Annotated in this window: 51 protein-coding genes and 1 tRNA gene (1 of these 52 running past the window's edge); 21 read left to right on the top strand and 31 right to left on the bottom strand. The window is 31.0% G+C overall.

Features of this window, described 5'->3' with window-relative positions; translation table 11 throughout:
- Positions 1 to 977: the 3' portion of a M14 family metallopeptidase gene (locus tag WA340_RS07815; RefSeq protein ID WP_336128322.1), read on the top strand. It extends 760 nt beyond the left edge of the window; the window shows 977 of its 1,737 coding nt (coding positions 761-1,737); the start codon falls outside the window, past its left edge; its stop codon occupies positions 975 to 977.
- A gap of 53 nt (positions 978 to 1,030) precedes the next feature.
- On the opposite strand, the gene WA340_RS07810 is transcribed toward WA340_RS07815, so the two are convergent.
- From WA340_RS07810 to WA340_RS07800, 3 genes are all read right to left on the bottom strand, one after another.
- Complete coding sequence (locus WA340_RS07810; RefSeq protein ID WP_336128320.1) at positions 1,031 to 2,449, bottom strand: T9SS type A sorting domain-containing protein; 1,419 nt, start codon at positions 2,447 to 2,449, stop codon at positions 1,031 to 1,033.
- A gap of 702 nt (positions 2,450 to 3,151) precedes the next feature.
- Positions 3,152 to 3,325, bottom strand: a complete 174-nt coding sequence (locus WA340_RS07805) for a hypothetical protein (protein WP_336128319.1) — start codon at positions 3,323 to 3,325, stop codon at positions 3,152 to 3,154.
- A gap of 229 nt (positions 3,326 to 3,554) precedes the next feature.
- Complete coding sequence (locus WA340_RS07800; protein ID WP_336128317.1) at positions 3,555 to 4,139, bottom strand: NUDIX hydrolase; 585 nt, start codon at positions 4,137 to 4,139, stop codon at positions 3,555 to 3,557.
- 105 nt (positions 4,140 to 4,244) lie between these two features.
- Here WA340_RS07800 and pyrE point away from each other — a divergent pair, with 105 nt between their 5' ends.
- Together pyrE and WA340_RS07790 are read left to right on the top strand one after the other, a co-directional pair.
- Complete coding sequence (pyrE, locus tag WA340_RS07795) at positions 4,245 to 4,889, top strand: orotate phosphoribosyltransferase (RefSeq protein ID WP_027880364.1); 645 nt, start codon at positions 4,245 to 4,247, stop codon at positions 4,887 to 4,889.
- Between the two features lie 37 nt (positions 4,890 to 4,926).
- Positions 4,927 to 5,334: an SRPBCC family protein gene (locus WA340_RS07790; protein ID WP_027880363.1), complete on the top strand. Its 408-nt coding sequence runs from the start codon at positions 4,927 to 4,929 to the stop codon at positions 5,332 to 5,334.
- On the opposite strand, the gene WA340_RS07785 is transcribed toward WA340_RS07790, so the two are convergent.
- Positions 5,318 to 6,046, bottom strand: coding sequence for a biotin--[acetyl-CoA-carboxylase] ligase (locus WA340_RS07785; RefSeq protein WP_336128315.1), 729 nt, complete (start codon positions 6,044 to 6,046; stop codon positions 5,318 to 5,320). The two genes, WA340_RS07790 and WA340_RS07785, sit on opposite strands and share 17 nt — an antisense overlap.
- 94 nt (positions 6,047 to 6,140) lie before the next feature.
- Between WA340_RS07785 and rsfS the strand changes: the two genes are divergently transcribed.
- The 7 genes from rsfS (at position 6,141) to WA340_RS07750 (ending at position 11,297) form a co-directional block, all read left to right on the top strand.
- Positions 6,141 to 6,512, top strand: a complete 372-nt coding sequence (gene rsfS, locus WA340_RS07780; protein ID WP_027880361.1) for a ribosome silencing factor — start codon at positions 6,141 to 6,143, stop codon at positions 6,510 to 6,512.
- Positions 6,513 to 6,521: 9 nt separating this feature from the next.
- The gene (ftsH, locus tag WA340_RS07775; protein WP_027880360.1) at positions 6,522 to 8,483 is read left to right on the top strand and encodes an ATP-dependent zinc metalloprotease FtsH; all 1,962 of its coding nucleotides are present in this window, start codon (positions 6,522 to 6,524) and stop codon (positions 8,481 to 8,483) included.
- Between the two features lie 114 nt (positions 8,484 to 8,597).
- A complete protein-coding gene (locus WA340_RS07770) occupies positions 8,598 to 9,206 on the top strand; it encodes an LUD domain-containing protein (RefSeq protein WP_336128314.1) in 609 nt (202 codons plus the stop codon).
- Positions 9,207 to 9,210: 4 nt separating this feature from the next.
- Complete coding sequence (locus WA340_RS07765) at positions 9,211 to 10,035, top strand: phosphatidate cytidylyltransferase (RefSeq protein WP_336128313.1); 825 nt, start codon at positions 9,211 to 9,213, stop codon at positions 10,033 to 10,035.
- Complete coding sequence (locus WA340_RS07760) at positions 10,025 to 10,675, top strand: phosphatidylserine decarboxylase family protein (RefSeq protein ID WP_336128311.1); 651 nt, start codon at positions 10,025 to 10,027, stop codon at positions 10,673 to 10,675. The genes WA340_RS07765 and WA340_RS07760 overlap by 11 nt, the downstream gene beginning before the upstream one ends.
- A gap of 1 nt (position 10,676) precedes the next feature.
- Positions 10,677 to 10,943 carry an acyl-CoA-binding protein gene (locus tag WA340_RS07755; RefSeq protein ID WP_027880356.1) on the top strand — a complete coding sequence of 89 codons (267 nt, stop codon included), beginning with the start codon at positions 10,677 to 10,679 and terminating at the stop codon, positions 10,941 to 10,943.
- 6 nt (positions 10,944 to 10,949) lie between these two features.
- Positions 10,950 to 11,297: an SdpI family protein gene (locus WA340_RS07750; RefSeq protein ID WP_336128309.1), complete on the top strand. Its 348-nt coding sequence runs from the start codon at positions 10,950 to 10,952 to the stop codon at positions 11,295 to 11,297.
- Here the strand turns inward: WA340_RS07750 and pafA are convergent.
- Positions 11,294 to 12,958 (bottom strand): alkaline phosphatase PafA, encoded by a 1,665-nt coding sequence (gene pafA / locus WA340_RS07745; protein ID WP_336128308.1) that lies wholly within the window; start codon positions 12,956 to 12,958, stop codon positions 11,294 to 11,296. The two genes, WA340_RS07750 and pafA, sit on opposite strands and share 4 nt — an antisense overlap.
- Positions 12,959 to 13,067: 109 nt before the next feature.
- Here pafA and WA340_RS07740 point away from each other — a divergent pair, with 109 nt between their 5' ends.
- Together WA340_RS07740 and WA340_RS07735 are read left to right on the top strand one after the other, a co-directional pair.
- On the top strand, positions 13,068 to 13,805 hold the full coding sequence (locus WA340_RS07740) for an MlaE family ABC transporter permease (protein ID WP_027880353.1): 738 nt from the start codon (positions 13,068 to 13,070) through the stop codon (positions 13,803 to 13,805).
- Positions 13,805 to 14,572, top strand: coding sequence for an ABC transporter ATP-binding protein (locus WA340_RS07735; RefSeq protein WP_027880352.1), 768 nt, complete (start codon positions 13,805 to 13,807; stop codon positions 14,570 to 14,572). The genes WA340_RS07740 and WA340_RS07735 overlap by 1 nt, the downstream gene beginning before the upstream one ends.
- Here the strand turns inward: WA340_RS07735 and WA340_RS07730 are convergent.
- Genes WA340_RS07730 through WA340_RS07720 form a run of 3 tightly spaced genes read right to left on the bottom strand, consistent with a single transcriptional unit; the run spans position 14,569 to position 17,748 of the window.
- Positions 14,569 to 16,047 (bottom strand): DUF389 domain-containing protein, encoded by a 1,479-nt coding sequence (locus WA340_RS07730; protein ID WP_336128306.1) that lies wholly within the window; start codon positions 16,045 to 16,047, stop codon positions 14,569 to 14,571. The genes WA340_RS07735 and WA340_RS07730 overlap by 4 nt on opposite strands.
- Positions 16,048 to 16,061: 14 nt before the next feature.
- Complete coding sequence (locus WA340_RS07725) at positions 16,062 to 17,144, bottom strand: mannose-1-phosphate guanylyltransferase (protein WP_336128304.1); 1,083 nt, start codon at positions 17,142 to 17,144, stop codon at positions 16,062 to 16,064.
- 4 nt (positions 17,145 to 17,148) lie between these two features.
- On the bottom strand, positions 17,149 to 17,748 hold the full coding sequence (locus tag WA340_RS07720) for a SprT-like domain-containing protein (RefSeq protein ID WP_027880349.1): 600 nt from the start codon (positions 17,746 to 17,748) through the stop codon (positions 17,149 to 17,151).
- A 162-nt stretch (positions 17,749 to 17,910) separates the two neighbouring features.
- On the opposite strand from WA340_RS07720, the gene WA340_RS07715 reads away from it, so the two are divergent.
- Positions 17,911 to 18,510, top strand: coding sequence for an NAD(P)H-dependent oxidoreductase (locus WA340_RS07715; protein WP_336128302.1), 600 nt, complete (start codon positions 17,911 to 17,913; stop codon positions 18,508 to 18,510).
- A gap of 55 nt (positions 18,511 to 18,565) precedes the next feature.
- On the opposite strand, the gene WA340_RS07710 is transcribed toward WA340_RS07715, so the two are convergent.
- The 3 genes from WA340_RS07710 to WA340_RS07700 all read right to left on the bottom strand — a co-directional run bounded on the left by WA340_RS07710 (position 18,566) and on the right by WA340_RS07700 (position 21,119).
- Positions 18,566 to 19,159 carry a porin family protein gene (locus WA340_RS07710; protein ID WP_336128300.1) on the bottom strand — a complete coding sequence of 198 codons (594 nt, stop codon included), beginning with the start codon at positions 19,157 to 19,159 and terminating at the stop codon, positions 18,566 to 18,568.
- Positions 19,160 to 19,185: 26 nt separating this feature from the next.
- Positions 19,186 to 19,959, bottom strand: coding sequence for a membrane metalloprotease (locus WA340_RS07705; RefSeq protein ID WP_336128299.1), 774 nt, complete (start codon positions 19,957 to 19,959; stop codon positions 19,186 to 19,188).
- A gap of 107 nt (positions 19,960 to 20,066) precedes the next feature.
- The gene (locus WA340_RS07700) at positions 20,067 to 21,119 is read right to left on the bottom strand and encodes a hypothetical protein (RefSeq protein WP_336128298.1); all 1,053 of its coding nucleotides are present in this window, start codon (positions 21,117 to 21,119) and stop codon (positions 20,067 to 20,069) included.
- Positions 21,120 to 21,432: 313 nt separating this feature from the next.
- On the opposite strand from WA340_RS07700, the gene WA340_RS07695 reads away from it, so the two are divergent.
- Genes WA340_RS07695 through WA340_RS07685 form a run of 3 tightly spaced genes read left to right on the top strand, consistent with a single transcriptional unit; the run spans position 21,433 to position 25,426 of the window.
- Positions 21,433 to 21,948: an RNA polymerase sigma factor gene (locus WA340_RS07695; protein WP_336128297.1), complete on the top strand. Its 516-nt coding sequence runs from the start codon at positions 21,433 to 21,435 to the stop codon at positions 21,946 to 21,948.
- Positions 21,949 to 21,987: 39 nt separating this feature from the next.
- Positions 21,988 to 22,905 (top strand): FecR family protein, encoded by a 918-nt coding sequence (locus WA340_RS07690; RefSeq protein WP_336128296.1) that lies wholly within the window; start codon positions 21,988 to 21,990, stop codon positions 22,903 to 22,905.
- Positions 22,892 to 25,426, top strand: coding sequence for a TonB-dependent receptor (locus tag WA340_RS07685; protein WP_336128295.1), 2,535 nt, complete (start codon positions 22,892 to 22,894; stop codon positions 25,424 to 25,426). The genes WA340_RS07690 and WA340_RS07685 overlap by 14 nt, the downstream gene beginning before the upstream one ends.
- Positions 25,427 to 25,478: 52 nt before the next feature.
- On the opposite strand, the gene argS is transcribed toward WA340_RS07685, so the two are convergent.
- Entirely contained in the window at positions 25,479 to 27,263 is a 1,785-nt protein-coding gene (gene argS, locus WA340_RS07680; protein WP_336128294.1) for an arginine--tRNA ligase, read from the bottom strand.
- A gap of 311 nt (positions 27,264 to 27,574) precedes the next feature.
- Here argS and WA340_RS07675 point away from each other — a divergent pair, with 311 nt between their 5' ends.
- Positions 27,575 to 29,707: a tetratricopeptide repeat-containing sensor histidine kinase gene (locus WA340_RS07675; protein WP_336128293.1), complete on the top strand. Its 2,133-nt coding sequence runs from the start codon at positions 27,575 to 27,577 to the stop codon at positions 29,705 to 29,707.
- On the opposite strand, the gene ctlX is transcribed toward WA340_RS07675, so the two are convergent.
- Both ctlX and WA340_RS07665 read right to left on the bottom strand, forming a co-directional pair.
- Complete coding sequence (gene ctlX / locus WA340_RS07670; RefSeq protein ID WP_304145607.1) at positions 29,640 to 30,572, bottom strand: citrulline utilization hydrolase CtlX; 933 nt, start codon at positions 30,570 to 30,572, stop codon at positions 29,640 to 29,642. The genes WA340_RS07675 and ctlX overlap by 68 nt on opposite strands.
- A gap of 74 nt (positions 30,573 to 30,646) precedes the next feature.
- Complete coding sequence (locus WA340_RS07665) at positions 30,647 to 31,201, bottom strand: thioredoxin family protein (protein WP_304145610.1); 555 nt, start codon at positions 31,199 to 31,201, stop codon at positions 30,647 to 30,649.
- 116 nt (positions 31,202 to 31,317) lie between these two features.
- On the opposite strand from WA340_RS07665, the gene WA340_RS07660 reads away from it, so the two are divergent.
- Positions 31,318 to 31,743, top strand: coding sequence for a hypothetical protein (locus WA340_RS07660; RefSeq protein WP_304145612.1), 426 nt, complete (start codon positions 31,318 to 31,320; stop codon positions 31,741 to 31,743).
- 3 nt (positions 31,744 to 31,746) lie between these two features.
- Here the strand turns inward: WA340_RS07660 and WA340_RS07655 are convergent, their stop codons facing one another.
- The 6 genes from WA340_RS07655 to porU all read right to left on the bottom strand — a co-directional run bounded on the left by WA340_RS07655 (position 31,747) and on the right by porU (position 40,998).
- A complete protein-coding gene (locus WA340_RS07655) occupies positions 31,747 to 32,427 on the bottom strand; it encodes an SDR family NAD(P)-dependent oxidoreductase (protein WP_336128291.1) in 681 nt (226 codons plus the stop codon).
- Positions 32,428 to 32,519: 92 nt separating this feature from the next.
- Entirely contained in the window at positions 32,520 to 34,172 is a 1,653-nt protein-coding gene (locus WA340_RS07650; protein ID WP_336128290.1) for a pyruvate dehydrogenase complex dihydrolipoamide acetyltransferase, read from the bottom strand.
- Positions 34,173 to 34,175: 3 nt separating this feature from the next.
- A complete protein-coding gene (gene pdhA, locus WA340_RS07645; RefSeq protein WP_304145621.1) occupies positions 34,176 to 35,174 on the bottom strand; it encodes a pyruvate dehydrogenase (acetyl-transferring) E1 component subunit alpha in 999 nt (332 codons plus the stop codon).
- 88 nt (positions 35,175 to 35,262) lie between these two features.
- Positions 35,263 to 35,745 (bottom strand): cytidine deaminase, encoded by a 483-nt coding sequence (gene cdd / locus WA340_RS07640; RefSeq protein ID WP_304145624.1) that lies wholly within the window; start codon positions 35,743 to 35,745, stop codon positions 35,263 to 35,265.
- 82 nt (positions 35,746 to 35,827) lie between these two features.
- On the bottom strand, positions 35,828 to 37,069 hold the full coding sequence (gene porV, locus WA340_RS07635; RefSeq protein WP_336128288.1) for a type IX secretion system outer membrane channel protein PorV: 1,242 nt from the start codon (positions 37,067 to 37,069) through the stop codon (positions 35,828 to 35,830).
- 32 nt (positions 37,070 to 37,101) lie between these two features.
- A complete protein-coding gene (porU, locus tag WA340_RS07630) occupies positions 37,102 to 40,998 on the bottom strand; it encodes a type IX secretion system sortase PorU (RefSeq protein WP_336128286.1) in 3,897 nt (1,298 codons plus the stop codon).
- A gap of 263 nt (positions 40,999 to 41,261) precedes the next feature.
- On the opposite strand from porU, the gene gldJ reads away from it, so the two are divergent.
- Positions 41,262 to 42,941 (top strand): gliding motility lipoprotein GldJ, encoded by a 1,680-nt coding sequence (gldJ, locus tag WA340_RS07625; protein ID WP_336128284.1) that lies wholly within the window; start codon positions 41,262 to 41,264, stop codon positions 42,939 to 42,941.
- Between the two features lie 69 nt (positions 42,942 to 43,010).
- Positions 43,011 to 44,291, top strand: a complete 1,281-nt coding sequence (locus WA340_RS07620; RefSeq protein ID WP_336128282.1) for a UDP-N-acetylmuramoyl-tripeptide--D-alanyl-D-alanine ligase — start codon at positions 43,011 to 43,013, stop codon at positions 44,289 to 44,291.
- A gap of 35 nt (positions 44,292 to 44,326) precedes the next feature.
- On the opposite strand, the gene WA340_RS07615 is transcribed toward WA340_RS07620, so the two are convergent.
- From WA340_RS07615 to WA340_RS07570, 10 genes are all read right to left on the bottom strand, one after another.
- A tRNA-Val gene (locus WA340_RS07615) sits at positions 44,327 to 44,401 on the bottom strand.
- 64 nt (positions 44,402 to 44,465) lie between these two features.
- The gene (locus WA340_RS07610; RefSeq protein ID WP_336128281.1) at positions 44,466 to 45,683 is read right to left on the bottom strand and encodes a bifunctional folylpolyglutamate synthase/dihydrofolate synthase; all 1,218 of its coding nucleotides are present in this window, start codon (positions 45,681 to 45,683) and stop codon (positions 44,466 to 44,468) included.
- Entirely contained in the window at positions 45,683 to 46,543 is an 861-nt protein-coding gene (locus WA340_RS07605; RefSeq protein ID WP_336128279.1) for an energy transducer TonB, read from the bottom strand. The genes WA340_RS07610 and WA340_RS07605 overlap by 1 nt, the downstream gene beginning before the upstream one ends.
- Positions 46,544 to 46,550: 7 nt before the next feature.
- Positions 46,551 to 46,943 carry an ExbD/TolR family protein gene (locus WA340_RS07600; RefSeq protein WP_027880332.1) on the bottom strand — a complete coding sequence of 131 codons (393 nt, stop codon included), beginning with the start codon at positions 46,941 to 46,943 and terminating at the stop codon, positions 46,551 to 46,553.
- Position 46,944: 1 nt separating this feature from the next.
- A complete protein-coding gene (locus tag WA340_RS07595; RefSeq protein WP_223077362.1) occupies positions 46,945 to 47,649 on the bottom strand; it encodes a MotA/TolQ/ExbB proton channel family protein in 705 nt (234 codons plus the stop codon).
- A gap of 51 nt (positions 47,650 to 47,700) precedes the next feature.
- Positions 47,701 to 49,095: a sodium:proton antiporter NhaD gene (nhaD, locus tag WA340_RS07590; RefSeq protein ID WP_336128278.1), complete on the bottom strand. Its 1,395-nt coding sequence runs from the start codon at positions 49,093 to 49,095 to the stop codon at positions 47,701 to 47,703.
- Positions 49,096 to 49,099: 4 nt separating this feature from the next.
- Positions 49,100 to 50,326 carry a Glu/Leu/Phe/Val dehydrogenase dimerization domain-containing protein gene (locus WA340_RS07585; RefSeq protein ID WP_336128276.1) on the bottom strand — a complete coding sequence of 409 codons (1,227 nt, stop codon included), beginning with the start codon at positions 50,324 to 50,326 and terminating at the stop codon, positions 49,100 to 49,102.
- A 162-nt stretch (positions 50,327 to 50,488) separates the two neighbouring features.
- Positions 50,489 to 51,997: a hypothetical protein gene (locus WA340_RS07580; protein ID WP_336128275.1), complete on the bottom strand. Its 1,509-nt coding sequence runs from the start codon at positions 51,995 to 51,997 to the stop codon at positions 50,489 to 50,491.
- Positions 51,990 to 52,637, bottom strand: a complete 648-nt coding sequence (locus WA340_RS07575) for a hypothetical protein (protein WP_106678776.1) — start codon at positions 52,635 to 52,637, stop codon at positions 51,990 to 51,992. Before WA340_RS07575 ends, WA340_RS07580 begins: the two co-directional genes overlap by 8 nt.
- Positions 52,638 to 52,733: 96 nt before the next feature.
- On the bottom strand, positions 52,734 to 53,798 hold the full coding sequence (locus WA340_RS07570; protein WP_336128273.1) for an anhydro-N-acetylmuramic acid kinase: 1,065 nt from the start codon (positions 53,796 to 53,798) through the stop codon (positions 52,734 to 52,736).
- Positions 53,799 to 53,892: 94 nt separating this feature from the next.
- On the opposite strand from WA340_RS07570, the gene WA340_RS07565 reads away from it, so the two are divergent.
- Positions 53,893 to 55,035: an acyl-CoA dehydrogenase gene (locus tag WA340_RS07565; RefSeq protein WP_027880325.1), complete on the top strand. Its 1,143-nt coding sequence runs from the start codon at positions 53,893 to 53,895 to the stop codon at positions 55,033 to 55,035.
- Between the two features lie 54 nt (positions 55,036 to 55,089).
- Here the strand turns inward: WA340_RS07565 and WA340_RS07560 are convergent, their stop codons facing one another.
- Positions 55,090 to 57,528, bottom strand: coding sequence for a helix-turn-helix domain-containing protein (locus WA340_RS07560; RefSeq protein WP_336128271.1), 2,439 nt, complete (start codon positions 57,526 to 57,528; stop codon positions 55,090 to 55,092).
- Positions 57,529 to 57,671 lie beyond the last annotated feature (143 nt).

The following is a 57,671-nucleotide window of genomic DNA, read 5'->3' as shown; positions in this document are numbered from 1 at the left end:
ATGTATTTAATAGCGTACCAGAAAAAGGCTTTTCTCAATTTATGGATTACCCAAGATACTCAACAGGATACACTACACTTTTTAACACCTTAGGTATGATGGTCGAAACCCATATGTTAAAGCCTTACAGACCACGTGTAGAAGGTACTTACGAGTTAATGAAAACCATAATTGAAATTGTAAACACAGAAGCAAAAAACATAAAAAAACTAAGAAAAGAAGCTTTTAATAAAACTTACACTAATAATCTATATCCTTTAGATTGGAAAACAGACACAACAAAACAAACTACACTAAATTTTAAAGGTTATGAAGGCAAAATGATTACTAGTAAAGTTACTGGTTTACAACGTTTAAAATATGACCGTAATCTACCTTTTACAAAGGATATTACTTACATGAATTATTTTAAACCAACTACAAAAGTAAAAATACCTAAAGCATACATCATCCCTAAAGGTTGGTGGCCAATTTTAGAGCGCTTAAAAATGAATAATATTGAAATGAAACCTTTACAAAATGATAGTATTATTTCTGTTGAAAGTTATAAAATTGAAAAATTTAATACACGACAATCACCATACGAAGGACATTACCAACATTACAACACAACCGTTACATCTAGCATAAAAGATATTACTTTTAAAAAAGGAGATCTTTTAGTTGAAACAAATCAATATGGAATGAGGTATTTAATTGAAACCTTAGAACCTTCTGCGCCAGATTCATTTTTTAATTGGAACTTTTTTGACACTATCCTTCAGCAAAAAGAAGGTTTTTCTCCTTATGTTTGGGAAGATAAAGCGTTAGAATTTTTAAACCAAAACCCAGAGATTAAGCGCCAATTTGATTCTATTAAATCTAAAAACGAAAGCTTTGCTAATAATTGGTATACGCAATTAGACTGGATACACAAACACAGTCCTAATTACGAAAATGCACATTTACAGTATCCTATTTACAGGATTTTAAATTAAAAAAAGCCGCTACAAAATGTAGCGGCTTTTTAATTAGTAATCTAAATTGAATCTTATTTTCTTACTACTATTTTCTTAGATATTGTTCTAAACCCAGATTTTAGTTTGATAATATACAATCCATTAACCAATTGATTTAAATTTATAGTATTTGCTTTATTAGCAACATTACCTTTCATAACTTGTTTTCCTCTTAAATCTGTAATTGTAAATTCAAAAATTTCACCTTCGTTAAAAACTAAATCTACTGTTAAATAATCAACAACAGGATTTGGATAAAGTTTAACAGCGTTGGTCAATGCCTCTTCCTCTTCTACTTTTGCTACAACTAATTGCTGCAGTGCACTGTTAGTTGAGTTATTAACTTGGTCTTTTTTAGATTTATCTTCTGTTTCTGTTTGTGCTGCTCTTTGATCTACTCCTCCAGGAATAATTACAATTTGTGATCCAGTATTAGCTATATCTGCACAAATATTATTGCTATTAATTACATTTTGAAGATCAGCTATCGTGTCTGTTCCTAAATTAATACTTGATATATCAAATGTTAAAGGATCATATACAAACATGTGTACATTGTATGGTCCATTTAAATAAGGAAGCGTTAACGTTAAATCGTCACTAACTGAATATATGATTTGATTATCTATTGACGCTAAAACTGTACCTAAGTTATAACCAGAAGGAACTATATTATCATCGTTAGGTGTTATATTAATATTAAAAGTATTTCCTAAAGGTATTACAATAACATCCAAACTAGGAATTCCTGTACCTGCTAAAACTTCACAAGCTTGCTCTAATAATGTAAATTGTATAGTTTGTTCTTCACATAAAATTAAAGAGTTATCATTATTATCGCCACAATTGTTATTGTTATTAGAATAACTACTTGCTCCTTGAGAGTAAAGCTTTGCGGTTAATTGAAAATTACCTAGACCTAAATTCCACGAAGCTGCACCAGCTGGATAAGTATATGGAGTAACACTTTCAGTTATTGAAAATGTTTGATTTGTATCAAGATTAGTAACCTCTAATTGCACATTTTCTACTTCTCCGTTAGTTAAAGTATTTATGTAAAAATCTGTTGGTATATCTTCAATATAATAAGATTGACCATCTACTATATTATTAGAGTTTACACCATCTGTAAATGCAAAACCATCTATACTTCCGCAAACAGCTGAGTCTGTAAGTGTAAATGTGTAAGTATATTTATCACAAAACACCATTGTTTGACTACTACTACCACAATTATTACCATAATAACTAATTGTTGTAGTATATAGTTTTGCAGTTATTTTAAAGTTTCCTGTACCTAAATTCCAAGAGCTTCCCGTACTTGGATAAGTGTAAGGCGCTACACTTTCTGTAATACCAGTTGTTGTGTTGGTATCTAAATTAGTTACATAATATTTTACTTTACTTACCTCTCCTTCTATAGCAGAATCTATATAAAAGTTTGTAGGCAAATCTTGTATGTTATAAGATTGACCATCATTTAACGCTACAGATTCATCTCCATTTGTAAAATTTAAAGCAGTAAGTTCTCCACAAGATACTGTATTGTTTAAGGTAAAATAAATAGATTCTTGATCACATACAGTAGATTGACAATAGTCATAAATATAAACCTTAGATGTTAACTTAAAATTACCGTAACCGTAATTCCAAACAGATCCACCACCTGGTATTGTGTACGGCTCATAGTTTTCTCCTACATAAAAGGTTTGATTTGTATCTAAATTTTTAAGTATTAGTTTAACACTTTCAGAATTACCTGTAACAAGAGACTCTACAAAAAAGTTTGTTGGTAAATCACTAACTTCGTATGAGTTTCCATTTATAATATCTGTAGATGTAACTCCGTTTGTAAACGTAAAGCCATCTACTTGTCCACAAGAAGAAGCGTTTGTTATTGTAAATTGTACAGTTTCTGTATCACAAGTCCATCCGCCACAATAATTATATTTGTAAAGTTTAGCCTTAAGTTTAAATACACCTGTACCATAATTCCAAGCACTTCCGCCTCCAGGAAAGGTATAAGGCTCATAATTTTCTGTAAGATTGTAAGTAGCTCCTGTGCTTAAGTTTTGTAAATAAAACTTTGCACTTTGTGAGTAACCACCAACAATTAACTGTATATAAAAGTTATTTGGTAGTTCATTAATACTTTAAGTCCCGTAATTATTAATCATCACAGAACTATTTCCGCTTTTAAATTTAAAGCCATCAATATGACCACACCATGTATCGTCATTTGCAAAAGCTGTTATTGAAATAAAAAGGGAGAAAAGGGAAACTAAAAATAACTTTTTAGTTAATGGATTAAGTAATTTTTTACTCATAATTTGTTGGTTTATAGTATTTACATAATTATGAGTAAATTTAGATTTCCGAAATCTCTTACAGAAAATTAATAGGTTAAAAGCAACAAAAATCTATTAACGGATTAAAGCATTTTTTATAAGTTTAAATGCTCAAAAACATCTTTTAAATACACATAAACCAGGTGTAAATCATGAAAAATCAGTCAAAACGAGCTTAACCAACAAAGACCAACTAAATAATCGGTATTTAAAACAGCAATTTTATATTAGCATAAGAGTTTTCTAAAGCTTTATAAGCTTCTTCTTCTTCTTTTAACCATTCTACCTTTGTAATACCTTCATTTAGTTGAGGATGCAATTTTCCTTTAAAATCAGATTTCATCTTGTACCAATGTGTTATTTTTAACTTATGTTTTCCGTTGCGTTTGTATATGTGATATGTAGTAGGAAGTTTATCTATAATTTCTAAATTTTTAATACCAGTTTCTTCTTCAACTTCTCTAATAGCAGTGTCTTCTATAGTTTCTTTTTTTTCAGCTTTACCTTTAGGTAAATCCCATTTATCGTTTCTATATATAAACAAAATTTCGCCATTCTTATTATATACTTTTCCGCCACCAGCAACTACGTTAGGCAATTTTTTTTTAAAAGTTTTAAGCAATTTATCTTCAGAATATCCAATTAATCTAACCGAGTTTATTTTTTTCTTACTTAATGTCTTTAATACAACATTTAAGTCTGCATCTTTTAATAAAAAATTTTTAAAATCTGTTTCTTTTTCTACTATTGTTGTTAGGTAAATTGGCTTATTGTTTACAAATATGCACTGCATGGCTTAATTTAGATTTAGTGATGTAAAAATATAAAACTAATAGAATTCTAAATTTTATTTTAAAGTTATTTTCAATTCAAAAAATTTAATATGTAATTTTGCCTTATGATTATTGACAAACACATCGCTAGACAGACCGCAAAAGCATTATTACAAGTTAATGCTATTAAACTTCAACCTAAAGAGCCATTTACATGGGCATCTGGTTGGAAATCTCCTATTTATTGTGACAATAGAGTTGTTCTTTCTTTTCCTCCTATTAGAAATTATATTAGAGAAGAAATGGCTAAATTCTTAGAAGACCATTACGGAAAACCAGACGTAATTGCTGGTGTAGCTACTGGCGCAATTGGTATTGGTATGCTAGTTGCCGAGTATTTAGGAGTTCCTTTTATTTATGTTAGACCAGAAGCTAAATCACATGGAAGACAAAACCAAATTGAAGGCTATGTAGAAAGTGGTCAAAACGTAGTGGTTATTGAAGACTTAATTAGTACAGGAAAAAGTAGCTTAAATGCTGTAAAAGCTTTAAAAGAAGCTAAATTAAACGTAAAAGGTATGATTGCTATTTTTTCTTACGGATTCAATATCTCTAAAGAAAATTTTGAAAAAGAACACCTTACTTTACACACCTTAAGTAATTACGAACATTTACTGCAAGAAGCAGCTGCAACCAATTATATTTCTGAAAGTGAAATTGAAACTTTAAGTAAATGGAATGCCAATCCAAGCGATTGGAACGTTAATTGATTAAGTTAAAAAAATAGATTAACATACAAAACAAACTATGAAATTAGAATCTCCAAAAGTTACAGTAAATAAATCTGCTCAAGACACGTTTAACTTTTTAAGCGATGTAAAAAATTTTGAAAATCTTATGCCAGAAAACATAAGCAAATTTGAAGTTTTAGATAACGATAAGTTTTTGTTTGCCTTAAAAGGTATGCCAGAAATTGTACTTAAAAAGAAAGAAACAACACCGCCTAATCAAATTGTTTTAGGTGCTGCTGGTGGTAAAATAGACTTTTCTTTAACAGGAAATATCTCTGAAATTGATGCAACAACTAGCGAAGTGCAATTAATTTTTGAAGGTCAGTTTAATGCTATGATGGCTATGATGATTAAAGGACCTATCAATAAGTTTATAGAAACATTGGCTAGCAACATGCCTAATGCTATTAATACAGTAGCTTAATTGTTTTTAAATCGAACGTTTTTAATATATTATCTTCTAATAAAACTTCTAGAAGACCTTCATTAGAAACTCCTTTAATAAAACCAGAAAATAAACCTTCTTCATTTTTAAATGTAGAAGGTTTATCTTTTCTAAACAAATAAGACTCGTAAGTTGTTTTAATAGTTTTAAAGTGATTACTTTCAACTAAATCAAAAAGGATTTCTAACTCTTTTAAAATAGATTGAAGTAATTCATCCAAATCATAAGATATACCTGTAACATTTAATAAAGAAGACGCTTGAGGTAAATTAGAAAAATTAACTTGATTTACGTTTAAACCAATACCAACAACTGTAGCTGATACATTATTTTGTTTAATAACGTTTTCAATCAAAATACCACATATCTTTTTATTTGCTGACAAAATGTCGTTAGGCCATTTGACACTTAATTTTGGTAAGTTTAGTTTTTTTAGTGTATTAATTACAGCCAAACTAGCAACCATACTAATCACAAAATGTTGATCAAGTTTTAAATTATCAAACCTTTTAAACACACTAAAAGTGAGGTTTTTAGCATCTTGAGACGACCAAACAGTCCCCATTTGACCACGACCTTTAGTTTGATGTTTAGCTACAACTACGGTAAAATCTTCTACATTGGTATCGATAGATAAACTTCGAAGAAACAAATTTGTAGAATCGATGGCATTAAGTTTGATTATACGCATATTAAATAGTTATCTTCGTATTATAAAATCTTATGATTTTTTTAAAGTATAAAGAACTTAAAAATAATAACTTTGCACAAATTAAATCTTATTAATGGCGAAAAAAGAATCTAACGCAGATCTACTTATAACCTCAATTATAGGTGGAATTGAAGATGTAAAAGGAAAAGAAATTAACATTCTCGATCTTAGAGAAATAGAAAACACTGTTTGTGATTACTTTGTTATCTGTGAAGGTACATCAAATACACAAGTTAACGCCATAGTTAATTCTATACAAAAAAAAGTAAGCAAAACATTACAAGACAAACCTTGGCATATAGAAGGCGAAGACAATGCAGAATGGGTTTTAATGGACTATGTTAACGTAGTTGTACACGTATTTCAAAAACACATAAGAGAATATTATGATATAGAAAGTCTTTGGGGAGATGCCAAAGTAACAGCTATAAAAACAAATTATTAATAACAATACATGGCAAACAATAAAAATAAAAAAACAATACCTCCAAAAAAACCTAAGTTTAATCCTTACTGGATATACGCAGGTTTATTTTTATTCTTCATTGGTTTAAACTTTTTTGGAAGCGATGCTTTAAGCGGAGAAAATAAAACATCTCCAGCACAATTTTTTCAATATTTAAAAGATGGAGACGTAGAAAAAGTAGATATTGTTAACAGAAGAGAAGCAAAAGTTTACTTAACTAAAGAAGCAGAAGAAAAAGAAGTACACAAAAAGTCTATACCAACTGCATTATTTGGAGATTCTAATAACATACCAAATTACACTTTCGAATTTGGTGATCTTCAAAATTTTGAAAATCAGTTAAAAGAAATAAAAGCAAACAACAGCATTTCTACATCTGTTGAATATAAAACCGAAACTAATCCTTGGGGCGAATTATTATTTAGCTTACTTCCTTTTATTTTACTAATTGGAGTTTGGATTTTCATCATGAGACGTATGTCTTCTGGTGGTGGTGGCGGAGCTGGCGGACAGATCTTTAACATAGGAAAATCTAAAGCAAAACTATTTGACGAAAAAACAGATGTAAAAACATCCTTTAAAGATGTTGCTGGTTTAGAAGGTGCAAAAGAAGAAGTTCAAGAAATTGTAGATTTCCTTAAAAACCCAGAAAAATATACATCCTTAGGTGGTAAAATTCCTAAAGGAGCATTATTAGTTGGTCCTCCAGGAACAGGTAAAACTTTACTTGCAAAAGCAGTAGCAGGAGAAGCACAAGTCCCTTTTTTCTCGCTTTCTGGTTCTGACTTTGTAGAAATGTTTGTTGGTGTTGGTGCATCACGTGTACGTGACCTATTTAAGCAAGCTAAAGAAAAATCGCCGTCAATTATTTTTATTGATGAGATTGATGCTATTGGTCGTGCAAGAGGCAAAAACGCAATGTCTGGAAGTAATGACGAGCGCGAAAACACACTTAACCAATTACTAACCGAAATGGATGGTTTTGGAACAAATACTAACGTAATTGTACTTGCAGCAACTAACCGTGCAGACATCTTAGATAAAGCTTTAATGCGTGCAGGACGTTTTGACAGACAAATTTTTGTAGATCTTCCAGACGTTAGAGAGCGTAAAGAAATATTTGAAGTCCACTTAAGACCTCTAAAAAAAGCTGAAGGTTTAGATCTTGACTTTTTATCTAAACAAACACCAGGTTTTTCTGGTGCAGACATTGCTAACCTTTGTAATGAAGCAGCCTTAATTGCTGCTAGAAACAATAAAAAGGCAGTAGAAAAACAAGACTTTTTAGATGCTGTAGACAGAATTATTGGTGGTTTAGAAAAGAAAAATAAAATTGTTACACCAGAAGAAAAACGTGCAATTGCTTTTCATGAAGCAGGTCACGCAACTGTTAGTTGGATGCTAGAACATGCTGCACCGTTGGTAAAAGTAACAATTGTACCACGTGGTAGATCTTTAGGTGCTGCATGGTATTTACCAGAAGAACGTTTGATCGTTAGACCAGAGCAAATGCTAGACGAAATGTGTGCCGCTCTTGGTGGTCGTGCTGCAGAGAAAGTTATTTTTGATAAAATATCTACTGGAGCTTTAAGTGACTTAGAAAAAGTCACAAAACAAGCTAGAGCAATGGTTACTGTTTATGGTTTAAGTGATAAAGTAGGAAACTTAACCTACTACGATTCATCTGGTCAAAATGAATATGGATTCTCTAAACCATATAGTGAACAAACAGCAGAACTAATTGATAAAGAAATTTCAGATATTATAGAGACTCAATACCAAAGAGCTGTCAACCTCCTTGAAGAAAACAAAGATAAATTAACCGAGTTAGCAGAAGTTTTACTTGAAAAGGAAGTGATTTTTAAAGACAATTTAGAAAAGATATTTGGAGAAAGAAACTTTAAGAAAGAAGTTCAGCTTACAGATCAAAAATCTGAAGAAGAAGAGTAAACAGAACATATTTATAGTATTTAAACACAAAAAACTTAGATTATCTCTTTAGATAGTCTAAGTTTTTTTATATTTGATATAGTTCAAAAAAGAAAATTGATTATAGCAAAGTAAATGAGTCTTTTTAGAAAGTTATTTAGTTCTAAATCTGAAAAGAAAAAGGAAGACATAAAGTCTAATGAACGAGGCAAATACATGCCAAAAGTTGAGCTACCAATTGACGAAAGTTTTACTATAAACTTTAAAAAAAATGGTGGTAAATTTTTGTATTGCGACTCGTTAGACGAAGTGTACGATAACCTCAACAATATTATAATAGAAAACAGCTGGGAAGATCATAAAGCTTTTTTCTACGATAAAAACCTTGAAGATAAATTTAAAAGTGCTCAATTAAACGTTGGACAAAACTTATCTGAATGTACTTACTTTATCACCACTTGCGAAAACCTAATTGCAAATGATGGGTCTTTATTAGTTAGCTCTAATCAATTAGCAGAGAATAAACTAAATGAATTTCCTAATAATGTAATCGTTTTTGCTACTACAAGTCAAATAGTACCAACAATTAGTGAAGGGTTAAGAGAAATTAAAAGCAAAAACCCTAGTAAACTTCCAACAAACATCACTACGATTAAACATTTTAAGCTAGAAGAGGAAAAAGACTTTTTATCTTACGGAAGCAGCACAAAAAACTTATATTTGCTGTTGTTAGAAGATTTATAGTTTTATGAGCGAAACATTAACCAGAGGTCTATCTGGAATTTTATATATAACCTTGCTTATCCTTTCGTTATTTAACGAGCACGCATTTGTTATACTTTTTTACGTGTTTGGTATAATTTGTATGGCAGAGTTTTGTAAACTTATACAACTTAAAAGCTTATACCCATATATTATCTTTACAATAATGTATTTTATTTTCGGGTATTGGCAGTTTGTTATGAACTCTCATATAGGATTAGTAGAAGCTACTCAAATCCTTCAAGTCATTACTATTTTTGTTCAATTACTACTGATTAAAGATTTATTCTCTGAAAAAAAAATACCTTTATTTAGCTCAAAAAGATATATAATTACCACCTTTTATTTAGCAAGTGGTTTTGTGTTTTTAGTTTTAATAGGTAAACACGGAAAACTATTTAACCCAGTTCTTATATTAGGCTCTTTTATTTTAGTTTGGGTTAATGACACTTTTGCTTATCTAGTTGGTAAAAATTTTGGTAAACAAAAACTGTTTCCTAGCATTTCACCCAAAAAAACTGTCGAAGGATTCTTAGGAGGATTGTTTTTTGCAACCATTGCTAGTTATTTTATATTTAAATTTACAGACAGCCATTTAACTTTTACTAATTGGCTAATATTAAGTATTATTATAAGTGTTATAGGAACGCTTGGAGATTTGATAGAATCAAAAATAAAACGCCAAGCTAACGTTAAAGATAGCGGAGTTATAATGCCTGGTCATGGCGGTTTATTAGATCGTTTTGATAGTATTATATTTGCAGCTCCTTTTATTTATTTGTTTTTAAGAATTGTAAACTATGTTTCATAAAGAAGGTTTTAAAATTATAGCAATTACGTTTTTGTTTATTGCTATTTCTGCAGTTGTGGTAGACACATTTGTAATAGCACTATGGCTTAAGTACGTATTATTTTTTACGCTATTTATTTTCTTGTTTTTAATACTTCAATTTTTTAGAAATCCCAAAAGAAACACCATATTAAACGACAATAATGTTGTATCGCCCGTAGACGGTAAAGTGGTAGTAATAGAAGAGGTTTTTGAGCCAGAATACTTTAAAGAAAAAAGACTTCAAGTAAGTGTTTTTATGTCTCCTATTAACGTACATGTTACAAGATATCCTATTAGCGGAAAGGTAAACTTTAGCAAATATCATCCTGGTAAATACCTTGTAGCTTGGCATCCTAAAGCTAGTACAGAAAACGAACGTACTACAGTTGTCGTAGAAAATCCTATTTATGGAGAAGTTTTATACAGACAAATAGCCGGTGCTTTAGCAAAGCGTATCGTTAATTATGCTGTAGAAGGTGACGCTGCTGTGCAAGGTACAGACTCTGGTTTTATAAAATTTGGGTCAAGAGTAGATTTATTTTTACCTTTGGACACTAATATAAAGGTAGAATTAAACCAAAAAGTAAAAGGAGGCGAAAGTATTATTGCCGAAATTTAAGATGACTTCCGAAGAACTTGAAAAAGCCTTTCAAGAGGCTGTAGCACAAATCAATAAACACAAGGAACCTTTTCCTGCAGATTTCTTGTTACGTCTCTACGCTTATTACAAAAGAGCTACTAATGACTATGGAAGCCCGAGCAGCAAAAAGCAAATAATTAATGCTTTTAAGACTAATGCATTGTTTCAAACAAAAAATATTTCTGCAAACGAAGCTAAGCAGAAATACATTGACTTAGTTAACAATTATTTCTTATACAGAAAATAAATAACTATGAATTTTCTTGTAGAAAACTTACTTTTTACAAGTTTTTTAAGCGGAATCATTTTTATGATTACAGGTTTTGTAATGTTCAAATTCCCGCCTAAAAACATCAATATGCTTTATGGATACAGAACAACTCGTTCTATGAAAAATCAAGAACAATGGGATTTTTCACAAAAATATTCAGCTAAACTTTTAATGTTTTGCGGTGTTTTTTTAATCTTGATAAGCAACATTTCATTAATAATTACAATAAACAATAAAGCCAAACTTTTTATTAGCTTGGCTTTAATATTTGGCTCTGTAATCTTTTTATTTTTTAAGACAGAAAACGAGCTTAAAAAACGTTTTCATTAATTTTTTAAAACAAATTCTAGTGGTTTACCGGTTGCTCCGTTTGGAAACGTTATACCCAATAAAGCAGAAATTGTTGGTGCTATATCTGGTATAGTTGTATATGCAGTTGTGTTTCCTTTTGTAATACCATTACCATAAAAAATTAAAGGTACGTGTGTATCATAATTTAAAGGAGAACCATGTGTTGATCCTGTTTTACTATACTGTATTACTGCTGGATCTAAAACAAATAACACATCTCCTGATCGTTTTTGATTGTATCCATTTTGCAATAAATTTTCAATACCTTTTGTGTATTGAGTATTACTCATTGAAGTCGCTGTATATGCTTTATATACATTTGGATAATTAATAATTTGATTCACTATTCCTTGTTGAACTTTTTCTAAATCTAAACCATATCCAATTATTTTTTCTCTATCTAAAAATATTTGTTGGTTACTTATATTTTTTATCCAAGCAGATAATTTATAATCTTCAACAACCAAGTCTTTTAAATAAGCTTCAAAAGCTGCACCATCAAAATAACCTGCTGGTATTTTTACACTTTCTAGATATGCTGGCACATTTACTGCTCCATGATCTGCTGTTAAAAACACCGTGTAATTTTCTTTGCCCACTTTCGCGTCAAGCGTATTTAATAATTGTTCAATTTCTTTATCTAACCTTATATATGTATCTTCTATTTCTTTACTATTTACACCAAAGTTATGCCCAATATAATCTGTGCTAGAATAACTTACTGTTAACACATCTGTATAATTATCTTTACCCAATTGCTCTCCTATTAAAGCTGCTATTGCAAAGTCTGTTACAATACTATTTCCGTAAGGTGTTGCTTTTATAATATTATAATTTCCGTTTGTTTCACTTAATGCTTTTAAATCATAAGGAAATGTTGCTGTGTCTTTTCCTCTAAATCCGCCTTCAAAATCGTTTAAATCACTTCCACTTTCTGTATATGTTTCTATATCATAAAAAGTATTCCATTCTGTTAAATATTTTTCGGCTGGATTTGTTGCGTTAAAATCTTTGACCCATTGTGGTAAAGTTTCAAAATAGTAACTACTTGAAATAAAATGACCTTGGTCTTTCCCATGAAACCAATATGCTGCATTTGCGCTATGTCCTGCTGGCAAAATTGCGCCACGATCTTTTATAGATATGCCTATTGTTTTTCCATTCATTTGAGTAAACAATCTATTCTCATCTGCAAAAGTTGTAGTTTTCATTCTGTGTGGAGACATTTGTCCTGCTTTATCCATAGTCCCAACAGATTGCACAGTTGTATCTCCTGCACAATACACAAAACTATCACTAAACTTGTCGTACCAATTATTAGCTATAATCCCGTGATTTTTTGGTGTTGTACCTGTATAAACAGATGCGTGTCCTGGACCTGTATAGGTTGGCACATAATTAAAGTGATTATTTTTACAGTTAAAACCTTGATTTATTAATCTTAAAAATCCGCCATTTCCATATTTATTTTCAAATCTTGTTAAGTACTCATATCTCATTTGATCAACTACAATTCCTACCACTAGTTTTGGTTTTTCTGTAGGTTGAACATTAGTTTCTGTTGAAGTTGAAATAGCTTCTTTTTGAGATTGGCAAGCAAATAATAAAAATACAATGCAGATTGAAAGTAATGGTCTCATATAATTTAATAAATTTAGATTGCAAAAATACAGTTTTTAAGACATCTAATTTGAAATTAAGGTTAATAAGCTGTTAGAATTTTATATTTTAGCAGTAATAAAAATTGATATGTTATACCTTCATTATTTAGGCACTTACTTTTTGATGATTGCTGAAATGTTTAAAAAACCAACCAAATGGTCGGTTATGAAGCAATTAATCTTAAAAGAAATAGACGATTTAATTATTGGCTCTTTAGGTATTGTTGCTTTTATTTCGTTTTTTGTTGGAGGTGTTGTTACGATACAAACAGCTTTAAACATAGACAATCCATTAATCCCAAAAAACCTAGTTGGATTTGCCACAAGACAATCTATTATTTTAGAGTTTGCACCAACATTTATGTCGATTATTATGGCTGGTAAAGTTGGATCCTTTATTACTTCAAGCATAGGTACAATGCGTGTTACAGAACAAATAGACGCATTAGAAGTTATGGGTATAAACAGTTTAAATTATTTAGTATTTCCTAAGTTTATTTCGTTAATGCTTTACCCTTTTGTTATTTCTATTTCAATGTTTTTAGGTATTCTTGGCGGACTTGCTGCTTGTGTATATGGCGGTTACGCAAGTATGGGCGACTATATAGAAGGTGTACAATTAGACTTTACTCCTTTTCATATGGCGTATGCGTTTATAAAAACATTAATCTTTGCTTTTATTTTAGCCACAGTACCGTCGTATCATGGTTATTATATGAAAGGAGGAGCTTTAGAAGTTGGTAAAGCTAGTACAACATCTTTTGTATGGACTAGTGTTGTAATTATCGTACTAAACTATTTATTAACTCAGTTACTTTTAAGCTAATGATAGAGGTTAAAAATTTACATAAATCATTTGGCGATGCTCACATTCTAAAAGGAATTAACACCGCTTTTGAAAAAGGAAAAACAAACCTTATTATTGGTCAAAGTGGATCTGGTAAAACTGTATTTTTAAAATGTTTACTTGGGCTTTTCAACTATGAACAAGGAAGTATTGCTTATGATGGTAAAATATTTTCGAAATTAAGTGAAGATGAAAAGCGAGATATTAGAGCACAGATAGGAATGGTATTTCAAGGAAGTGCGCTTTTTGATTCTATGACAATTGAAGAAAACGTAATGTTTCCTTTAAAAATGTTTACTAAGCAAAGTAAAAGTGAAATGCAAGATCGTGTAGACTTTGTTTTAAAGCGAGTTAATCTAGCAGATGCACATAAAAAAATGCCTAGTGAAGCATCTGGAGGAATGCAAAAACGAGTTGCTATTGCACGCGCAATTGTAAATAAACCTAAGTATCTTTTTTGTGACGAACCTAACTCTGGATTAGACCCAAAAACATCTATAGTCATCGATGATTTAATTAAAGAAATTACCGAAGAGTATCAAATAACTACTGTTATTAACTCGCATGACATGAACTCGGTTATGCAAATTGGTGAAAAAATTGTCTTTTTAAAAAATGGTTATAAAGAATGGGAAGGTTCTCGTTATGATATTTTTAAAACAGACAATAAAGCTGTTACCGACTTTGTTTACTCTTCAGAGTTATTTAAAAAAGTGCGTCAAATGTATTTAGAAGAGCGTGGTTAATTTACTCTTCTAATTACTAGCGTATCTACATCTAGCTTAAATTTCAACCACTTATACAGTTTAGCTTTTTCCTTTTCTACTTGATTGTTATTGACTAAAGAATCATTCCATTTAACTTCAAAAACAGACAAGGTATCTATTGTTTTAAAGTTACTTTTTACAACTTTAGAGTAAGCTATTTCTTCAACATTTTCATAATTAATATTAATTTCTTCAGTAAGAGATTTAAACGGGATTTGATCTTTCTCTAACAATGATAATTGTCTTACTTTATTTTCTAAAATAGTTATTTTTTGTTGTTGTGTTAAAAGGTCTAAAGAATCACGCGTGCGTAACTCTTCCATATATTCTAAGTTATTAACCTGCCTATTTTTGGTTTGATTGATTAATAGTTTAGTGTTATTTAAAAAACGATAGGCTTGCAAACGCTCTTCTAATACTTTTTGTGTTTCTTCAGAAATAACATCTGTTCCAAAAGTAGTTAATTCGATACTAGAATCTCCCGTTTCAGAATAATTGATAGAAGCGTATTTTTTTATATAATTGGAGTTTGGCAGTGCCTTTAATTCATTATTTACGTAATTCTTAGCATCAATAGTAAATTGACTTTCTCTTAAAACACTTAAAAACGTAAAAACAGCAGGTATCATTACAATTATAGCTACTAAGGATGCTATTCTTGCAATACGTTTTCTTTTTGCAGAATTTGCATATTTAAGCATTGGAAAACGCAAAATTTTAAGCACTAAAAATGTTGCCAATGCAATAAATATGGTATTAATTGTAAATAAGTACATGGCTTGACCAAAGTATTTCCAATTAGCTTTTGCTAATCCATACCCTGCTGTACATAATGGAGGCATTAATGCAGTTGCGATAGCCACTCCAAAAATAACAGAAGCTATAGTTCCTCTTTTGGTACGTGCTATAATTAAAGCTAAACCACCAAAAAAGGCAATTAATACATCTCGAATATCAGGTTGCACACGACCTAAAAGCTCTGAAGTATCTTCACTTAAAGGGAAAAATCTAAAGAATAGAAAAGCTGTTAATAAACTTAGCACAATCATAATTGCTAAATTTATCAATGAGCGTTTTAAAGTATCTATATCATTAATTGCAATAGATAAACCAACACCTAAAATTGGTCCCATAAGTGGAGAGATTAACATGGCGCCAATAACTACAGCTGTACTATTTGCATTTAACCCTATAGAAGCCACAAATATTGAACACACTAAAATCCAGGCTGTTGCTCCTTTAAAAGGAATATCGTTTTTTATAGCCTCTATTGTAGCGTCTCGATCGGTATCTTCTCTAAAATCTAAAAGTTCTTGCAAAAAGGTTTTTATACTTTTAAACAAACCTTCTGCATCTTTTTTTACAGCTTCTTTTTTTTGGTCGACAGTTTCTTTTTGTTTGTCTTCTTCAGAGAAGTTAAACTTGTTTTCTTTAGGATTATTGGTTGTATTCATTCAGAAATTAATAATTATCCGTAGTGCTCACCAAAAGTGTTTTTTACATTTTGAAGCACTTTTTTAATGTCTTGTTCTTTTGTTTTAGGAAAGATAAGCAAAACTTCGTCTTTATCAACAATTATATAATCGTTTAATCCATCTACAACAACAACTTTTTCTTTAGCTGTTCTAATCATATTTCCTGAAGCATCTTCTACTAAAGTTTTTGCATTAACAACAGCGTTTTGGTTGTGATCTTTATCTAGTTTATCATATAAACTTCCCCAAGTCCCAAGGTCATTCCAATCAAAAGTTGCTGGTATTACATATACGTTTTTGGAAGATTCCATTATGGCATAATCAACCGAGATGTTTTCTGCTTTAGCATAATTTTCTTCTATAAATTCTGATTCTGCATCTGTATTGTATAGCTCCATTCCTTTACTAAAATGCTGAAATAATTCAGGTTGATTATTCTTGAAAGCGTTAATTACAGATGAAGCACTCCACATAAATATACCTGCATTCCAAAGAAAATTTCCTTGTGCTAAAAACTGTTTTGCAGTATCGTAATCTGGTTTTTCTCTAAATTGAATAACTTCGCTTATATTTTCTTCAGAATCATTACCGAATTCTATATAACCGTATCCTGTATTAGGAAAGGTTGGTTTTATACCCAAGGTCATTAACGCATCGTTTTGCTCACAAAACTGAAAGGCTTGCTGTACATTTTGCGTAAATGCAGTTTCATCTTCAATCCAATGATCACTAGGTGCCACAATCATGACTGCATCTGGATTTAGTTTTTGTATTTTTAACGAAGCATACAAAATACAAGGTGCTGTATTACGCATTGCTGGTTCTAAAACCACTTGTTTTTGCTTAACTTCTGGTAACTGTTGTAGGACTAAATCATTATATTTTTCATTAGTCAGAATAAAAATATTTTCAGTTGGAATTAACTTGTTTAATCGCTGAAATGTTTTTTGCAGTAATGTATCTCCTGTCCCCAACATGTCATGAAACTGTTTTGGAAAACTCTCTGTACTTACTGGCCAAAACCTTGACCCTACACCACCAGCCATTAAAATGGCGTAATAATTTTTGTTTTGCATTTTGTTAATTATTTATTACAGTTACCTCTGCATTTGCATTAAACAGATATATTTTACCTGTTGAAACTTCTACACATTCAAAACGTGTACGGCGCTTTTTTAATTTTCTAAAAACTTTTCCGTTATATATTTTAAATGTACTTTGTAAAGGTATCTCAAATATAAAGGTTTTATTAGTATTTGCGTCAAACTGCTTTAATGCGTAGGCCAATTGCACATCTGTGTCGCTAGATGCTTTTGGATTTTTAAAATGATTAGCTAGAATTGGTAAAATCTCAGACGGAAAGACATCTGGGTTTAAAAAAGGTAACATCAAGTATTGAAAGGTCTTCTTCCACTCTATCCCATGTGGCTTAATCGTTTTACCATAAGTTTTATAAGCTTCTAGATGAGCAACTTCATGTACCAAAGTAATTAAAAACCGATATTTATTTAAACTACCGTTTACTGTAATTTGATGCTTACCATTTGGTAATTTACGATAATCACCGTGACGTGTTTTTCGTTCTTTTTTTATTAATACTGTTAAATTTTCGTGCTCTAAAAGCTTTAAAACATTTGGTAATGCAGTATCTGGAATATAATTAGAAATGATGTGTTTCATCACAGCAAAATTAAATAAACTTTACCACTTCAATTCAGGGTTATCTTATATAATTATTAACATTACTTGAAGTTTAATGCTAATCATTTCATAAAATACCATTTGTATTTTGCTTACACACTTAGCTATTTTTAAATTTAAGTGAATCAATAAAAATAAACTATGAGTTTTTTAGAAGCAATGCAGGAGCGTTACAGTACAAAAAAATATAACGCATCAAAAAAAATAAAGGAAGAAGACATTCAGTCATTAAAAGAAATTCTAAGATTAAGTCCTTCTTCTATAAATAGTCAACCTTGGAAGTTTACATTTGTAAGAGATCAAAAAACCAAAGAAAAATTATCTAAAGTATCGTGGATCAATACAGAAAAAGTGTTGGATTGCGACACTTTAATAGTTTTAAGCAGAATAGACAATTTAGAGGTTTTTGAAAATCAAATTAAAGAAGAATTGCCAGAAGCTGCTGTTAATTATTACAATGAAACCATAAAACAAAAACCAGAGTCTTATATTAAATCCTGGTTTGACAAACAAGTCTATTTATCTTTGGGGATACTTTTAAGTGCTTGTGCAGAAATGGGTATTGACTCTACACCAATGGAAGGTCTTAACCCTGAAGATTATGATAAAATTTTAGAACTTGACAATTATGCTACTTTAGTAGCTGTTGCAATAGGATATAGAGATGAAGATGATCATAATCAACCTAGTAAAAAACCTAAATCTAGATTAAATCTTGATGACGTTGTACAAACTTTATAAATCAAAAAACCGCTTTTTTACAAAGCGGTTTTTCTTTTCCCTTATTCCTCAGTGATTAAAAACCGAAAGCTACTGAGAATTGCCAAACACGGTTTTTTGGTTCGCCATCGTCATAAATATCTCCTAAACCTAAGTGATAACGTACGCCTAAACTAACACCAGAATCTGTTTTAATTCCGGCACCAAAATTAGCGCCATAATCTATATTATTAGGATCAAACTCTTGCTCTGTATCAAATAAATTAAAATTACTATCGTAAGTCTCTTTATGCGATATTGCAAAACCTAATTGTGGACCAGCCTCTAAATAAAAATTAGAAACCGGATAAATCTTTAATACTAAAGGCATGTTTATATAGTTAAGCTTTTGTGTAAACGTGCTATTATTATCTTCTATTTGATAACCTTGTTGAGAGTATAATAATTCTAATTGAAGTGCTACTACACTTGATAAATAAGACTCGCCAAATACACCAACATGAAATCCGCTTCTTTGTCCTGTTTCTCCTTCGCCATCATAACTTACAGCAGCTAAATTATATCCTCCTTTTATACCTGCTATAGATTTACTTTTTGTATCTGTATCTTGAGCATTTGATGTAAATATTACTCCAAAAACTAGTGCTATTGTAATTAGTAAATTTTTCATTATTATCTTTTTTAGTTTGTTGTTAATTATTTTCCGCCGTTAGCTTGCAAATCTGCAATACATTGGCTGTCTAATTGTGGTGCTGTACTTACACCAATTAAATTTTCCATTCCCGATCCTGTTTCGGCAGACCAAAACATTAAGCAATCTTCGTTATTACAATGTTTAGGATGATCTGCATCCTCGTGATTGGTTTGCATTGCTGCACCTAAATTTGTTAATCCTAAAATATGACCAAATTCATGTGTAATTACAGTAGTTTCTAAAACATCTCTATTGGCTTCAAAAGCACTATCGCTGTAGCTATGCAAGGTTTCTTCATAAATTATAAAAGAGGTATTACGATACGCTGTACCTAACACAACACCATTTGCAGTATTGTTAGCAGATTGTCCATCTGCAAAAAATGCCCAAACTGCTATTTGACCTTCGGTGTTATATTTAGTTCTATTAGCATTTTCTATATCAATAATATCTTGTGTTGTATAAGGCGACATTCCTGGAGAAACTATTGATCTGGTAACTACTGTAATTCCGTTTGGTTTATATGTTCTTTCTTCTAAAAAGTTTACAAAATTATTAATCGCAGTTTGCGTTGGTTTAAAACCTTCTACATACACTAGCTCTACTACCATGCTACTAAAAACAGCATCTGAAAGTAAGTGGTTAGAAAATGCACCTGTTGGTTGTTGATTAGCGGTCACACCTGTTAACTCTTGATTAGCTTCAGCAGAATCTTCTTTACTGCAAGACAATAAAAGAGTTACTAATAAAATTGGTATTAAAAAATAGTGTTTCATTTTAAATAAGATTTGGGTTTTTAAAAAGAACTACTGCCTTGATAGACAGCAGCTCTTAAGCACATTAATTATACCAACATAATTAACTAACTAACCAACTTTTATTTCTAAATCTGTGTTAAAACTAATGTTATGGCAGCATTAGTAGTACTTTGTAAAGAAATACTAGTATTGTTATAACTTGTAACTTCCCATTGATGATTTAGTAAAGAAAATGAAGTATCTCCTTCAAAATTTAATTCTAAATATACTTCTGTTTGCGAAGTCACTTGATATGTTCCTTGTACGTCTTGCACGGTTGTGTTAATTATATTTTCTGCAACTAATGTCATGTCGTTTGCAAAATCTATAGTAAACTCGGCATAATCTGAAGCTGTATCAACACTTGTATCTACAAAAGATTCTATTTGATAAACACCATTTACAAGTAATTGTTCTAATTCATCAGCATTATCTTCTGCTTCTGCTTGAGTTTCTTCAAGACCAAGACAATCATCAATTTGAACTTGCAATTCTAAATCGCTAGCAATTGTAGTTGCTGTATCTCCAGAAACAGTTGCTGTTATTGAATAGTTAACCGCAAATAATGTATCCTCACTTAAATTATTTATATAAGCATATAATTGTTGGTTAGACTCAATAACAACGCTGCCAGTTTGTTCTAAATTTAAATTATAGTTTAAAATTGTAATTGGATAATTTACTTCTACACAAGAGATGGCGTCTTCTGCAATTTGCTCTACAGCTTGACAAGCTTGAGATATCGCATTATATTCTGATTGACTAGTTACAACAAGCTCTGTATAATTACTTAATTGAATAGTTAAGGGAAATTGTAATAGTACCTCATCGTTATCGTCATTAAATTGTGCCATAATATCTATGACTTGTTGATAATCTGCCTCACTAACAATTGTTACTTGCGTACCGTTTACAGTTGCTGTTACTGGCAATAATATAGAAGAACAAGATACGCCATCTAAAAAGTCATCAAAAGATCCATCGTACATAGATACTCGTTCTAAGTTAGATGCTGTTTGAGAATTTGCTGTGTTTGTATTTGGGTTTTCTCCGTTATCGGTATCAATTTCATCTTGACAAGATGTAAAACTGAATAGTGCTAATAATGCAAAAGCTGTAATTAATTTTAAATTTTTCATAGTTTTAATTGTTTAAGTTTATTTTTCTTTTTTAAATCTCTTTCAAAGCAATTTTTTGGGTTTCTATAAGTAAGACAACTTAAAATAATTTTACCCTACCTTAAGTTATTATTAATTTCAAATAAAATATAAAATGAGGCGGTAACAGTAGTTAACAATACTATAATTAAACATACTTCTATAATTTTTATCATTCTGCTAGTTTCCATAAGTTTGGATTTTGGATTATTTACAATTAAGACAACACAAAATAATTTTACCCTACTTTTGTAATTAATTTTTTTAATTTTTAGCTCCAAATTAATTTTAGTTTATGGATAAAAACAAGAGCAATCTTTGTGAAGATTCACAGTTTAACACTTTTTATTTAAAGCACATACAAGCTGCTAGTAATTTTGCATACTACAAATGTGGCAATAGTGATAATGCTTTAGATATTGTACAAGATGCATTTTCTAAAATTTGGGAAAATTGTTCTAAAATAGAATTTGAAAAAGCAAAAACTTATCTATTTACAACAGTAAATAATCTGTTTTTAAATAAAGTAAAACATCAAAAAGTGGTTTTAGAATACGCCAAAGCCACACCTTATATTGATCAAACCAATCAAAACCCAGAATATTTATTAGAAGAAGAGCAATTTAAACAAAAGTTACAACAAGCAATAACTTTATTAACCGATGCTCAAAGAGAAGTTTTTTTATTAAATAGAATTGAAGGAAAAAAATATCGTGAGATTGCAGAACTATTAGATATTTCTCAAAAGGCTGTTGAAAAACGTATGTCTGGCGCGTTAAAAACACTTCGTGAAAAAATTGAAAACATATAAAGGTAGGGTAAAACAACAGTTAATTGTCTTATAATTGAAATGGAAGAAAATAACAACATATTAAAATGGTTTAATAACGATCTTTCTAAATCTGAGAAAGAGTCGTTAAAGCAATCTAAAGCGTTGGATGACACATTACTTAAAATTGAACATTATAGTAAACACTTAAATGCTCCAGAAGTAGATGTTAACAATGCTTTATCGCAATTTAAATCACGACAACTTAAAAAGAAAGACACTAAAGTTAGAGCATTAAATTATAAATTAATTTATCGTGTTGCAGCAATGCTAACCATAATGCTTTGCGCTTCATATTTCATATTTTTTAATAATACTGTTGACTATAAAACTGATATAGCACAAACGCAAAATCTAACATTACCAGACCAATCTGAAGTCATACTAAATGCAAAATCAAAACTTAGTTACAACAAAAAAAATTGGGATAACAATCGTAATTTAGATTTAAAAGGTGAAGCTTATTTTAAAGTAGAAAAAGGACAAAAGTTTACTGTAAACACAAATGCTGGAACAGTTCAAGTATTAGGAACACAATTTAATGTAAAACAAAGAGACAATTATTTTGAAGTCCAATGTTACGAAGGTTTAGTTGCAGTGACAAACCAAAACAACACTGTAAAATTAACACCTGGCAAAACCTTTAGACTTATAAATGGTGTTGTAGAAAATTTAGACGATTTTAATGCCAATGCGCCATCTTGGATCAATGCAGAATCTTCTTTTGTAAAAGTCCCTTTATCTAATGTTATTAAAGAATTAGAAATTCAATATAATATAACCATAGATTATAAAAACATAGATACCAACATGCTGTTTACTGGTGCTTTTACGCACAAGGATAAAAATATTGCATTACAAGCTGTTACAATTCCTTTAAATATAAGCTACAAAATAGATGGTAAAAAAGTAACCTTTTATAAATATGAAGGGAAATAAATACATAACTATTTTAGTTTTTTTATTTAGTTTAACGTGTTTTGCTCAACAAAGCACAATTGCTTTAATAGATTTTATAAAAGCTACCGAAACTAAATTTGATGTAAAATTCTCTTATGCCAATCAAGATGTAGAAGGTGTTTTAATAACAACACCAAAAACCTCATTAGATCTTAATCAAACTATAGATTATTTAAATTCTAATACCAGTTTAGAGTTTAAATCTTTAGATAATAGATACGTAACTGTTTCAACTTCAATAAAAAAAGAAACCATTTGCGGTTATATTTTTAACGCTAAAGACAAACAACCACTTTTTGGTGTAACCATTAGTGTTGTTGGTAAAAACACTGGAGTAATTTCAGATGAAAATGGTTATTTCATTTTAGACAACATCAATAAGGATAACAGCGTAAACATCTCTTATTTAGGATTTAAAACGGAAACTTTAAAAGCGTTTTCGTTATTAAAACCACAAGGTTGCAATTCAATTTATTTAGATGAAAGTGCAGAAACCTTAAACCAAATAATAATCACAAAATTTTTAACCAACGGATTAAAAAAATTAAAAGATGGTAGCTTAATTTTAAGCACTACCAATTTTGGTGTTTTACCTGGATTAACAGAGCCTGATGTTTTACAATCCATACAAGTTTTACCCGGAATAGAAAGTAGTAACGAAAGCATTGCAAATATTAACGTTCGTGGTGGAACAAACGACCAAAACTTAATGCTTTGGGATGGAATAAAAATGTACCATTCTGGTCATTTTTTTGGATTAATTTCTGCTTATAATCCTAACTTAACCAATCAAGTTATTGTTACAAAAAACGGTACAAGCAGCCAATATAGCGATGGTGTTTCTAGTACAATTAACATGCTTACTAAAGATGAATTGTCAGGACAATTTTCTGGAAACGTTGGCGCAAACCTTATTAGCGCAGATGCGTTTTTTAATATTCCTATTACCAAAAAACTAGAACTTTTAATCTCCGGAAGACGTGCATATACAGATGCTTTTAAAACGCCTACGTATACCAATTATTTTAACAGAAGTTTTCAAGACAGTGATATTAATACCAATCAAAATATTGAAAACAGCTCGACAAGCTCAGAGTTTTTCTTCTATGATTATTCTGCAAAACTATTATTCGATTTAAATAGAAACCATAAATTTAGAGCCAATGTTATTGGGATAAAAAACAATTTAGATTATGCTGAAACTATTACAGATAATAACAATCAAAGTAACCAAAAATCTAGTGTTTTATCACAAGACAATTTAGGATTTGGCGCCAATTGGGACGCCAATTGGTCAAGCAAATTTAACACCAAACTGTCTGCATTTTATAGTCAGTATAATGTAAACGCATCGGATTTACGTGAGTCTACCAACCAACTGTTACAACAAGCTAACGAAGTTTTAGAAACTGGTATAAAACTTACTTCTAATTATAAATTAAGTAACCACCTAAACCTTTTAAATGGCTACGAGTTTAATGAAATTGGAATTCTTAATCAAACCTTAGTTAATGCGCCAGCATACGAGCGCACAAAAAAAGATGTTTTATTAAAACATGCTGCTTTTACAGAAGCCGAATTTAATAAAAACAACACCTATTTTAGACTTGGTGTTAGAGCTAATTACTTTCAAAAGTTTGACAAACTTTTAATAGAACCTAGATTAAATATTAGACAGCAACTGTCTAGTAAATTTGCTTTAAAATTAGAAGGTGAATTTAAAAACCAATCGGCAACACAAATAGTCGATTTTCAAGACGATTTTTTAGGCGTAGAAAATAGACGTTGGATTTTAGCAAACAATAGTACAATACCAATTTCTACTAGTAAACAAGCTGCGTTTGGAATAAATTACAAACAAAACAATTTTTATGTAGATGTTACAGGTTTTTATAAACATGTAAACGGGATTACAGCCAGTAATCAAGGGTTTTATAACAATTTTCAATATTTAAATGCTAAGGGAGAATATACCTCTAACGGAATTGAATTTTTAATTAACAAAACCGCAAAACAATATAGTTCTTGGATAAGTTATACGTATAGTACGAATAATTATGATTTTGAAAGTTTTAATCCGTCAACATTTCCTAATAATGTAGATATAAGACATTCTGTTTCTGTTGCTGGTAATTATTCTGTTTTAGATAATTTAGAACTATCTGTTGGAGCAAATTGGCATAGTGGATTGCCATATACTAAACCTATTGAAGATAATCCTACAGTACAAACAGGTAATGATTTTTTTGTTAATTACGATGCGCCAAATGCGCAACAACTTCCTTCGTTTTTTAGATTAGATGCTTCTTTAAATTATCAACCAAATTGGTTTAACGCAGTTAAAACATCTATTAGAATTGGTGTAAGAAATGTGACTAACCAGAAAAACATTATTAATAGATATTACAAAGTTAATCCAGATGACAGTACAGCTGTAATCGAAATTAATAATACATCTTTACCTATTACACCTAACGCCAGTTTAAGAATTAGTTTTTAATAAAAAACGCTTTCAAAAATTGAAAGCGTTTTTTTATAATTCTAAATGTATTTTACATTCGTTCAGGTACATTAATACCTAACAAGCTAAATGCATTTTTTATAGTCTTTGCAACAGCGTTTGATAACTGCACTCTAAAAACTATTTCATTTTTAGTATCTGCTCCCAAAATAGATACATTTTGGTAAAAACTATTAAAGGCTTTTACTAAATCGTAGGTATAATTTGCTATTAAAGCTGGACTGTGTTGTGCTGCTGCTTGCTGAACTGTTTCTGGGAACAATTGTAATTGCTTTATTAATTCGCGTTCCTTTTCATGCAAAGACACTTCATCAGCATCTAGTTTCACAGAAGTATCTACATCAGATTTACGAAGTATAGACTGAATTCTTGCATACGTATATTGAATAAACGGACCAGTATTTCCTTGGAAATCTATAGATTCTTTAGGATCAAAAAGAATTCGTTTTTTAGGATCTACTTTTAAGATATAATACTTTAATGCGCCAAGTCCAATGGTCTTATAAAGTTCTTGCTTTTCTTCTTCGGTATAACCGTCTAACTTTCCTAATTCTTCTGAAATAGATTGCGCAGTCGTTGCCATATCTGCAATTAAATCGTCTGCATCTACAACAGTACCTTCACGACTTTTCATTTTTCCAGATGGCAAATCTACCATTCCGTAACTTAAATGGTATAAGTTTTTAGCCCAATCAAATCCTAATTTTTTAAGGATTAAAAACAATACTTGAAAATGATAGTCTTGCTCATTACCTACGGTGTAAACCATACCACCAACATCAGGAAAATCCTTAATACGCTGTATTGCAGTACCAATATCTTGAGTCATGTAAACAGCTGTGCCATCTGCACGAAGTACGATTTTCTCATCTAAACCATCTTCGGTTAAATCGCACCAAACAGAGCCATCTTCACGTTTATAAAATACACCAGATTTTAGTCCTTCGTTAACAAATTCTTTTCCTAAAAGATAGGTCTGACTTTCATAATATAATTTATCAAAGTCCACACCAAGATTTTTGTAGGTTACATCAAAACCATCATAAACCCAACCATTCATTTTACTCCAAAGCGCTACAACATCTGCATCTCCTGCTTCCCATTTTTTTAGCATTTCTTGAGCTTCAACTAAAATTGGCGCTTCTTTTTTGGCTTCGTCTTCAGTTTTACCTGCAGCTTTTAAAGTTTCAATTTCTTTTTTATACTCTTGATCAAACTTGACGTAATAATTCCCAACTAACTTATCTCCTTTTAAACCTGTAGATTCTGGTGTTTCGTTATTTCCAAACTTTTGCCAAGCCAACATACTTTTACAAATATGTATTCCTCTATCGTTAATAATTTGGGTTTTATATACTTTTTTACCAGAAGCTTTTAAAATTTCAGCCACACTATAACCTAAAAGATTGTTACGTATATGACCTAAATGCAACGGTTTATTAGTGTTAGGCGAAGAATACTCTACCATTACAGCTTTATTTTCTGCAGAAGCGCTATTAAAACCATAATTAGTTTCATCTTTTATAGCATTAAAAAAGTCTACAAAATATGACGCACTAATCTCTAAATTTAAAAAGCCTTTTACAACGTTAAAACCTTCAACTTCATTTACATTTTCAACTAAATAGTTACCTATAGTTTCTCCTATTTGCACTGGATTACCTTTAACTACGCGCAACATAGAGAATACAACAACAGTAATATCTCCAGGAAATTCTTTACGTGTTGCTTGAAATTCTACAGTTTCTAAATCGGCATTAAAATTACTTTTTACTGCACTTTTTATTTGCGTTGTTAAAATGTCTTGAAGATTCATATATACTGAAAAAATTTAAAGCGCAAAGATAGTATTTTTAAGGTTTTAATTGAATTTAACAAAATTTAATTTTACTCAAACCTATCCACAAAAGACTATTTTTTTAGGTCAAAAAAACGAAGTTAACCGTTGGTCTAATTTTTTGGTATTACCTCTTAAAAATTATGTATAACGACTATAATTATTGATTTTTATAGCCATGAAGGAAAAAATCCCTCTACTTTTCTTCATTTTAATTAAACCAAGTTAAGTGTAAGGTTTAAAATAATGGTTTATCGCTTCCGTTATTTTAATATCACTGTGTAAATGAAATGAAGAGACTGTTTGTCTTATTTTTTGTGCTTTTTGTTGGGTCTACAGGTTTTTCTCAAAATGAAGAACTTGATAGCCTAACCATTCAATTAGCTTACCAAAACCCTGACACATCAAAGGTTAATACGTCTATTAGTATTATTAAACTTTTGTTTCAAAGTAAGGATTTTAGTAAAGCTAATAAGTTTATACAACAAAGTGAAAAACTGGCTAACGACCTTGACTACAAAGAAGGTTTAGCTAAAATTGTTTATTACAAAGCTAAAATTTACCAAGAAGAAGGCAGAACAAGTAAAGCGATTAGTACTCTTAAAAATGCCCGTTTATTATTTTCTGAAGTTCAAGACACATTATCTGTTGCAAAAGTAAACAGCAGTTTAAGCGTTTTAGAAATTGAAAACGGCAACTACAAAGAAGGTTTATCTTATGCTCTTTCTTCTATCAATGAACTTGAAAAAAGGAACCGTTTTGACGACTTATCTTCTATTTACAAAAGCTTAGCTAACGCCTACAAAAATTCGGGTAATTTAGACAAAGCCATAACTTACAATCTAAAGCGTCTTAATGCAGACAACCAAAGTAATAATACTAAAAGATTAGTTGAAACCAATAAAGATTTAGGCGATATTTATTCAACTAAAAAGAACTACACACAATCCATAAGTTATTACGAAAGTGCTTTGGGTTACGCAAATTCAACCGACACTAAATTAAGAGCAAGTATTTTACCATATTTAGGTGATGCCTACTTAAAAAAAGACGACTACAAAACGTCTGCTAGATATTTAGTCGAAGCTATTAAGTTAAATCGAGAAGTAGATAACAAGAAGGAAATGGCTATTGCTTTAAATGCTTTAGGCGAATTAAACCTTGTTCAAAACAGACTACAAACCGCAGAAGAACAGTTACTTGAAGCTGCTAACATTGGTAAAATTGCTAATGATGATGTTGCATTAATGGAAAATTATAGGTTAATGAAAACCTTAGATTCTATTAAAGGAAATTTTGAAAGTGCTTTTGTTTGGCAAAGAGAATATCATAAACTAAAAGAAAAATTAGATAGTCAACAAACTAAAGTTACTCCTTTAATTACAGAAGAAGTTGACCAAGAAGCAAATCAAGATACTACATTAATCCCTGATACTACAAACAGTATTAATTCTGTAAGCAAAGATAAGTTTGACAAGTTCAAACTTATCTTTTATGCTTTACTTGCTGCATTTGCTGTTGTACTTACCTTTTTTGTATTGTTTTTAATGAAACGAAACAACAAACTAAAGTACACAAGAGAACTTGAAGCAAAAAACAAAAAGATAGAACTTCAAAATGAAGCTATTTTAGAACAAAGCAAGCATCTAGAAAATATCAATAAAGTTAAAGACAAACTATTTTCTATTGTATCCCATGACTTAAAAGACTCTTTAACCTCTACAAAAGGCTTTATAGATTTATTAAAAGATGGACAACTAAGTCAAGATGAATTTCATAGTCTTTTACCAGAATTAAGTGAAAATGCAAATAATGCGTCTTTACTATTATTTAATTTACTTAACTGGTCTAAGTCACAAATGCAATCTTTAGAACCAAAACCTAGTTTGTTTGATATCCAAGAAGTTTTTGCAGACAAAGTAAAACTTATTGAAAGAAAGCTTGATGCTAAAGGAATACATCTAATAGATAACACACTTAGAGATTTTATTTATGCAGATAGAAGCATGGTAGAAATTGTTATACAAAACCTTTTAGCTAACGCAGTAAAATTCTGTAATAGAGGAGATAGTATCTCTATTTCTAATCAAATTAGCAATGGTAAGTGTATTATTAGTGTTGCAGACACAGGTGTTGGTATTAAAAAAGAAAACGTAAGCAAAATTTTTGGCAATAATACCTTTACCACACGTGGTACTAATAAAGAAAAAGGAACAGGTTTAGGACTAACAATATGTAAAGAGTTAGTCGAATTAAATAAAGGATCTATTTGGGTAGAAAGTATAGTAAATGTTGGAAGCACTTTTTATGTAGAACTACCAAAAAATAAAGTTGAAAATCCTGGTGAGACATTAACTACACCTTCGGTAGAAATACCTCAGCCATCATACACCTCGCGCTTCCGCCACCACAAGTCTCTATAGTTTCTAAATTACTTGATAGTATTGGGCAATGTGCTTCAATCATTTTAATTTGTTCTGGTGTTAAACTTTCATGTGCAGATTGACTCATTACTAAGTATAATTTATCATCTTCACCTTTCACTTGAAGCATGTTTCCAGCAAATTCATGCATTTGGCTTTCAGTAATTTTTATAATTTGTTTACCATCTGCTTCTAAGTGTTTTACTACATTTTTACGTTCTTTTTTATCATCTATTGTGTCTAAACAAATAACAGCAAATGTTTCTGCTAAACACATCATTACGTTAGTATGATATATTGGCAAACGTATACCTTCTACGGTTTGATTAGCCGTAAACACTATTGGTGTAAACTCAAAATCTTCACAAAACTCTATAAACAAACCTTCGTCTGCTCTTGGCGACAATGCACAGTAAGCCTTTCTGTTTGTTCGATCTAATAACAAACTTCCTGTACCTTCTAAAAATACATCTTCGTCTTCAGCTTCTGTATAGTCAATAAAATTATTGATTTTAAAACCTTCTTTTTCTAAACGTAAAAATATTTCTTCCCTTCTTTCTCTTCTTCTATTTTCTGCAAACATTGGATATAAAGCGACATCTCCATTTTCATGAAAACTCACCCAGTTATTAGGGAATATAGAATCTGGTGTATCTTGTTTAATATCATCATCTTCTACAATTACATTTACACCAACATTTCTTAATTTTTCTACAAACGCATCAAACTCTTCTTGTGCTTTAGCATTTACCTCAGCATTTTTTAAATCTATTTCTTCTTGAAAATAGTTATTTACTGCTGTTTGCTCATTCATCCTAAAATTTACTGGACGAATCATTAAAATGGTGTTAGTTGTTTGCTTCATGTTGTTTAGAAAATGATTTTAAATTGAGCGCAAAATTATGATTTTTAAAAGATATTAATTGCCGTTTTAACTAATTATTTCCACTTAATATTACAACCCATTGATGGTAACTGATTTTTTAATGGTGCCTCATTATTTAAGGTTGCGTTGATTGCTGATATTAAATCTTTACCTGTCAAAGGGTTATCGTTTCCTGGTCTGCTATCATCTAATCGTCCATGATAAGTAGATTTTAAATCTTTGTCAAAAACATAAAAATCTGGTGTACATGCTGCATCATAAGCTTTTGCTACATCTTGTGTTGGATCATATAAATAAGGAAACGGATATTTATTTTCTGCAGCAACTTCTTTCATTTTTTCAGGAGCGTCTTGTGGGTAATTTTCAATATCATTACTACTAATAGCAATAAAATTAACGCCTTGACTTTTAAATTGATTAGCTAACTCTACAAGCTTACTATTTACATGAATTACAAAAGGACAATGATTACATATAAACATAATTACTGTTGCTTGTTTTCCTTTTAATTGCTGTAAGTTAAAAGTTTTACCCGTAACTGAATCTTCTAAAGAAAACTCTGGTGCAATTGTATGTAAAGGAAAAGGGTTTGAAGGAGTTAACGCCATGATTTTGTTAATTTTTTATTTATTTTCCAATAATTTATTTTGAACTTTAAATTATATTACTTTTCTTAGGTAAATATTAATGTTTTCCCTAACATTCTAATTGATTAATAGCACATATGAAGTTTTCCCTCTTTCTATTGCTTTTTATGACACTTTCTGTTGTAAAAGCGCAAGACATGTCTAATACGTCTAAGTTTTTAAACGTGACTAGATACAGACTTAAACCAAACGAATTAGCATTACATAAAGATATTAATTCTGATAACGTTTACCTAAAGATTTATAAAAATCACAAAGGAAGTATTATAGAAGATTATAAGTTTTTTAAACCTAAAAAAAATGAAATACTTTTCTTTTATGGTGTTAATAATGAAACTAATAAAACAGAAATGTTTTTTAAAATTCATAACAACTTAAAAGAGGCTTACAAAAACAAAGAGTTTGAAAAACTAATAAAAATTGTAAAAATCTTACAGTATAATATCTTTTATAAGGATAATTTTTCTAGTGCAGATGCATATGCAGCTTTAGAGCGCACCTAATTTTTAAGGTGTCGAGTTTGATACTTGCAATAGTTTACCGTTATAATATTTTTGTCCGTTTAAAGAGAAGTCAGCTATATAATCTGCCATTTCTTTAGCTGTTGTTGGAGCAATATAACCTGGGAAAGCCTCTTCTAACATTTCGGTTTGTACAGCGCCTAAAGCTAATACATTAAAACTTGGTCCAGTTTCTTTAAACTCTTCAGCTAATAATTCGGTTAAAGTAATTACAGCGCCTTTACTAGAACTATACGCTGCTAAACCAGGAAACTTTATACTACCTTGTACTCCACCCATAGAACTTACTGTAACCACATGACTTTCTTTTGCCATAAAAGGAATTACGACTCTTGTCATTTCAGCTACACCAAAAACATTAGTTTTATACACGTATTCGAAATCAGATATAGATGTTTCTACAAAAGGTTTGTTTAACAAAGCTCCAGCATTATTAATAAGTACATCAACCTGCCGCCAATTGGCTTTTATAAAATCTTCAACTTTATGATAATCGTCTTCATTACCTAAATCAAAAGAAAACGAAGTAACATTTTGAAAATTAAGACCAATAACTGGTTGCTCGTTTCTAGATAATGCTAACACATTATAACCTTTTTGCGCAAAGATTTGAACTAATTCAAAACCAATACCTCGACTTGTCCCTGTTATTATTATGTTTTTCATCTTAATTATTTTGGATTATAAAGTTAAAAAAACCTGTTTCAAATAAGATGAAACAGGTTTTTATTTTATTTAGTTTTCGCTTACGCGGAAATTTAAACTAGCATTGTTACAGGATTTTCTATATATCCTTTTAATGTTTGAAGGAATTGCGCTCCTGTAGCTCCATCAACTGTTCTGTGGTCACACGCTAAAGTTAATTTCATTGTGTTACCAGGTACAATCTGACCGTTTTTAACAACAGGTTTTTGTACGATTGCTCCAACAGATAAAATTGCAGAATTAGGCTGATTAATGATAGACGTAAAGCTTTCTATTCCAAACATACCTAAGTTAGAAATAGTGAATGTGCTTCCTTCCATCTCATCTAAAGTTAATTTTTTGTTTCTAGCTCTACCTGCAAAATCTTTTACCGCAGCACCAATTTGAGGTAAAGATTGCTCGTCAGCAAACTTTACAACTGGTACTAGTAAACCATCTTCTACAGCTACTGCCACACCAATGTGTACATGATTGTTTAATTTCATCATATCGTCAAACCACTGAGAGTTTACTTGTGGATGTTGCTTTAATGCCAATGCACAAGCTTTAACAACCATGTCATTAAATGAAATTTTTGTATCTGGTAAAGAGTTGTATTGCGTACGGAATGCTATTGCATTATCCATATCAAACTCTACATTTAAGTAGTAATGCGGTGCTGTAAACTTAGATTTAGCCAAGTTTTTAGCAATTGCTTTACGCATTTGGCTGTTTGGTACTTCATCAAAATCTTCTTGACCTGAAGGTACAAACTTACCAACTTGAGCAGATTGTGCTGCTGGCGTAAAGTTTTCTATATCACGCTTTACAATACGACCGTTTTCTCCAGAACCTTTAACTTGAGATAAGTTAATTCCTTTTTCGTCTGCCATTTTCTTAGCTAATGGAGATACAAATATACGTCCGCCAGAAGCTGTTTGAGTTGGCTGAGCAACAGGTTTAGATTCTGTTTTAGTATCTTGTTTTGGCGTTTCTTTTTTAGGCTCTGGTTTAGACTCTTTTTTAGGAGCTTCTTCTTTTTTAGCTGAAGTATCTCCGCCAGCTTTGAAATTTTTAGCAATACCTGAAACATCTGTTCCTTCTGGTCCTAAAATAGCTAATAAAGCATCTACTTTTGCAGATTCTCCTTCTTCTAAACCAATGTGTAATAACGTACCTGATTGAAACGATTCAAACTCCATTGTTGCTTTATCAGTTTCAATTTCTGCTAAGATATCTCCTTCTTCTACCGCGTCACCAACTTTTTTAAGCCAAGTTGCAACAGTACCTTCTTCCATTGTATCACTTAAACGAGGCATTGTTACTACTGTAACACCTTCTGGTAATTCTTCTGAAGCACTTTCAGTTGAATCATCATTAGAAGTTGTATCGTCTTTAGTAGTATCTTCTTTTTCTTCAGTTTGGTCTTCAGACTTTGTTTCTTCTTTAGCAGAAGATTTTCCGTCTAACAAATCTGAAATATCTTCACCTTCTTCTCCTATAATAGCTAAAAGCTCGTCTACTTTAGTAGTTTCTCCTTCTTGAACACCAATATGTAATAATGTCCCTTCGTAAAAAGACTCAAACTCCATTGTTGCTTTATCGGTTTCAATTTCTGCTAAAATATCACCTTCTTCAACTTTATCACCTACTTTTTTTAACCAAGTTGCGACAGTTCCTTCTTCCATGGTGTCACTCAAACGAGGCATATTTATTACTTCTGCCATAGCTTATAATTTGTGTTGTATAAATGGATAATCTTCTTGCTCGTAAACAGAATCGTACATTACATTCTTTTCTGGGAATGGAGACTCTTCTGCAAATTTCTCACATTCTGAAACTAATTTTTTAACGCGCTTATCAATCTGCTTAATCTCTTCTTCTGTAGCGTATTTTTCTTCTAAAATAATATCTTTTACTTGCGTAATAGGATCTATTTTTTTGTATTCTTCTACTTCTTCTTTTGTACGATAGTGTTGTGCATCTGACATAGAGTGACCTCTATATCTGTAAGTTTTAACCTCTAAAAATGTTGGTCCGCCACCTTTTCTTGCACGTTGGATAGCTTCGTCAAAAGCTTCTGCAACTTTAATTGGATTCATACCGTCTACTGGTCCACAAGGCATTTCGTACCCTAAACCTAACTTCCATATGTCTGTATGGTTGGCGGTACGCTCTACAGATGTACCCATTGCATAACCATTGTTTTCACATACAAAGACTACTGGTAAGTTCCATAACATTGCTAAGTTAAAAGACTCGTGTAATGATCCTTGACGTGCAGCACCATCACCAAAACAGCAAATTGTTACTGCATCACTGTTGTGATATTTATCACCAAAAGCAATACCTGCTCCTAAAGGTATTTGTCCTCCAACAATACCGTGACCACCGTAAAAACGGTGTTCTTTAGAAAAAATATGCATTGAACCACCTAAACCTTGAGATGTACCAGTTGCTTTACCATAAAGCTCTGCCATTACTCTTTTAGGGTCTACACCCATTCCTATTGGTTGCACGTGATTACGATAAGCAGTAATCATCTTGTCTTTAGTTAAGTCCATAGCATGTAATGCTCCTGCTAATACTGCTTCTTGACCGTTGTAAAGGTGTAGAAAACCTCTAACTTTTTGTTGAATGTAAACTGCTGCTAGTTTGTCTTCAAACTTTCTCCAAAACAGCATGTCCTCATACCATTTTAAATACGTTTCTTTAGTTATTTTTTGCATTGGTGACGTTTATAGTTTTACCGATTAACAAAAGTAACACTTTAGTTAGTAATGAAAAAACTGAAAATAGTAAAAATTAACGAAAACGTTATAGCACGCTTTTATCAAAACCTAATGGTAAAAGATTTGCTAAAGAGTTAGACCTTACTACTTTTCCTGATTCTCCCATAAAATAAATTTCTATTGGATGGTTTTGTTTGTTTTCATACTCTGATATAGCTTGCCTACAAGCTCCACATGGAGGTATAGGTGTTATTGTTGTATGTATTTTTGAACTTGCTGAAATAGCCATTCTTATTATTTTTTCTTCAGGATATTTAGCTCCTGCAAAATAAATTGCCGTACGTTCTGCACATAATCCTGAAGGATATGAAGCGTTTTCTTGATTGCTACCTGTTATTATTTCTTTGTTTTCTAATAACAAAGCTGCACCTACATTAAATTTAGAATATGGTGCATAAGCTTTTTCTCTGGCACTTATTGCTTGTTCCATTAAATCTTGAACTTCTTTTGGTGTATCATTTAAATGATCATAAACCTGCAAAGTTGTTTCTATTTTCACTTCTTTCATATTAATAAAGATACTAAACAATTATAGACAAAAAAACTATTGCTTTCGCAATAGTTTCTTTTTAACGTCTTTTTAATATTTTCTAATATTCATCGTATTCTCCAGCTCCAAGGTTAAAGGTTAAAGAAAACCTTAATGTTCCTTCTAAAGGACTTGGTACTTTTGATGATGAAAATAAGTACGACATATCTAAGTTTAACACGTTATATTTAAATCCTGCTCCTAAAGCAAAAAACTTACGTGCACCTTTAGTTTCGTGCTCATTAAAATATCCTGCTCTTAGTGAGAATGCATCTTGATACACATATTCTGCTCCTAAAGCGTAGGTAAATTCTTGTAACTCTTCTTTAAAACCTCCTGGTGCATCACCAAAAGATTGAAACATTCCTGATAAGAATGGAACTTGATCATCTTGACCAGAGAAAACTACGTTTGATCGAACTTCATCTCCTAGAGTATCAATACCTTCATCATAAACTCCATTATTATTTTCATCTATGTACTCATACTCATTTCCTAAGATTGGTGGAGTTGGCACTAAAAGCTTTGTAAATTCAGCTGTTAACCCTAATTTGTTATATTCATCAAATATGAAATCAAATCCTCCTCCTAATCTTAAGTTGGTTGGTTGGAAATTTTCTGGTGCAGCTTCATCATACTTAAATTTAGGTCCGATATTTTGAATAGCAAATCCACCTCGCCAACGACCATTAAAATCACTATAAGCTTGTTCTTCACTTTGATAGTACCCTGTAATATCTGCTCCAAATGTGCTAGCTGCTTTTGCATCAACATTATCTCTTTGTAACTTTAAATCTGATCTTAAATAGCGTAAACCTACACCCATTCCAAATTGATCACTTAAACGAATAGAGTAAGAAACATCTAAAGCGAATTCATTTGGTTTTTGTATAACTGGCTCAGAAAATTCATCTTCAACGAATTCGATTTCACCTAAAGAAAAATACCTAAAACCTACACCAAAAGCACTATTTTCATTAAATCTATTATAATAAGTTAGAGAGGCTAAACCTATATCATTAACTAATTTACTTAAATAAGGCGTATAACTTAATGAAATACCAGATTGGTTTTCTGAAAAGACATTCTTAGATGCATTCCAAAACTGAGAATATGCATCTGGTGATGTAGCTACACCCATATCTCCTAATCCCGCAGCTCTTGCATCTGTCGCTATTAAAGCAAAAGGAACTCCTGTTGTAATTACTCTTGTGTCATTAGCATAATCAGGAATAATTGTTGTTTGCGCAAACCCTTTGATTGTTAAAAAGAATATTACAATTATTAAAAATCTATTTTTCATATATCTAATTTGTTAGCAAATATAATTTATTATTATAGTATTACAAGTTTCTCTATTTTCTCTGTAGTTTTATTTGTCGAAGGAGAATGGACTTTTAGTTTATAAATATAAGTTCCTTTTCCTATTTTTTGACCAAAATCGTCACGTCCGTCCCAAACAATATCTCTTGATGTTCCTGCAATAGAACCACCACAACAAGAACCTCCATTTGCTCCTGTTGTCCCGTTAAGTGTTCTCACTAATTTACCTGATATTGTAAATATCTGAACTGAAATGTTTAATACTTCTGAGCTATTATGACTAAACCAAAACTCTGTGTAATTTACAAAAGGATTTGGGTAGTTTAAAACGTTTGTTAATACTAAATTTTCATTTTCTTCATGTACAACAAATTGTATCTCGGTAGTAGAAGAATTATTGTATACATCCCATGCTTTTAGTGATAAGGTGTGTAAGCCTGGCTCTAAATTTCTTAATGGATAAGTTAATGATCCTTTAGTATAATTGTCTACATCTGCAGTGTAGTAATCATTTAACACAAATGGGTTAACCTCATCACCATCTAAAATCGCAACTATATCATGCCCGATACCACTTGCTGTATTAATACCGTTTTCATCTTCTAATTTTGCTAAGATCATTGGTGACTCGTTAGTAATTCCTCCTGACACAAAGGTTTCATCATTCATGTATAGTTGAATTGTTGGTGGCAAATTATCTTCTTCTGCATCTGGATTTATACCTCCAATTTGTATTGTATTTATACTAGCGCCTGTTTTGTCTTCTAAAGAATCTTCTTTTACAGCATAAAAACTAACTTTACCATACCCTACAGGTATACCTATATCTTTGGGAACGATAAAATCAAACTCAAATTGCCCATTGGTTACAGAAGCTTGACCTCTAAACACTAATGCTCCTAAAGTTGTAAAATCTAAATAAATAGTCCCGTTATTATTTGTTGTATTATCGTTAGCTAAGGTTTGTCTTTCAATTTCTTTATCATAGATTGTTGCTGTTAAAGTACCATTATAGTCTGTTAACACATTTCCATTAACATCTGTTACCTCTCCAGAAAGCTTAGCATAACTTAGCGCTTGTAGAACATCTGTGTTTTGACCTACTGGAACATCATTTATTTTTGTTAGTCTTATATTAGGCTGAGGAAATGCTAACTTTAATGCAGGATCACCGATAAAAAACGCTAGACTTTTTTGAGATGATGTAAATGATGGATCATTTTTTGCTAACCTTAATGCTTCTGCTGCACTAGGATATTCGTTATCTGCGTAAGTATCTTGATCACTAAAAGAAAATAAATATTCTTTTAAAACCTCATTAAAATCTCTTCCTACCGTAACAAATATTTGTCTTGTCGTTGTGATCAAACCTATTGCACCTGCATTCCTATTCCAATAAATTAGTTCTCCTGCAGTTTCCCTTAAAGGATTATCAAATCTAGTAAACTCGCATGTTACAGTAATAAACAGGTTTAATTTACATTCATTATTTAAAGCTTGAATATCTGGTTTTTGCATGATACGCTCGTTTGCTAAACCATCTTCTCCTCCATGTCCAAAATAATCTACAACTAAAGCTCCTTTTTCTATTGCATTTGCTATCGCTACATTTACTTCTGGATATCTATCTCCTCCAGCAGAAGCCACTTGTTGATAAGCATCTGAATGTATTTTAGTGACATTTATAAAAGGCTTATTTGCTGTTACTTCATCTGCAATTTGATCTGTCGTTGCTTGTAGCGTTCCTTCCCACGCTTCATCTACATCATCAGATATTACCACAAAATTATTTCTCCAACTTCCTAAAGCGTCTTTTGAGTAATAAATCGCTACTTTATCTACCATATCCTTAGCTAGTTGTGGTGAGTCTGCAACAATACGACCAACAGCAACATCTAATTTATTAGCACTATTGTAAGCGTCTAAGTTTCCTTCACCTAAATCTAAATACCCATAAAAGTCGTCTGATATAAACGAGTTTGTTAAGTTAAAACTACTGTAGGCATTCCAGGTTGGAAAATTATAAGCATTTGATGAAATTCTTCCTTTGTAATCAAAAGATGAATCTCCAAAAAGGCATAAATACTTTACTTTATTTTCTGGAGAGCTAGCATTATCGTAAACGTATTTTACAAAATTTCTAATAGCAACTATATCTGGATTACCAGTTGCAAATTCTTTGTAAATAGATCCTAATGTTACTACTTTTACATTAAGTCCGTATTTATCTCTGTTAATTTGTGCCAATCTTTGTGCTTGCCCTAAATGCGAACCAGTAGTAAGCATTAAATAATCTATATCTTGAAAATTTCCGTTGTTATCTAAAAAAATAGTTCCTTTAAGGTTTTGATTACCTACAAAAGTGTTTTGAGGTACTATAGGTGAATAGTAGTTTTGAGATGTTACTGCTACAAATTTATTTTCCGAGCCCAAATTTGTGTTAAAAGTAATGGTTGCATTTCCTTCATTTGATATAGAAGACACGTTGTATAAGTCTGTAATATTCCAAATCTCTTGTACTTGACTTGCATTTGACAAACTGTAAGAAGCAACACCTGAACCCTGAAAAGCTAAACGGTTAAAAAACTTAAACTGATTACCAGAAAATGACAAATCTCTAACAGCTTCAACAGACACATAATCAAGGTATGCGTTAGCACTTGGATTACCTTGATTGTTATAAGTTAATCCAACATTTACAGTGCTTGAACTTACAGTAACATTTTGATTTAAGCTTCCTCCTGATGCATAAACTCCATCTCCAGGGTTTGAACTTGAGTGCGTAATAGTTCCTACTTGACTACCATTAACTGTAACTGCAAATGTTGTATTATTAGAAGCAGCAGCTGCTGTATGCACTTTAACTCTAACAGGCTCTGAAGGCACTAGATTAGGAAAATCAAAACTAAAACTTTGTGAATTTTCTACATTAAACTCTTCTCCAAACCACCTTCTTCCAACAAAAACAAGGTTTCTTTCATCTACTTCATGAAATTTATAATCATGAAACGTGTTAAATGTTGCACTAACACTTCCTGTTGGTTGGTTATAATTTTGAATTCGTTTTCCATTACCAGAACTTACATTAACATAATAAATAGTTTTATCTGAATACGGATTAATATTTGTGTTGATACTTACATTGTCTACATCTGCCGAAGGTCCTTGCGCATAAAACAATATATAATCAGAATCGTTAAACACACCATCTTCTTCACCCACAAACTTAATTGCATTTTCAACTGGATCAAAAGGAAAGTTAGCAATATTGTTATACGGCATCATCATTCCACCATAACCAAAAATTTTGATATTTCTTGGATCTACATTATTGACATTTATACCTAACTGACTTAATAAAGACTTGTTTAAAATATGAACTCCAGATTTATCTACTTCAAATCTATACCAACTTCCATTTGCTAAAACTGAATTTGTTACTACTTGAGCATTAGAAGCCCTAAAAGAATTAGTACTATTTGTGTAATTAATAGTAAAAGCTTTTACTCTTTTAATGCTATTTCCTTCTTTAACAAATGGCTTCAGTTTAAAAACCGCATAACTATCTTTTCTTCCTTTTGCATTTTTTAAAGAATATTGTAAAGTTGAAGGAATTGAAGAGAGTTTTAATCCCTTTAGCTCTTCTCTAGTTACTGTTTGATAGGCTACATTGGATAGATTTACAGAATTTTCATTAACCGGTATTGATGTTTTCCATTCGTTAGAATAAATAACACCATTATCTAAATCAAAATTAAAATTTTCTTCAGGTAAAAATGCTGGAACAACAACCGAAAAGCCATCTGCTTTAAGTGTTTTGTACGAATCCCAATTTAAGGTTACACTTTTCTGCTGAGAAAAAAGTGGCAAAACAAATAGTACAGCAAGTACAATTAAAATCTTTTTCATTGCAATAATAACGTCTAATTTTATATGATATTATTTAATTCTTAATAATTTCATAAAACAGTTTCAAAATTACAATAATAAAATTGAAATAAACACGTTATAGTGACTGAAAACAACGATAAAACTCATACAAAACATCGTTGTAAAGTAAATAAATAGGATTAAGTGCAGTATTTTTTTTATTCAAAAAAGCTAAAATCTCTTGTAGTGTTGGGTATAATTCTTATATTGCGTCCTCTTAAAAACATTTTTATTCTAAACGCATGAATATGAAAAAAGTATTTTTATCAAGGTTATGTCTAGTTTTAGCAGTATCTCTAACCTTGGTAGGTTGTAAAAGATCTGGTGGTGGCTCAAACACTTCAAGAGCTACAGGATGGGACATTAACTCAAAAGATGGTGGTTTTCAATATAACACCAAATTTAAAGAGCAAGAAACAGCTCCAGGATTAGTTTTTGTTGAAGGAGGAACTTTTACAATGGGTAGAGTCCAAGACGATGTTATGCATGACTGGAACAATACTCCTACACAACAACACATTCAGTCTTTTTACATGGATGAAACTGAGGTAACTAACAAAATGTACCTTGAGTATTTAGATTGGATTAAAAGAACATATCCACCAGAAGAAGAAAACTTTAGAGCAATATATAACGGTGTTTTACCAGATACATTAGTATGGAGAAACCGTTTAGGATATAATGAAGTTATGACAGAAAACTATTTACGTCACCCAGGTTATGGAGAATATCCTGTAGTTGGTGTAAGTTGGATACAAGCTGTCGAATTTGCTAACTGGAGAACTGATCGTGTTAACGAATTACAACTTCAAGAAAACGGATACTTAAAACAAGGTAGCGAATTAGAAGCAACTGCAGACGCTAACTTTAGCACAGATACATATATTAATAGTCCAACACAAACTTACGGTGGAAACGAAGATGTTTTAAGAGGTGGAAAATTAAAAGCTCAAACAAATGCAGCAGGAGAAGAAATTAATGTTTATGCGTCTAGAGAAACAGGATTAATTTCTCCTAAATACAGACTTCCTACTGAAGCAGAATGGGAATATGCAGCTTTAGGCTTATCTGAAGTAAGAAGTTATAATGTATATAGAGGTCGTAAAAAATATCCTTGGGATGGACAATATACAAGATCAGGAAAACGTAAGATTAGAGGTGATCAATTAGCTAACTTTAAACAAGGTAAAGGTGACTACGGTGGTATCGCTGGATGGTCTGATGATGGCGCAGACATTACTGCTCAAGTAAAATCTTACGATCCAAATGATTTTGGTTTATACGACATGGCAGGAAACGTTGCAGAATGGGTTGCTGATGTTTACAGACCTATAGTAGATGACGAATTTAATGACTTTAACTATTACAGAGGTAACGTTTATACTAAAAACGTTATCACAGAAGAAGGTACTGTTAAAGTAGTAACTACTGATGAAATTGTTTTTGACACACTTCCAAATGGTGATGTAATTGCAAGAGATCTACCTGGAGAAATTGCTACGCAACCAGTTGATGAAAAAGAAACATACTTACGTACAAACTTTGATAGAAGTGATAACAGAAACTTTAGAGATGGAGATGTTCAATCTTCAAGATACTACACAGACTTTGATGAAGAAGAAGGTGAAGCTTCTACAGATGAGTTTACAAGAAAAATGTACAACTCACCTAAACACAACATCGAAGTAGATTCTGCAGGAAACTTTATTAGAGAATACGACAAATCAGATAGACGTACTTCTTTAATAAATGACGAAGTAAGAGTTTACAAAGGTGGATCTTGGAAAGACAGAGAGTACTGGTTAGACCCAGCACAAAGACGTTACTATCCTCAAAACATGGCAACAGACTATATTGGTTTTAGATGTGCTATGTCAAGAGTTGGATCTAAATCAAAAGGTAACCGCAAAACAAAAAACTAATTCAATAAATATTTGAATAAATTAAAAGTCCTAACAAATTTGTTAGGACTTTTTTTATACTTTTATTTTATGACAATAGAACAAATACATAATAAATTTTTGAACTGTACAGGTGTATGTACAGACACAAGAAAAATATTTAAAGACTGTTTATTTATTGCTTTAAGCGGCGATAATTTTAACGGCAATACTTTTGCTAAACAAGCACTAGAAAAAGGCGCTAAATATGCTATAATTGATCAAGAAGAATATATTATAGATAATAAAACTATTTGCGTAAAAAACGCACTAGAAACTTTACAAAAATTAGCAAACTATCATAGAAAACATTTAGACTTACCCATTATAGCCTTAACTGGAAGTAACGGTAAAACAACAACTAAAGAATTAATTAATGCTGTACTTTCTAAAAAATATAGAACTGTAGCTACTATAGGTAACCTAAATAATCATATTGGTGTACCACTTACACTACTTTCTATGAATAAAAATACAGAAATAGGTATAGTAGAAATGGGTGCGAATCATCAAAAAGAAATTCAGTTTTTATGCAAAATAGCTGAGCCTGATTACGGATACATAACAAACTTCGGAAAAGCACACCTAGAAGGATTTGGAGGTGTTGAAGGAATCATAAAAGGTAAAAGCGAATTATATGATCACTTAATTGAAAATAATAAAGACATATTCATGAATGGTGATGATAAAATTCAGCAACAAAAATTAAAAGACTATAAAAAAACAATATGTTTCTCTTCATCAAAAGAAGAATGTGATTATCAAATAGAATTTAAAGAAGTAAACCCATTTGTAGCTTTCTCTTTTGACAATACAATAATTGAATCAAAATTAATAGGCACATATAACTTTACAAATCTTTGTGCTGCAACAACAATAGGCAAACACTTTAAAGTATCAACAGATGATATTAAATCTGCTATTGAAAGTTACGTACCTACCAATAATAGATCACAAATAATACAAAAAGGGAACAACCAAATAATAATGGATGCTTACAATGCAAATCCTTCTAGTATGGAAGTTGCATTAGACAACTTAAACAAGCTTTCTGATGAGCGTAAAATAGCTATTTTAGGTGATATGTTTGAATTAGGAAATGATGCATCTATTGAACATCAAAATATAGCTGACTTGGTTACAAAACTAAATCTTGATAAAATTTATCTTATTGGAGAAAACTTTAATAAAGTAAATAGTAAAAACGAAAAGATCGAAAAATTTTCTTCTTTTGAAAATTTCAAATTAAACTTTAAAGAAATTAGCAACTCAACTATCCTAATAAAAGGATCTAGAGGAATGGCTCTAGAAAGAGTTTTAGAATTATTATAAAATAATAAAGGTCTTCAAAAGAAGACCTTTATTTGTGGGCGCGAAGGGATTCGAACCCCTGACCCCTTGGGTGTAAACCAAGTGCTCTGAACCAACTGAGCTACGCGCCCTTCGTAATTGGACTGCAAATATAGACTAGTTTTTGAATATGCAAAAACTTTTTTGGAAAAATTTTTAAAAAATTTCTGCAACAACAAAAGTACTTCCTCCAATATAAATCACATCATCATCACTTGCTCTGCTTTTCGCTTTATCAACAGCTTCTTTTACAGATAGATATGATTCACCGAAAAAACCTTCACACAAAAATTGATCTCTTAAAATATTTTGATCCAAACCTCTTGGCACATCAGGTTTACAGAAATAATACGTGGCATTTTTAGGCAAAATGCTCCAAATTTGACTTAAATCTTTGTCATTAACCACACCAAAAACCATATGTAGATTAGAAAATTGTTCTTGTTGTAATTGAGACATAGTAATACTCAATCCTTCTTTGTTATGTGCTGTATCACAAATAATTTTAGGGTTTGATTGAAGTACTTGCCAACGACCTTTTAATCCCGTGTTTTTAACTGTGTTTAAAAGTCCGTTTTTAATATTTGTTTTTGAAATTTTATAGTTTTTCTGTTGAAGAATTTCAAGCACTTTCAATACACCTTTGACGTTTTTTTTCTGATAATTACCTAACAAATCAGTTGGATAAGTTTCGTTTATTATTTGATCTGCAAAAAATAGTTTAGAGTTATTTTGCTTAGCTATCTCTTCAAAAACAAGTTGAGTTTCATCTTGAGTTTCACTAATTACTACAGGAATATTAGGCTTTATTATACCTGCTTTTTCTGATGCTATTAATGGTAATGTATTACCTAGAAACTGTGTGTGATCATAACCAATATTAGTAATTAATGAAACTTCTGGAATGATAATGTTTGTTGAATCTAATCGTCCGCCTAAACCAACTTCTATTATAGCAATGTCTACTTTTTGTTTTGCAAAGTAGTCATACGCCATACCAACAGTCATTTCAAAAAAAGATAATGGATTTGATTTAAAAAAAGCTTTATTTCTTTTAATAAAACCGATTACAAATTGCTTGCTTATTTCTACGCCGTTAACCTTAATTCGTTCTCTAAAATCTTTTAAATGAGGCGATGTGTATAACCCAACTTTATAACCAGCTTCTTGTAAAACAGATGCCAGCATATGACTGCTAGATCCTTTACCATTTGTACCAGCTACATGTATAGATTTAAATTTATGTTGTGGGTTATTTAAGTGATTAGCTAACAACAATGTGTTAGTCAAATCTTTTTTGAATGCTGTTTTACCATGCTTTTGGTACATTGGAAGCTGAGTAAACATCCAATTAACAGTCTCTTGATAAGTCATTAGTTTGGTTTGAAATTTATACTCACGAAACCTATTTGACGTAATGGAGCATCATAATCTGGATCCCATTTGTGAGACAGAGCAATTTTTTTGGCTGTATCTAATAAACATTGTGAAGTGTTTTCTGAACCTTTTATTCCAGGTACTGCTTTAATAACCTCTCCTTTTTGGTTAACTTGAATTTCGACCACAACTAATCCATATTCTTGACAAGGTTGTTCATATATTTTCTTAGTTGGCTTACCTCTTCCGTTTAAGCCATATCCAACACCACCACTTCCAGAACCAGGACCTCCAAAATAACTTTTTGCATAAGGATCTCCATTTAATTGTCCTTTATCACCTGCTTGGTTGTCATTACCTTCACTTCCGCTAGATTCACCATCAGAATTGTTAAGTCCTCCCATCATAGCATCTAGTTTTGCTTTCTTTTTTGCTTCTTCTTGACGCTTCTTTTCTTCTGCTGCAGCTTTTTCTTTCGCTTTTCTTTCGGCTTCTGCTTTTGCTTTAGCTTCTGCTTCTTTCTGTTTTTTTATTGCTATTGCCTCTTCTGATTCTTGAGTAATCACTTCTTCTGAAGTTTCGTTTGTAAATGCTGCAGCTTCTTCCTGAGTTTCTTCTTGTGCTTGTTCCTCTTGTGGCTGTTTGTTAATATTTAAATCTTCAGATTTTACAGGTTTATCTGGTTGCACATTACCACTACCTACTGCAGAGTTACCGAAATTTACTGAAACACCATACTCTATTGGCGGATCCATATATTGAGGTCCGACAACAAATAGCAATAGCAATAAAATCAGTACAATTAGTGCTGTTATTTTTGCTGAATTACGTTCGTGTTTGGTGTTTAAATATTTCATTTAAAAATTACTTCGACTTAACTGCTAAAGTAGATTTTATCTTATTACGGTTGGCTATATCCATAATATAAACCACATGTTTCATCTCTACATCTTGATCCGATCGTATAGTGATACTAGGTGAATCTGACTGACCAACTTTTGCTAAAACTTCTGCTTCTAAATTATCTTTAGACACTTTTTTCATGTCTACATAATAATTTACATCCTTATCTACGCTTACAGAAACATTTTTTGTTTGCGTCGTTTTACTAGAAGACTTTGGCAATAGTAAATCTATAGCTTCTGCAGAAACTAATGTAGATGCAATCATGAAAAAGATAAGCAATAAGAAAACAATATCGGTCATAGACGACATGTTAAATTCTGGTGTTACTTTATTTCTTCCTCTTAATCGCATATTAACTAGGTTCGTTTAATAAGTCTAAAAACTCTAGCGAATTAGCTTCCATTTGATACACCACTTTGTCTGTTTTAACAACTAAATGGTTATATGCTATGTAAGCAACAATCCCTACTATTAAACCTGCTACAGTAGTTGTCATTGCGGTATATAAACCGTCTGCTAATGTTTTAATATCTATAGATCCGCCAGAATTAGCTATTTCAAATATTGATAAAATCATTCCTATTACCGTTCCAAGAAAACCGATCATTGGCGCTGCACCAGATATAGTTGCTAAAACGCTTACGTTTTTTTCTAGATTATAAATTTCTAATCTTCCTGCGTTTTCTATTGCTGTATTGATATCTTCTAAAGGTTTACCAATTCTTGATACTCCTTTACTAATTAATCTTGATACTGGCGAATTAACTGTTGAACACAGGTTTTGGGCTGAATCAATTTTTCCATTACTAACATAATCTTTAATTTGATTCATAAAATTAGCATCTATTTTAGAAGCCTCTTTTATGGTTAATATACGTTCAAAGTATATGTATAAAGTAAAGATTAGCATTAAAATTAAAACCGCTATAATAACCATACCTGCTGTACCACCAGAGGTAATTAGTTCTATTATAGATAAGGTTTTTTCTACTGATTCTCCATCTTGTAAAACTTCAGAAGCTTCTTGAGCAGTGTCTTGAATTAAATTACTTATCATATTTAAATTTTAGGTACCTATATGTAACGTTTCAATTTAGAATTTCGTCTATTAAAATAAAGTTCTTGTCCAGAAAAAGGTTAAAGCACCAGCTAAGAAACCGATTAAAGCTAACCAAGCTATCTTTTTTAAGTACCAGAAAAAGTCAATTTTTTCCATACCCATTGCTACAACTCCTGCTGCAGAACCAATAATTAACATACTTCCTCCAGTTCCTGCAGAGTAAGCAATAAAATGCCAAAGCTCGTTATCCATTGGCTCAGAGAACATTCCTAAACTTGCCGCTACTAATGGTACGTTATCTATAACCGCAGATCCAATTCCTAGTAATAAAATCACTAAATCTGAAACGCCTTCACCATGTAATTCTGTTCCCATCATTGGCATACTTTCTTTTAACGTATTAGCAAAACCAAATAAAGTTCCTAAAGATTCTAATGCTGCTACAGCCATTAAAATTCCTAAGAAGAATAAAATACTTGGTAGCTCGATTTTTGATAGAGAACTATGCACTGGACTATGGTGTGCATGAGCATCACTTTCGGTATGATTTACTTCTGCTAAACTAAATTTAGAAGAACTATATACTTCTGCAAATACAGCAACTACACCTAAAGCTAACATCATACCAACATATGGTGGTAAGTGTGTTACAGTTTTAAAAATAGGAACAAATACTATTGCACCTAATCCTAAATATAACATTGTAGAGCTGTACTTACTTTTTGGCTTATCTTCTACATCATCTTCAACCTCTAACTGACCTTTAAATGCTGGTAAGAAAGACGCTATAAACGATGGTATAACCATACATACTAAAGATGGTAGTAATAAATAACCTACTAAATGCCCAACAGATACCTTTTTACCAATCCAAAGCATTGTAGTTGTCACATCTCCAATTGGTGACCAAGCTCCACCAGCGTTTGCTGCTATGATTATAATACCAGCATACCAAATACGTACATCTCTATCTCTTACTATTTTTTGTAAAATAGAAATTAATACAATTGTAGCTGTTAGGTTATCTATAATTGCAGATAATATGAAAGCTAAAATTGAAAATATCCAAAGTATACTTTTCTTATTTTTAGTTTTAATGAAGGTTTTTATTGTAGAAAATCCATCAAAATAATCGATAATTTCTACAATAGTCATTGCGCCTAATAAGAACACTAAAATCTCGGCTGTTTTACCAAGATGATGTAATAATGTTTCCTCCATTAAATGCATTCTGCTTTCATGTCCCATAGAAGTATAACCTTCTACTAAACCGTGGTTAGCTGAGTCAAACCATTGTGGAAACGCATCTATACCTAAAGAAATTAAAGCCCAACTTATTGCCATCATTACCAATGCTGGTATAAGCTTGTCTATTTTTAAATTATGCTCTAATGTAATGGCTAAGTAACCAATTACAAATACTAAAATTATTGCTGTTTCCATGTGTTTAGATAAGTTGTTTTAATGCTAATTCGAATGCTGTTTTACTAATTTCGGTTTTTAACGGACTTTTATCGTGTACGTTTTGTATTGCTTTTTTAATTATTGAAGACGTATCGTTAAAAATAGCTTCGTCTGTCATTTGCACTTTACGTTCCATAAAATAAGCAAATACACGTGCCATACCACAATTAGAAATAAAATCTGGTATTAAACTTACACGTTGATCTGTATGTTCCATTATTGGTCCAAAGAAAATTTCTTTATCTGCAAATGGTACATTTGCGCCGCAAGAAATTACTTCTAAACCTGTGTTTATCATCTGATCTATTTGATCTTGAGTAATTAAACGTGATGCTGCACAAGGTGCAAATATTTCGGTTTCAAGTGACCAAACACGTTCATTCATTTCTTCAAACGGAATCATGTTTTCTGCTAGTAAAGTATTTCCGTTTTTATTTAAAAAGAACTCTTTAATTTCTTCAAAAGTAAATCCGTTTTCATTAATTACTCCTCCAGAAATATCTATAATTCCTACCACTTTTGCACCCATTTGAGCTAAGTAATAAGCTGCTGCAGAGCCAACGTTACCAAATCCTTGGATTACAGCACGTTTTCCTTTTACATTTCCGCCATAAATTTCATAATAATGTTTTACTGCTTCGGCAACGCCATAACCAGTAATCATATCTGCAACAGTATATTTTTTTGAAACGTCTGGTGAATAGTTTACATTTTCTAAAACCTTGATTACACCTTGACGTAATTGACCAATACGATTAATTTTGTCTGCTTCTGTAGGTTGAAAATGACCATTAAATACACCTTCTTGCGGATGCCAAACACCTGAATCTTCTGTGATTGGAATTACTTCGTGAATTTCATCTACATTTAAATCTCCACCAGTTCCATAATAACTTTTTAATAAAGGTGAAACTGCTTTATACCAACGCTCTAAAACGCCGCGTTTTCTTGGGTCTTTTGGATCAAAATTTATTCCTGATTTTGCACCACCAATTGCTGGTCCAGATACTGTAAATTTTACTTCCATTGTTTTAGCAAGAGATAATACCTCGTTCATATCTAATCCCTTGCGCATACGTGTACCGCCACCAGCAGCGCCACCACGTAAAGAGTTTATAACTGTCCATCCTTCTGCATCTGTTTCTGAATCTTTCCAGTTAAATACAATTTCTGGCGCCTTATTTTCGTAAATTTTTAGTAAGTCTTTCATTTAATTATTAAGAATAAAATCAACTTGTTAGTTTAGGATTAAACAGGTTTTTAGTTGATTCATTTTTTTGAAGAATTGTTAATTAGTAACAACAAATATAAAAAACAAAAAATGGCTTTAAAAGTAAAGCCATTTTTATTATTATAAATTATTGTTAAGTTTTTAGTTTAATGTCATTTTTCCAAATGCATGATATAGATTACCATAGCCATAAATAGCAAAATTGGTAGTATCTATTTGTTTTGTAAAGGTTGGTGCAAAATCTATTATTAAATCTTCGCCGCCAACTTTACTGTCCCAAAATGGTACAATTGTTTGATCTCCTGTATCATCAATTGTGTTTAAAATAACTGCTCTTGCTTCGATTTTCCTATTACCTAAAACAATTTTTTTCTCTTTTAAAACGTATTCTTTTTCTGTTGTTAGCAGATTTAATTTTCCGTTATTTAAAAAAGGATAAAATGAGGCTATACGCTTAGCTTCATTTTTATAAGTGTCTGAATATTTTAAGTAAGACTCGTACTTTACTTGTCCTGCTGTATCTAACTTTACAACTATTCCTGGACCTATATTATATGTGTAATCATACTCAAAACTTGCGCCTTCTTTTAAGGCACTTTCGGATTTAAAACATTCGCCAATTAAATATATATTGTTATCTTGAGTTAGTACATTTTGAATTGTTAAATCTAAAAAGCCTTTACCTAAAACTTTTTTAAGTATAGTGTCTGACCAACCTTGATTTCTTATTAAATTTCCGTTAGTTATATCGTAAAGAAAATAGCTTTTATCTTTTTTTCCGCCAACCGAAATTCCTGGTTTTACGTTATCTGTCGCAAAACCTATTAGATAATTTGTATTAGCTACAGTTATTACTTTACTGTCTGAAATATAAAACTCTGAAGCTGAAACTTGTTGTGTCTTTTTATCTGTTCCGTTTATTGTAATAACAGCTGTTTTTGGTTCTTTTTTAAAAATATCTGTATGTTTTACAATATGTACTGTTTTATCATTAGTGATGTAAAGCTGTTCTTTGTAAGCTCTTTCGCTTTCAAAATTTAAAGTGAAATTTGAATTAGCTATTTCATTTAAATCTTTATCAAATAAAACTGTTGTAATTTTTTCGTTTTGCTTTTTCTCAAAAACATTATTTACTAAAACAGCTATTGTGTTTTTGTCTGGAGAAATTTCTACATTAAAAAAACCTGAGTTATTTACTTTTTCTATAGGTAAGGTAAACAGCTCTTTTTCTTCTGAAATAGTAAAACTATTATTATCGAATACTTGAACGTATAACACGTTTTTACCATCTTTTTTTAAAGCAATATTAGAGAAAAAGTAAAGTTTATTATCGCCTTCTATAACATCTATTAAAGTAGCATCCATACGTTGACGCTGTGGTAATTTAAAATTTACATCTTTTAAAACTTGACGATTGTAATCGTGCTTTGTAATGTAAATTAGCTTTGGTGCGTAAACATGAGATCCTGATTTTTCTATACTATAGATTGTAAAATCTTCTGTTGTTGGAAAAATAATATTTGGATTTTGATATCCATTATGACCATTTTTTGCCCAATCTGTCCAAGTAAAATTGGCGGTTTGAGAAAACACTGTTGTAGATAGTAATATTAACAACAGTGTTATTTTATTAAATTGTATCTTATTCAAAATGTGCGTTGTATTCGTTTACAATTTTTAAAATACCTAAAACACGATATCCTTTTTCTTTGCTTTTTATTTTTTTAGCTAGTTCTGGGTAATCACTTACGTATTTACTCATTACATTTTTAAAGCTAAACAATACCTTTGGCGAAGCAAATTTTAGGTAATCATCACCATCTTTTACTGCTAACACTTCTGTTTGAATTTTTGTACCATCAAAGTCTAAAATAATCTCTTTGTTGCCATCTTTTTTAAGTGTCATTTCTGCACCTTTATCATCTTCTACTCTTATGTAATAATCAAAAAGACTAATTTTTCCATCTACTGTTCTTAATAAAAAGACTTTTGTTTTTCCGCTTAAACCTTCGTAAGGATGTGTTTCGTAATAATCTTCTCCAATTTTATAGGCTTTTAAATCTTTTGGATCATAAACTACGGGTTTATCTTCTAATGTTTTGAAGAATTTTACTTTACGTTGACTTTTAATTTTTAAGAATCTTTTTAAGTAACCTTCTATCTTTTCACCTTTATTAGTGATTACGTAACCTGGTAACTTTTCTGATCTGTCTTCCCAATTATCATCAAAATCTTGAGCATAAGTTAATCCAGAAATTAGTAATGCAAATGCTAGTAATAGTTGTTTCATTTTTTTAATTATTTATTAATTGTTATTATTTTTTGATATACTTTTCAAAAGCTGTATCAAAGCTTCAAAATTAAGTAAACTACTGATATTGTATTGTTAAAATTTATAAATCTTCCCAGAAGAGTGATCTTTACTTGCTCCTGTAACAGATGCTAAACAGTTATTTTCTTTTCTTAATTTTAACACACCTAAAAAGCCAAAAATTAAAGCTTCTTTAAACTCTATTAATTCAGCAGATGGAATAACGATTTTAGCATTGGTTAAAGCTTTAATTCTTTCAACTAAAAAATCATTATACGTTCCGCCACCAGTTAGCAAAACAGATGCATTATCTTTTTGGTTAATCACCTTTGCTATTTGTTGCGCCACATGATGAATCATAGTGTGCAAAATATCTTTTACTTCTAATTTGTAGTTATCTATTAATGGAAAAATTTGCTGCTCTACCCATTCCAAACCTAAAGATTTTGGATATGAATTTTTATAGAAATCTAAATCATTTAACTGCTCTAATAGTTGTTGATTTATTTTTCCTTGTGAAGCTAAATGTCCCTTATCGTCATAGTCAAATCCTAATTGTTGTACATATTTATTAAGTACAATATTAACTGGACAAATATCGAAAGCGATGCGTTGCTTATTAATAAATGTAGACACGTTTGCAAATCCGCCAAGATTAATACAATAATCACACTCCGAAAATAAAAGCTGATCACCAATTGGTACTAATGGCGCACCTTGACCACCAAATTGTACATCTTGTACTCTAAAATCACATACAACAGTTTGCTTTAATTGTTCTGCCAATACAGGCAAATTACCTATTTGATATGTTAATTTTTGTTCTGGTTGGTGTAATGCAGTATGACCATGAGAGCAAACAGCATCAAGGTGATTTATGTTATTTTTTTTAATGAAAGTCGAAATAACTTCAGCTAAATAATTAGTGTAATCAACATCTATTTGTTGTAATTTTTTTATAGATTGTTGGGTTAAGTTTTTAAGTTTTCTAAGCCAATCTTCAGAATAGGAAACTGTAGTCGAATTTAAAATTTGAAATTGCCAAGTATCTTTTTTAATAAAATTAATTTCAGCTAAATCAATTCCGTCTAAAGATGTTCCAGACATAACACCTACTATGTGATAATTTTCTTTTAACATATCGAGTAAAAATAACTATAACGATTGAAAAAATGCTAATAAAAAGTTATCTTTGAAGACATTTTTTATTGAATTAACAATTTTATATACCACTATGGATTTTAATCTTACAGAAGAACATTTAATGATTCGCGACGCAGCTCGCGATTTTGCAAGAACAGAATTATTACCTGGCGTTATAGAACGTGACGAAAAACAAGAATTCCCTCAAGATTTAGTTAGAAAAATGGGAGAACTTGGATTTATGGGAATTATGGTAGACCCAAAATACGGTGGAAGTGGTATGGATGCGATTTCTTACGTATTAATTATGGAAGAGTTATCTAAGATAGACGCGTCTGCTTCTGTAATGGTTTCTGTAAACAACTCATTAGTTTGTTACGGTCTTGAAGCTTTTGGAACAGAAGAGCAAAAACAAAAATATTTAACAAAATTAGCTACTGGTGAGCAAATTGGTGCATTTTGTTTAAGTGAACCAGAAGCTGGTAGTGATGCAACATCGCAAACAACTACTGCAATAGACAAAGGTGACCATTATGTAATTAATGGAACAAAAAACTGGATTACCAACGGTGGTAGATCTGATGTTTATTTAGTAATTGCACAAACAGACAGAGAAAAAGGACACAGAGGAATCAATGCTTTTATCGTTGAAAAAGGTATGGAAGGTTTTGATATTGGTCCTAAAGAAGATAAATTAGGAATTAGAGGAAGTGATACACACACGCTACAATTTAACGATGTTAAAGTACCAAAAGAAAACAGAATTGGTGAAGACGGATTTGGATTTAAATTCGCAATGAAAACACTTTCTGGTGGACGTATTGGTATTGCTGCACAAGCTTTAGGTATTGCTTCTGGAGCTTACGAGTTAGCTTTAAAATATAGTAAAGAGCGTAAAGCTTTTGGTACCGAAATTTGTAACCATCAAGCAATTGCTTTTAAACTTGCAGATATGTATACAGAAATTGAAGCTGCACGTATGTTAGTAATGAAAGCTGCTTGGGATAAAGACCAAGGTAACAATTACGATATGTCTAGTGCTATGGCAAAATTATACGCTAGTAAAGTTGCTATGGAACAAACGGTTGAAGCTGTACAAATACACGGTGGAAATGGTTTTGTAAAAGAATACCACGTAGAACGTTTAATGCGTGATGCAAAAATCACTCAGATTTATGAAGGAACTTCTGAAATCCAAAAGATTGTAATTTCTAGAGGTGTTATTAAAGGGTAACATTTCAATTATATAAAATTGAAAAGGCTTCGCATATACTGTTGAAGCCTTTTTTTATGAGTTTAATTCGTCTAAAACCAACCTGATTTCACCATAACTATATTTATCATCTAGTTGATGTTTTAAATCTGAAAGTGTATCAAACGTTTGTTTTGGAATTAGTTCTTTTAATTCTTGATAATGCGCTTTTGGCATTAAATCGGAAATTTTAATTTCACCAGATTTAATAAATTTAGCCAAATGATCGAATATTGTATTTTCATTTAATTCTCTAATGTGAGCAATTTCTTCTATAGTTTTACCGTCTTTAAAAAGTGCTAAAGACTCTTTTTGTGTATCTCCCTTTTTACGTTTTGGCTTTTCTTCTTCTACAAATTCAAATTGAGTATCATCTGAAGTATCAATATCATTCTCTTCACAATACTCTTTAATTACAGTTAAAATATCGTTTCCATACTTTTCAACTCGCACTTTACCAAAACCATTGACTTGTAATAATTCTTTTTTGGTCGTTGGTAAGGTTTCGCACATCTCGTAAAGTGCTTTTTGGGTAAAGATTTGATAGTGGATTAAATCGTGTTCTTGCGCAAGAGTATTTCTTAATTCTCTTAACAGCTCAAATAATTCAATATTTGTAGTACCATCAATGACAGTTTTTCTGAGTTTTTTTGGTTTGTCTTTAGTTAAAAAGACCGATTTAGCTCTTAGACCTAAAAAATTATTGACTTCAAAACCTTGATTTAATTCAGAGAAGTAAAGTTTTTTAGTGGCTATAAGTTCTTCAATTGTATCTAATTGTTTGCTAATATCTTTATCTAAAGCTTTGTTATCTGTGCTAAAACTAAAGTTTTGATAAACATCTATAATTTTGATTTTAGTTTCTTCAGAAAAATAATTAATAGCTTTTTTAAAACGTTCTTGTATAACCTGATCGTTTTCTGGCAACTTATCTTGAGCTAATTCTTTTAGTTGAATTTTAAATGAATTAGCTACTTTCAGTAAGTTTGTAGCACAATCCTTAATAATGGTTAAAGGTTGCTCTACATTGCCTTCAATACTTCCTCTATTTTTATAATAGATATCTAGAATTCTATTTACAGGATATATAAATTGAAAAAAATCAAAAACTTCTGAAATTAATTGAAGCTGAAAAATTGATTTTGATTGTTCTAGTTCTTTTTCATCTGGTTGATTTTCTTCAGCTTGTTTGGTAAAATTAAGAACATTGGTGTCACTTATAATATGTCTTGAATCAATCTTACTTTTTAAGACTAAACCATCTAAAGATTTACATCTACTTAGGGCAACATAGGTTTGACCATGCGCAAAAGCACCTTCTGCATCAATAACAGCTTTTTCAAAAGTTAATCCTTGACTTTTATGGATTGTAATTGACCAAGCTAAGCGTAAAGGCATCTGCATGTAGCTTCCAATTTTGTCCTCTGTTATGGCATCTGTTTCTTTGTCTACTTTATAGGTAATATTTTCCCAAGTTTCAGGTTTTGTGATTATAGTAAAATCATCGTCTGGACATTTTACAACAACTTCGTCTTTGTCTAAATGAATTACTTTTCCTATTTTCCCATTGAAATAACGCTTTTCTGGTGAGCTATCGTTTTTAATAAACATGACTTGCGCTCCTACTTTTAATACTAATTTATCCTCATTCGGATAAGAAAACTCTGGAAATTTACCTTGTACTTTAGCTGAATAACTAACTAATTTCGTTGAAAGTTTATCTAATTCTGATTTATTAACTTGATCGGCTTTACGGTTGTGAGTAGTTAAAAATATGTAGCCTTCATTTTCTGAAGGTGAAAAATTTGAATCAAAACGTTTATTAAGCTCATATATTGAATTTTTAGATAAGTTATTAGACCTTATTTCATTTAAAATTTTAATAAACTTAGGATTATCTTGTCTATATATGTGTTTTAATTCAACAGTTATTGGATTACAATATTGATACGCATGACTACTAAAAAAATAAGCATTGTTGTAGAATGGTTTTAGCAATTCCCATTCATTATCTCTTACAACAGGTGACAACTGTTGTAAATCACCAATCATAAGAACTTGTACACCACCAAACACTTGATTTCTGTTTTTATATCGTTTTAAAATTTTGTCAATAGCATCTAATAAATCAGCTCTGACCATACTAATTTCATCAATTACTAATAAGTCTAATGATTTAATAATATTGATTTTTGTCTTACTAAATTTAGTTTTAAAACCACTAGCATTAGAAAGAATATCATCAGGAAGAATAGGCCCAAAAGGTAATTGAAAGAAAGAATGAATAGTTACACCTTTAGCATTAATTGCTGCTACACCCGTAGGTGCAACAATAACCATTCTTTTAAGTGAATTTAATTTTAATCTATGAAGAAACGTTGTTTTACCAGTTCCAGCTTTACCTGTTAAGAAAATATTTCGCTGGCTTTTGTTTACAAAATTCCAAGCTAATTCTAACTCTTTATTTATTTCCATCACCTTCAAAAATAAAAGAAATAAATATATTAAAAAGCATAAATAGAAAACAAAAGAACAAAAAAAAGTCCTCAACAAAATATGTTGAGGACTTTAAAAAAGGCGACGACCTACTCTCCCACAATGTAGTACCATCGGCGCTA

The sequence above is a fragment of the Mesoflavibacter sp. CH_XMU1422-2 genome, assembly GCF_037029245.1.
GTDB classification, from domain to species: Bacteria; Bacteroidota; Bacteroidia; order Flavobacteriales; family Flavobacteriaceae; genus Mesoflavibacter; species Mesoflavibacter zeaxanthinifaciens.
This window is presented reverse-complemented; position numbering and strand designations above follow the sequence as displayed.

Coding starts and splice junctions, on each gene's coding strand:
- WA340_RS07790 (WP_027880363.1), top strand. CDS start 4,927: ATGAAATTAGAATCTCCAAAAGTTACAGTAAATAAATCTGCTCAAGAC.
- WA340_RS07700 (WP_336128298.1), bottom strand. CDS start 21,119: ATGAAAAATTTAAAATTAATTACAGCTTTTGCATTATTAGCACTATTC.
- nhaD (WP_336128278.1), bottom strand. CDS start 49,095: ATGGAAACAGCAATAATTTTAGTATTTGTAATTGGTTACTTAGCCATT.
- WA340_RS07765 (WP_336128313.1), top strand. CDS start 9,211: ATGAGCGAAACATTAACCAGAGGTCTATCTGGAATTTTATATATAACC.
- WA340_RS07575 (WP_106678776.1), bottom strand. CDS start 52,637: ATGAAACAACTATTACTAGCATTTGCATTACTAATTTCTGGATTAACT.
- WA340_RS07755 (WP_027880356.1), top strand. CDS start 10,677: ATGACTTCCGAAGAACTTGAAAAAGCCTTTCAAGAGGCTGTAGCACAA.
- WA340_RS07665 (WP_304145610.1), bottom strand. CDS start 31,201: ATGGCGTTAACTCCTTCAAACCCTTTTCCTTTACATACAATTGCACCA.
- porV (WP_336128288.1), bottom strand. CDS start 37,069: ATGAAAAATAGATTTTTAATAATTGTAATATTCTTTTTAACAATCAAA.
- WA340_RS07750 (WP_336128309.1), top strand. CDS start 10,950: ATGAATTTTCTTGTAGAAAACTTACTTTTTACAAGTTTTTTAAGCGGA.
- WA340_RS07805 (WP_336128319.1), bottom strand. CDS start 3,325: ATGAGTAAAAAATTACTTAATCCATTAACTAAAAAGTTATTTTTAGTT.
- WA340_RS07730 (WP_336128306.1), bottom strand. CDS start 16,047: ATGAATACAACCAATAATCCTAAAGAAAACAAGTTTAACTTCTCTGAA.
- argS (WP_336128294.1), bottom strand. CDS start 27,263: ATGAATCTTCAAGACATTTTAACAACGCAAATAAAAAGTGCAGTAAAA.
- porU (WP_336128286.1), bottom strand. CDS start 40,998: ATGAAAAAGATTTTAATTGTACTTGCTGTACTATTTGTTTTGCCACTT.
- WA340_RS07675 (WP_336128293.1), top strand. CDS start 27,575: ATGAAGAGACTGTTTGTCTTATTTTTTGTGCTTTTTGTTGGGTCTACA.
- ctlX (WP_304145607.1), bottom strand. CDS start 30,572: ATGAAGCAAACAACTAACACCATTTTAATGATTCGTCCAGTAAATTTT.
- WA340_RS07710 (WP_336128300.1), bottom strand. CDS start 19,159: ATGAAAAATTTACTAATTACAATAGCACTAGTTTTTGGAGTAATATTT.
- WA340_RS07720 (WP_027880349.1), bottom strand. CDS start 17,748: ATGAAACACATCATTTCTAATTATATTCCAGATACTGCATTACCAAAT.
- WA340_RS07620 (WP_336128282.1), top strand. CDS start 43,011: ATGACAATAGAACAAATACATAATAAATTTTTGAACTGTACAGGTGTA.
- ftsH (WP_027880360.1), top strand. CDS start 6,522: ATGGCAAACAATAAAAATAAAAAAACAATACCTCCAAAAAAACCTAAG.
- cdd (WP_304145624.1), bottom strand. CDS start 35,745: ATGAAAGAAGTGAAAATAGAAACAACTTTGCAGGTTTATGATCATTTA.
- WA340_RS07715 (WP_336128302.1), top strand. CDS start 17,911: ATGAGTTTTTTAGAAGCAATGCAGGAGCGTTACAGTACAAAAAAATAT.
- WA340_RS07685 (WP_336128295.1), top strand. CDS start 22,892: ATGAAGGGAAATAAATACATAACTATTTTAGTTTTTTTATTTAGTTTA.
- WA340_RS07605 (WP_336128279.1), bottom strand. CDS start 46,543: ATGAAATATTTAAACACCAAACACGAACGTAATTCAGCAAAAATAACA.
- pafA (WP_336128308.1), bottom strand. CDS start 12,958: ATGAGACCATTACTTTCAATCTGCATTGTATTTTTATTATTTGCTTGC.
- WA340_RS07660 (WP_304145612.1), top strand. CDS start 31,318: ATGAAGTTTTCCCTCTTTCTATTGCTTTTTATGACACTTTCTGTTGTA.
- rsfS (WP_027880361.1), top strand. CDS start 6,141: ATGGCGAAAAAAGAATCTAACGCAGATCTACTTATAACCTCAATTATA.
- WA340_RS07785 (WP_336128315.1), bottom strand. CDS start 6,046: ATGCGTATAATCAAACTTAATGCCATCGATTCTACAAATTTGTTTCTT.
- WA340_RS07735 (WP_027880352.1), top strand. CDS start 13,805: ATGATAGAGGTTAAAAATTTACATAAATCATTTGGCGATGCTCACATT.
- WA340_RS07770 (WP_336128314.1), top strand. CDS start 8,598: ATGAGTCTTTTTAGAAAGTTATTTAGTTCTAAATCTGAAAAGAAAAAG.
- WA340_RS07585 (WP_336128276.1), bottom strand. CDS start 50,326: ATGAAAGACTTACTAAAAATTTACGAAAATAAGGCGCCAGAAATTGTA.
- WA340_RS07560 (WP_336128271.1), bottom strand. CDS start 57,528: ATGGAAATAAATAAAGAGTTAGAATTAGCTTGGAATTTTGTAAACAAA.
- WA340_RS07600 (WP_027880332.1), bottom strand. CDS start 46,943: ATGCGATTAAGAGGAAGAAATAAAGTAACACCAGAATTTAACATGTCG.
- WA340_RS07690 (WP_336128296.1), top strand. CDS start 21,988: ATGGAAGAAAATAACAACATATTAAAATGGTTTAATAACGATCTTTCT.
- WA340_RS07655 (WP_336128291.1), bottom strand. CDS start 32,427: ATGAAAAACATAATAATAACAGGGACAAGTCGAGGTATTGGTTTTGAA.
- WA340_RS07610 (WP_336128281.1), bottom strand. CDS start 45,683: ATGACTTATCAAGAGACTGTTAATTGGATGTTTACTCAGCTTCCAATG.
- WA340_RS07570 (WP_336128273.1), bottom strand. CDS start 53,798: ATGTTAAAAGAAAATTATCACATAGTAGGTGTTATGTCTGGAACATCT.
- WA340_RS07760 (WP_336128311.1), top strand. CDS start 10,025: ATGTTTCATAAAGAAGGTTTTAAAATTATAGCAATTACGTTTTTGTTT.
- gldJ (WP_336128284.1), top strand. CDS start 41,262: ATGAATATGAAAAAAGTATTTTTATCAAGGTTATGTCTAGTTTTAGCA.
- WA340_RS07650 (WP_336128290.1), bottom strand. CDS start 34,172: ATGGCAGAAGTAATAAATATGCCTCGTTTGAGTGACACCATGGAAGAA.
- pyrE (WP_027880364.1), top strand. CDS start 4,245: ATGATTATTGACAAACACATCGCTAGACAGACCGCAAAAGCATTATTA.
- WA340_RS07565 (WP_027880325.1), top strand. CDS start 53,893: ATGGATTTTAATCTTACAGAAGAACATTTAATGATTCGCGACGCAGCT.
- WA340_RS07695 (WP_336128297.1), top strand. CDS start 21,433: ATGGATAAAAACAAGAGCAATCTTTGTGAAGATTCACAGTTTAACACT.
- WA340_RS07705 (WP_336128299.1), bottom strand. CDS start 19,959: ATGAAACACTATTTTTTAATACCAATTTTATTAGTAACTCTTTTATTG.
- WA340_RS07740 (WP_027880353.1), top strand. CDS start 13,068: ATGTTATACCTTCATTATTTAGGCACTTACTTTTTGATGATTGCTGAA.
- WA340_RS07725 (WP_336128304.1), bottom strand. CDS start 17,144: ATGCAAAACAAAAATTATTACGCCATTTTAATGGCTGGTGGTGTAGGG.
- WA340_RS07595 (WP_223077362.1), bottom strand. CDS start 47,649: ATGATAAGTAATTTAATTCAAGACACTGCTCAAGAAGCTTCTGAAGTT.
- pdhA (WP_304145621.1), bottom strand. CDS start 35,174: ATGCAAAAAATAACTAAAGAAACGTATTTAAAATGGTATGAGGACATG.
- WA340_RS07800 (WP_336128317.1), bottom strand. CDS start 4,139: ATGCAGTGCATATTTGTAAACAATAAGCCAATTTACCTAACAACAATA.